This is a genomic window from Cryobacterium sp. MDB1-18-1 (genome assembly GCF_004402735.1).
GTDB classification, from domain to species: domain Bacteria; phylum Actinomycetota; class Actinomycetes; order Actinomycetales; family Microbacteriaceae; genus Cryobacterium; species Cryobacterium glucosi.
Genome location: NZ_SOFR01000037.1, coordinates 56,725 through 114,395, shown reverse-complemented (window position 1 = coordinate 114,395; position 57,671 = coordinate 56,725). Strand labels below are relative to the sequence as shown.

Below are 57,671 nucleotides of genomic sequence, written 5' to 3'. Positions count from 1 at the left end.
TCCGTCGCCAGGGCCTGGCACATCGTCAACACCGAGAAGACCAACCGGCTCGGGCGCCCGACCGGCTATGTTCTGCAGCCGGAGCAGTCTCCGACGCTGATGGCCGACCCGGGGTCTTCGATCGCGAAGCGCGCCGAGTTCGCAACGAAGCACCTCTTCGTGACCCAGTACGACCCGGCGGAGCAGTTCGCGGCCGGTGACTTCGTGCACCAGAACCCGGGCGGGGACGGCATCACGAAGTACATCGCGGGCGACAGGTCGATCGACGGCGAGGACATCGTGCTCTGGCACACCTTCGGGCCGACGCACTTCCCCCGGATCGAGGACTGGCCGGTGATGCCGGTCGACTACGCGAAGTTCACGCTCAAGCCATACGGCTTCTTCGGTGCGAACCCCGCGATGAACGTGCCGGCAAACGAACCGGTGTCGCACTGCTCGCACGGCCACGACGGCGCGGCGCACGAGCACACGCACCACTAGGACGAGAGGAGAGCGCTGGTGACCTGGGCACTGCACGGAATCATGATCGGCGGCGCGTCGCTCAACCTCTGCTGCGTGCTCGGCAGCCGGCGCTCCCGGTCGGGCCTCGCGGTCGTCTCCACCCTCGTGATGCTCGCCGCGATGACGGATTCCGCCTTCGGTGTCTTCGGCCTCGGGCCCTTGCCGTGGGCGGCGATCCTGATCGCCTGGGGACTGACCTGTTCGGCGCTGCTCCGCCGCCGTACCGCCACGGGCGCGCCTCAGAATGCGACACCTCACGGAGGTGCGGGGCAGACGATGCTGCTGCACCACCCGCTCGGCCTCGTGGTCACGGCCGGCCAGCTGATGGCTCACACGGTGATGTCCCCGGGCGGCGCCGCCGCGGCGGGGCACACCCACTCGGATTCGCTCCTGCTGCCCCTGGTCTGCGTGGCAGGCGGGGCGTTCGTGGTGTGGTCCCTCGTGCTGCTCGTGACCGAGAGCCGCACCCGGCTCGAACGCGGCAACCTCCTCGGGATGTCGGCCATGACGGCGGCGATGGCCGTGATGCCCTTCGCCTGAGCCGCTACGCAGGACTCCCGGTGGGAATCAGGCGGGCTCCCACGGCAGGCGCTGTTCGAAGGGGACCGGCGCGAGTGGGATCATCACGACCGGCCGGTGCTGGCGATGCGCGAGGCGCACCGCGATCGAACCGCTGAAGAAGGCCTGAAGTCCCGCTCGGACGCTCGACTCCCGGGTACCCACGACGATCATGGCGGCGCCGAGGGTGTCGGCGAGTGTGCCGATCGCGAGGGCGGGGTCCCCGGCGAGTGCCCGGGTGCTCCACGCGACCGGGCGGCCTTCGAGCGCAGCCGTGAGCCGTGTGGCGAGCCGGGGAGGAAGAGCCTCGTCGGCGAGGTCCACGACATCGGGATCGAAGGAGAGCGAGGTCACGCTGCCGTCCGGGTGTTCCTCGATCACGTAGCGTCCGGTGTCGACCCACGCGCAGACGAGCTCCGCACCGAAGTGCTCCGCGAAGACGGCGGCCTGCTGCACGACGGCATCCGGCTGGCCGGTGTCGACCCCGACGACGATCCTCGCGGTCTGCCGGCGATCATTTGGCTGTGCGGTGGTCACGGGGCCTCCTTCGACCCCACCCTAGCCCTGTCGGGCAGCACAGGCACCTCACAGGTCTTCCTTTCCGCACTCATAACGCGGCCAGTGCTCCGGCATAGGCTCTGGGCGGAGAGTGGCCACCATGACCCGATCAGCAGCTCTCGCCCTCGACGTCGTCGTGCCCGTGTACAACGAACAGCAGACCCTCGCGCGCAGCATCCGTGTGCTGCACGCGTACCTGACCGACCAGTTCGAGGAACCCTGGCGCATCACCATTGCGAACAACGCCAGCACCGACAACACCGCCGCGATCGCCGACTCGCTCACGGCCGAACTGCCGGGCGTCCACGCCGTGCACCTCGTCGAGAAGGGCAGGGGCCGGGCGCTCAAGCGGGTCTGGCTGGCCTCGCCCGCCGCAGTCGTCGCATACGTCGACGTGGACCTCTCCACCGACCTCCGCGCGCTCCCGCCGCTCGTCGCCCCGCTGCTCTCCGGCCACTCCGATGTCGCCATCGGCAGCCGGCTGTCGCGCGGGTCCCGCGTCACCCGCGGCGGCAAGCGCGAGTTCATCTCCCGAAGCTACAACGCCCTCGTCCGCACGACGATGGGCGTCGAATTCAGCGACGCCCAGTGCGGCTTCAAGGCGATGCGCCGCGACGTCGCCCAGCGGGTGCTCCCCCTCGTGGAGGACAACGGCTGGTTCTTCGACACCGAGATGCTCATCATCGCCGAGCGCGCCGGGCTCCGGATCCACGAGGTGCCCGTCGACTGGATCGACGACCCCGACAGCCGGGTCGACGTCGTCGGTACCGCCGCCGACGACCTCAAGGGCCTGGTCCGGGTGGCGCACTCGCTCGTCACCGGCAGGATCCCCGTCGACGAGATCTACGCCGAGCTCGGCCGACCGCCGTTCGAGCCGCCGACCCCGCCGACCTTCCTCGGCCAGGTGCTTCGGTTCGGCGTGATCGGCGTGCTGTCGACCATCGCGTTCGCGCTGCTCTACCTCGTGCTCCAGTACGTGATGCCGGCCCAGCTGGCCAATTTCCTGTCCCTGCTCATCACCGCGATCGCGAACACCTGGGCCAACCGACGCCTCACCTTCGGCGTGCGCGGGCGGCGAGGCGCGGTCAAGCACCAGGCGCAGGGCCTCGTGATCTTCGGCCTGGCCTGGCTCGTGACGAGCGGATCCCTCCTCGTGCTGCACCTTGTCCGCGCGGATGCCGGGCCCCAGGCCGAGATCATCGTGCTCACGGCGGCCAATCTCCTCGCGACCGTGATGCGGTTCGTGCTGCTGCGGCTCTGGGTCTTCCGGAGCCAGCGGACGCCGGCCCCGACCAGGACGGAACCACGCACCTCCCGCGACGAAGTGACCTCCCGCGACGAGCCCTCCCGGAGGGACGCTCCCGCCCGACAGGAAGTGACCAGTTCATGACGACCCAGGTTTCCCCGCGCCCCGCCGTCTCTCCGCTCGACGCCCGCTTCGGCGCCCGCTTCGTGGCCAGCCTCACGGCCCTGCCGCGCACCCTCGTGCGGGGCAGGGCCGGCTCCGCGCGCTGGGAACGGCCGGCCCTGCTGGGTCTCCTGCTCGTGACGGCGGTGCTCTACATCTGGGACCTCGGCGCGAGCGGCTGGGCCAACTCGTTCTACTCCGCCGCTGTGCAGGCCGGCTCGGTCGACTGGACCGCGTTCTTCTACGGGTCCTCCGACGCCGCCAACGCGATCACCGTCGACAAGCCGCCGGCGAGCCTGTGGCTGATGGCCCTCTCGGTGCGCCTGTTCGGACTCAGTTCGTGGAGCATCCTCGTGCCGGAGGCCCTGATGGGCGTCGCATCGGTCGCCGTGCTCTTCGCCACCGTGCGCCGCCGCTTCTCGGCAGGCACCGCCCTGCTTGCCGGCGCCGTGCTCGCCGTGACCCCCGTCGCCGCGCTGATGTTCCGGTTCAACAATCCGGATGCCCTGCTCGTTCTCCTCCTCAGCCTCGCCACCTACTTCACCCTGCGCGGCATCGAGACCGGTGCCCTGAAATGGGTGCTCTGGGCGGGAGCGATGGTGGGCTTCGGATTCCTGACCAAGCAGCTGCAGGCATTCCTGATCCTGCCTCCGCTCGCGGGCGTCTACCTGTACGCGGCGCCGCACCGGTTCCGCACCCGCCTCTGGCACTCGTTCGCGGCCCTCGGCGCCGTGATCGTCTCGGCAGGCTGGTGGGTCGCCATCGTCGAACTCGTCCCGGCGAACTGGCGTCCGTACATCGGTGGCTCGCAGACGAACAGCTTCCTCGAGCTGACGTTCGGGTACAACGGATTCGGCCGGCTCACCGGGAGCGAGACCGGGAGCGTCACGGGAGGCGCCGGCGGCACGGGTGCGGTGACGGGCGGCATGTGGGGTGAGACCGGGATCTTCCGGCTCTTCCTCGGCGAATTCGGCGGCCAGATCACCTGGCTGTTGCCCGCCGCGCTGGTGTTGTGCGTCGCGGCGCTCGTCGTGCTCCGCCGCGCCCCGCGGATCTCGCTCCGCCGGGCCACCCTTCTCCTCTTCGCCGGGTACCTGATCCTGACCGCGCTGGCCTTCAGCTTCATGGCCGGGATCTTCCACGCCTATTACACGGTCGCCCTCGCGCCCGCGCTCGCCGGAACTTTCGCGATCGGCGCGAGCCTCGTCTGGATGAAACGCACGGCGCTCTGGGCCCGGATCACGGCGGCCGTCGCGATGCTCGCGACGAGCGCCTGGGCGTGGGTGCTGCTCGACCGCGCCACCGACTGGCTGCCGTGGCTGAAGTTCGTCGTCGCCGCGCTCGGCCTGGTCGCCGCCGGACTGCTGATGGCGCCGCCGCGGGCGGCCTGGCTCAGGAGGCTTCCGGGGAAGTGGTGGGGCAGGGCTACGGTCGCGATCGCCCTCACCGGCGCACTGCTGGCACCCGTTGCCTACACGCTCGAGACCGTGTCGACGGCCCACACCGGGTCGATCGTCACGGCCGGCCCGACCGTTTCCGGCGGCATGGGCGGGATGGGCGGCGGTGGAATGCCCGGCGGACGGGCCGGGTTCCCCGGCGGCAACGCCGGCGGATTCGCCGGGGGCGGCACTCCGCCGGCCGGCCCGACTGGCGGGAACGGCACCGTCCCGAACGGCACCGTCCCGAACGGCACCGTCCCGAACGGCACCGTCCCGAACGGCACGACAGGGACGCTGCCGACCGGAGGGCGCCCCGGCGGTGCCGGAGGATTCATGGGATCAGCGAGTGTCAGTGCAAGCCTCGCCGCGCTGCTCTCTGTGGATTCCGGCAGCTACACCTGGATCGCCGCGGCGATCGGGTCGGACTCGGCCGCCGGCTACCAGCTCGCGACCCAACTGCCGGTGATGGCGATCGGCGGCTTCAACGGGAGCGACCCCGCCCCCACCCTCGCCGAGTTCCAGGCCGATGTGGCAGCAGGGAAGATCCACTACTTCATCAGTGGAACGACCGGCCAGGCCAACGGCGGATCGAGTGCCTCGAGCGAGATCGCCGCCTGGGTCGCGGAGAACTTCACCGCCCAGACCGTCGACAGCGTCACGCTCTACGACCTGTCTGCGGGTGCAACGGCGGCGAGCTCGTAGCGGGCGGACGGGCGAACGCCCGCAGCTACGGAAGGGACCGGGCCGCTGCAGTGGGTCCCGTCAGCGTCACGGCTCCACTCCAGGGATGATCTGCTGCATCCGTGGCTGAGTCGTATTCATGGCGACAGGGTCGCAGGGACCACCGACATTCGGTCGGAGAACACGATCGCTGCGGATGCCGGAGCGGAGCGTCGGGCGCGCGCCGCGGCATCCGCTGCAGGTCAGCCGAGGAGGAGCTTGGCGAGCTGGTCGACGGAGTAGACGGTCGCGGTCGCTGCGGCGGCCTCTGCGGGAGAGCCGTAGCCCCACTCGACAAGGATCGTCGGCACGCCGTGGGCTGCGGCGCCCTCCGCGTCGTAGCTGCGGTCGCCGACCATGACGGGGGTGCTGAGGCTCGTGCCGACGGCGGCGAGGCGGTTCAGGGCCTCTTCGACGATGTCGGCCTTGGCGCTGCGGGTCTCCGCGTCACTCGCCCCGACGATGACCGTGAAGAACCGGGCCAGGTCGAAGTGCTCGAGGATCGTGATCGCGGCGTGCTCCGGCTTGCTCGTGGCGAGGGCGAGGGGGATTCCGGCCTCGTGCACGCGCTGGAGCAGGCCGGCGACGCCCGGGTAGACGGCGGTGTCGAGCATGGCTTCGCCGTGATAGTCGGCGCGGTAGACCGCGACGGCCTCAGTGGCCTCCTCTGCCGTCATGCCGGCGTACTCACGGAAGGCGGCGAAGAGGGGCGGGCCGACATAGGCGAGCAACTCGGCGTCGGTCGGAACCGGTCGGCCGAGAAGGGCGAAGGTCCGGGCGAGGGAGTTGGTGATGGCCGGGGCGGAATCGGTGATGGTTCCGTCGAGGTCAAAAAGTATTGCACTCCAGGTGCGAGTCAAAGTCGAATTCACTCGCTAATCCTAGAGGCCAGAGGCCCGATTTCCCACGAAATGGGTAATTTTCTACTTTATGCCGGAATCCGATGGGCTGCTACTCCTGCCTTAATGAGAGCGCTCCCTCGAAAGAAAACGCCCGTCAGGGCCCTCCCGGGCAGGTCAGAACAGGCGGGATTGCGTGTCGTCGAGGCCGCGCATCGCGTCGTAGTCGAGCACGAGGCAGCGGATGCCGCGATCCTCTGCGAGCATCCGGGCCTGCGGCTTGATGACCTGTGCGGCGAAAACCCCGGCCACCGGGGCCAGGTGCGGGTCGCGGTTCATCAGCTCGAGGTACCTGGTGAGCTGCTCGACCCCGTCGATGTCGCCGCGGCGCTTGAGCTCGACCGCGACCGAGTGGCCGGCGGCGTCCCTGGCGAGGATGTCGACAGGGCCGATCGCCGTCATGTACTCGCGGCGGACGAGGGTGTGGCCGTCCCCGAGAAGATGGATGTGCTCGGCCAGCAGCTTCTGCAGGTGCGCCTCGACGCCGTCCTTGATCAGGCCGGGGTCGATGCCGAGTTCGTGGGCGGAGTCGTGCAGGACCTCGTGGATGCTGACGATGAGCTGGTCTGCGGTCTTCGCGTGGGTGACGGTCCAGACCTGGGTGATGCCGGCATCCGTCTGTTCGTCATCGGGGACCTGCTCGACGAGGGAGCACGGCGGGCTCATCCAGTTGAGCGGCTTGTACGAGCCGCCGTCCGAGTGCACGAGCACGCTGCCGTCCGACTTGAGCAGGAGGAGGCGGGTGGCGAGCGGCAGGTGTGCGTTCAGCCTTCCGGCATAGTCGACGGAGCAGTTGGCAATTACGAGGCGCACGCATCGAGCTTAACCGGTCTGAAGCAACCGCTCGACAGGGAGGGGTCAGCGCCGGTGGCGCTCGCGGGCGGCCGGAGCGGCGAGGCCGGCGAGGGCCATCAGGGCGACGATGAGGTACAGGGCGTTCAGGATGCCCCAGTTCTGGCCGAGAAGGCCGAGAACGGGCGGCCCGACGAGGAAGGCGAAGTAGCCGATCATGGCGACGGCGCTGACCCGGGCCGCGGAATTCCTCGTGTCGTCCGCGGCGGCCGACATGCCAACAGGGAAGCCGAGTGAGGCTCCGACGCCCCACAGCACGGTGCCCGCGTAGAGTGCAAAGTCGTTCGGCGCGAGGATGAACAGGAGCAGCCCGAGCACCCCGATGACGGCGCAGGCCCGCAGCACGGGAACACGGCCGAACCGGTCGATCACCGGCCCGCCGATCACCCGGCCGACGGTCATCGCTGCGACGAACACGCCGAAGACGATCGCGCCGGCGGTATTGCTGAAACCGTGGCCGTCGACGGAAGCGAGCGCGATCCAGTCGTTCGCCGAGCCCTCCGCGAACGTCATCCCGAGCACGATCGCACCGATCAACAGGACGCCCGGGTCTGCCCACACCGACAGGCTCGCTCGCAGCCGGCTGCGCCAGGTGCTGGCCGGCTCGCCAGGCGCACTCGTCTCGGCGGTGTTCTCGAGCTCAGGAATGGACCGAACGGCCACGACCGCGATCAGGAACACGAGCACCGCAATCGCCGTCAGGTGCCAGAACACCGAGACGGAGAGTGCGGATGCCGCGGCACCGAGCAGCGCCCCGACGACGGTTCCGAGGCTGAAGCAGGCGTGCATCAGCGGCATCAACGTCTTGCGAATCGCCCGTTCGGCCGCAGCGCCCTCGACGTTCATCATCACGTCGAGCGAACCCATCCCGAGGCCGACGGCGGCAAGGCCCGCGAAGACGACCGGGGCGGATCCGAGCAGGGTCGCGCCGGCACCGACCACGACCAGGCCGATCGAGGACGTCGCGACGCTGATCGTCATGGCCCGGGGCGCGCCGAAACGGGCGAGGAGCCGCACCGCGACGACCAGGCCGAGCACAGAGCCTGCCGAGAGGCCGAAGATGAGCACGCCGACGAGTGCGGTGTCGAGCCGCAGGCTGTCGCGAACCGCGGGGATGCGTGGGACCCAGCTGGCGAGGCCGAGTCCGCTGATGAAGAAGACCGCGAAGACGGCGTTGCGCCAGGCGAGGGTGCCGGGGCCGTTCGGTGATCCGGGGCTCGGAGCGGACGCATCCGTCGGTTCGGAGGGCGCGGTCATGGTCGTTTCCTTAACAGGCTCGGTCGGGGGGTATCCCGTCAACGCTATCCGATCTCCGGCGACGTACGATGGGGCTGGAGTCGAGCGCAGCGGGGCGCGAGGGGGGAATCGTGGCAGGACGCACCACCTCACCGGGGCAGACGGTGACCTCGCGCGTGCTCAGCATCCTGGCCGTCTTCGAGTCCAGCCCCTCCGCGCGGACCCTCTCCGAGATCTGCACCGAGAGCGGCCTTCCCCAGAGCACCGTGCACCGCCTGCTCGGCGAGCTGGAGGAATGGGGCGCCGTGCAGCGGGATGCCCGCGGCCGGTACCAGATCGGCCTCCGGCTCTGGGAACTCGGCCAGCATGCCGGACGGCAGCTGCGCGACGTCGTGCGCCCGTACCTGCAGGACCTGTTCGGCCTCACGCAGGAGACCGCCCACTTCGCCATCCGCGACGGCGCGGACGTGCTCTACATCGACCGGGTCTACGGGAGCAGGAGAGTCCCGCAGGCCTCCCGGGTGGGCGGGCGGCTGCCGATGCACGCGACCGCTGTCGGCCGGGCGATCCTCGCCTTCGAGGCGGGCTGGGTGCGTGACGCCGTGCTCGGCGCGGCGCTCGTGCAGCGCACCCCGTTCACCAAGGCCGACCCGGAGCAGCTCCGCAGGGAACTCGACAAGGTACGCGGCCAGGGCTTCGCCGTCGCCTCAGAGGAGGTGCGGCTCGGATCGTGCTCGCTCGCCGTCCCGGTGTTCCAGGCCGACGGAAGTATCTTCGGCGGACTCGGGATCGTGCTGCCCACCTCGCGGGCGCACCAGCTCGAACGCAACCTGCCCATCCTGCTCGGCACGGCCGAGCGCATCCAGGCGGGGATCGCGCACCTGCCGAAGGCTGCCCTGCAACCGGCGGCGCGTGCCCGCAAACCGCAGCAGTCCTGAACCGGCCTGAACGGGCGCCTCCCCAACTCCACTTCCGCCCAGTGGGACAAGCCCGGCGCTTCCCAGCTCCGGGAGCATTAGATGGAGCCAGATCCCCGCAGAAGTGGACAGTCCCCGCAGAAGTGGACAGAAGGAGCACTCGTGAACGCTCAGCCCGTGACGGCACAGCCCGCCACCACGCACCCGGCCGCAGCCCAGCCGGCCCCCGGCCAGCCCGCAGCAGCCCAGCCCGCAGCAGCCCAGCCCGCAGCAGCCCAGTGCCCGGTCGATCACCGCGCGCTCGCCGCGGCCGCCGGCGGCCACCACGGCTATTCCCCGTTCGACATGAACGACCCGTTCCCGGCATACGCCGAGCTGCGCAACGAGCAGCCCGTCATGTTCGACGAGCGCATCGGCTACTACGTCGTCTCCCGCTACGCGGACGTCAAGGCCGTCTTCGACAACTGGGTTACCTTCAGCAGCGAGAACGCCCAGGCCCCCGTGCGGCCGCGCGGAGCCGCCGCGACGAAGATCATGAACGATGGCGGCTTCACCGCATACTCCGGCCTCTCGGCCCGCGTTCCCCCAGAGCACACCCGGATGCGCACGATCGTGCAGCAGGAGTTCAGCCCACGCCGGTACAAGGCCCTCGAGCCCACCATCCGCGAGAACACCGCGCGGCTCCTCACCCAGATGCTCGCGCATCCGGATGCCCGGGGCGATTTCCTGAAGGACGTCGCCGTCGACATCCCCACGATCACGATCCTCGGCCTGCTCGGCGTCGGGCCGGAAATGGTCCCGACCTACAAGAAATGGTCGGACTCGCGGGCCGCGATGACCTGGGGTGACCTGAGCGACGAGGAGCAGATCCCGCACGCGCACAACCTCGTCGACTACTGGACCGAATGCCGGCGCCTGGTCTCCGCCGCCCACGAGGCCATCGACGCCGGAACTGCCGGAACCGACCTCGTCACCGACCTCGTGCGCGCCCAGCTGGCCGGCGGAGAGATCTCCGACCACGAGATCGCGTCGGTCTGCTACAGCCTGCTCTTCGCCGGCCACGAGACCACGACGACGCTCATCTCCAACACGATCCGGATGCTGCTCAGCAACCCCGGCGAGTGGCAGAAGCTCGTCGAGGACCCCAAGCGGATTCCCGGGGCGATCGACGAGACGTTGCGCTACAGCCCCTCGATCGTCGGCTGGCGGCGCAAGGCCCTCGTCGACACCGAGATCGCCGGCACCCCGATCCCGAAGGGCGCGAACATCCTGCTGCTGATGGGATCTGCCAACCGGGACCCGAGCGTCTTCGAGGAGCCCGAGGTCTTCGACATCGAACGGGCCAACGCCCGCACCCACCTCTCCTTCGGCTTCGGCATCCACTACTGCCTCGGCAACATGCTCGCCAAGCTGCAGGACAAGATCGTCGTCGAAGAGACCATCCGGGCCGTCCCCGGCCTGAGGATCGTCGATTCCGAAGCGATCGTCTTCGGAGAAAACCTGTCGTTCAGGGCGCCGACGTCGGTTCCCGTCACCTGGGAGGCCAACGCCTGATGGAAACCGCAACCCCCGCTGTCACCGCAACACCGGCATCCCACGCCGCCTACATCCAGTTCTTCGACGGCGGGCTTCCGCCGCTGCACGAGCAGCTCGGCGGCAAGTGCGCGTCCCTCGTCGCACTCACCGCGGCCGGGATGCCGGTTCCCCCCGGCTTCGCCATCACGACGGCAGCATACGACGCCTTCATCCGCGAGGCCGGCATCGAGAAGGACATCCACGAGATGCTCGCGAACCTCGATCCCGACGACGTGACCGCCGTCGACCGGGTCTCGGCCCAGCTGCGCCTCGAGATCACCTCGCGGCCGGTGCCCGCCGAGTTGCACGCCACGACCATCGAGGCATACGAGGCACTGCAGTCGCGCTTCGAGTCCCCTGTCCCTGTCGCCGTGCGGTCCTCGGCGACGGCAGAGGACCTGCCGGATGCGAGCTTCGCAGGCCAGCAGGACACCTACCTCTGGCTCCTCGGCGTCAAAGACGTCACCGAGCACATCCGCGCGTGCTGGGCCTCGCTCTACACCTCCCGCGCCATCATCTACCGGCTGAAGAACAAGATCCCCAACGAAGGCCTCTCGATGGCCGTCGCGGTGCAGAAGATGGTGAACGCCCGGGTCGCCGGCGTCGCGATCACCATGGACCCGACCAATGGCGACCGCTCCAAGATCGTGATGGAGGCCTCGTACGGGCTCGGCGAGCTCGTCGTCTCCGGGCAGGTGACGCCGGACAACATCACCGTCGACAAGGTCATGCTCATGGTCGTGAAGCACTCGATCGGCGACAAGCACGCCGAACTCGTGCCCGACCCCGCGAGCAAGTCCCTCGTCGAACGCGAGGTCCCTGCCGACCGCCGCGGGCGCCTCTGCATCAGCGACACGGAGATCACCGCGATCGCCGCGATCGCCAAGCGCGCCGAGAAGCACTTCAAGTGCCCCCAGGACATCGAATGGGCCCTCGACCGCGACCTGCCGGACGGGGAGAACCTCTTGTTGCTGCAGTCCCGACCCGAGACGGTGTTCTCCTCGACGGCGTCGGGTTCGATTCCGACGCAGTCCGCCGGGTTCGGCATCGAGAGCATCACCCGCTCGCTGATGACGCAGGCCGGCAAGGCCTGATCTCCCGCGCATCCGCTGCGCCTCATCTTCCCCGCTCGTCCCCTCCACCCGCGTTTACCCACACAGAACGGTTGAACCATGACAGAGAAGTCATTCCCCAGCCCGTACGACCAGAAGCCCGCGGCCGCCGCAGAGGGCTGGAAGGACCTCTACGCCTACAACCTGGTCTTCCAGGAGAACCGGCGTGAGGTCGAAGAGGCCAAGTTCTGGTTCTGCGACAGCCAGCACTGGCCGACGGTGACCAAGCCCTTCGAGACCATCGGCTTCGAGTTCGCCGTCTCCTGCCTCGGCCAGTACAACTCCCGCCACCTGCTGATCCCGCCGGCCAACGGCATCGAGTTCCGCATCCACAACGGCTACGTGTTCATGTCGCCCGTCGGTGTTCCCGAGACCGAGATCGCCGCCCGCGTTCCCGAGTTCATGGCCCGCGCCGGCCACTACTTCCAGAACTGGGACGGCCTGCTCGAAAAATGGCAGGGCAAGATCCGCGGCACGATCGACGAGCTCAACGCCCTGTCCTTCGAGGCGCTGCCGAACGCGGTCCCGCTCGAGGACGTCACGAGCGGCAAGGGTCTCGGCCCGAACGACGAGCTCCTCGGCAACTTCGACAAGCTCGTGTCCCTCACCTACCGGGCCTGGCAGTACCACTTCGAGTTCCTCAACCTCGGCTACGTGGCCTACCTCGACTTCTTCAGCTTCTGCAAGGAGGTCTTCCCCGGCATCCCGGACCAGGCCGTCGCGAAGATGGTGCAGGGCGTCGACATGGAGCTCTTCCGACCGGATGACGAGCTCAAGAAGCTCGCCAAGCTCGCCGTCGAACTCGGCGTCGACGGTCACTTCGGCAACACCGAGAACCCGGAGGAAACCCTCGCCGCGATCGGCGCGGCCGCGGGCGGAGCGGAGTGGCTCGCGGCCTGGACCGAGGCACAGGATCCCTGGTTCAACTTCACCGTCGGCAACGGCTTCTACGCCCACGACAAGTACTGGATGGACCACCTCGAGCTGCCGCTCGGCTACATCGCCGACTACATCGTTCGCGTGCAGAACGGTGTCGGCATCGACCGTCCCGTCGCAGAGCTCGTCGCCGAGCGCGACCGCATCACCGAGGAATACTCCGAACTGCTCAGCCCAGAACAGCTCGCCGCGTTCCAGGGCAAGCTCGGTCTCGCGCGGCAGGTCTACCCCTACGTGGAGAACCACAACTTCTACATCGAGCACTGGACCATGGGCGTTTTCTGGCGGAAGGCCCGCCAGCTCTCGAAGATGCTCTCCGAGGCCGGGTTCTGGCCGGAGGCGAACGGAATGTTCTACCTCCGCCGCGACGAGGTGCGCGAGACGCTCTTCGACTACGTCACCGGCTGGGCCGTCGGCGCCCCCGCGATCGGCCCGGACTACTGGCCGGCCGAGGTCGCCCGGCGCAAGGTCATCGTCGACGCGCTCTCCGAGGAGCGCCCGCAGCCGGCGCTCAACACGCCGCCCGTTGTGATCACCGAGCCCTTCACCCTGATGCTCTGGGGCATCACGAGCGACCAGATCAAGAACTGGCTCGGCGACTCCGACGCGCCGGAGGGCGAGTTCCGCGGAATGGCCGCCTCGAGCGGCGTCGCGGAGGGTCCGGCCCGGGTCATCAGCAGTTCCGACCAGCTCTCCGAGGTGCAGGAGGGCGACATCCTGGTCGCTCCCGTCACGGCGCCGTCGTGGGGCCCGATCTTCGGGAAGATCCGCGCGACCGTCACCGACATCGGCGGCATGATGAGCCACGCGGCCATCGTCTGCCGTGAGTACGGGATGCCGGCGGTCACCGGAACCGGAACCGCTTCCGCCCAGATCAGGACGGGACAGTGGCTGCGGGTCGACGGCAACAACGGGACCGTGACGATCGTCGAAGATCACGGCGCCGAGCAGGACGTTGCCGGCCTGGCCCACGAGCACGACCTCGCCCTGGCCCCTGCCGCGGCCGCCCAGCTCGACGCCGTCCTCGCCGAGAGCAGCCATGCCTGAGCGCGGCGCGGCCGGGGTCTCGCAGAGGACGGTGCTGATCACCGGCGCCGCCGGCGGCCTGGGCCGTGCCTTCGCCCTGGGCTTCGCGGCCCAGGGCGACCGGGTGGTCGTCGCCGACGTCAACCTCGAGGGCGCGCGGGAGACCGTCGCTCTCGTGGAAGAGGCCGGCGGAACCGCCCTCGCCCGCCCGGTCGACGTCACCGACCTCGCCTCGGTCACCCGGCTGGCCGCGGATGCCGCCGGCTGGGTCCCCGAGGCCCGGCCCGGCGCATCCGCCCCCGGTACGGTGCCCCCGGCCCAGGCCGGCGTGATCGACGTCGTCATCAACAACGCCGCGATCTACGCGACCGTGACCCGTGCCCCCTTCACCGACCTCGACCCCGACGAGTGGGACCGGGTGATGGCCGTCAACCTCAAGGGGCCGTGGCTCGTCACCCGGGCCTGCACGCCCTACCTGCCGGACGGCGGAAAGGTGATCAACCTCTCCTCCGCCACGGTGATGAGCGGATCGGCCCAGTGGGCCCACTACGTGGCCTCGAAGGGCGGCGTCATCGCGCTGACCCGGGTGCTCGCCAAGGAACTCGGTGACCGCAACGTGACCGTCAACGCGATCGCTCCCGGCTTCACCCTGACCGAGGCCAGCTACGGGCTCATCGCGGGCGCCGAGAGCTACGGCGTCGACCGCGGCTCGCTCAAGCGGGCCTGCGAACCGGAGGACATCGTCGGGGCGGCCCTGTTCCTCGCCGCACCCGGCAGCGACTACATCACCGGCCAGACCCTCGTGGTCGACGGCGGCCGGCAGTTCCTCTGACCCACCCGCAACCCAGAGAACCGAACCAGGAGACCGAGAAATGCCAACCGTGAGCTACGTCGCCTTCGACGGCACAGAGACCATCGTCACCGGATTCGCGGGCGATTCCGTGATGGAGACCGCGGTGCGCAACGGCGTTCCCGGGATCGTCGCCGAGTGCGGCGGCAGCCTGTCCTGCGCCACCTGCCACGTCTTCCTGTGCGCAGAGAGCGCGGGGCTGTTCCCGCCGAAGCTCGACCTCGAGGACGACATGCTCGACGGAACGGCCGTCGACCGGGAGGACAATTCCCGGCTCTCCTGCCAGCTGAAACTGACCGACGACGTGTCCGTGCACGTGCAGACCCCCGAAACGCAGGTGTGACCGGCATGGGCGACACGACCGCAGCACCCCGGCTGGGCACCCTCATCATCGGCAACTGCCAGGCCGGGGTGCAACTCGCCTCGACACTGCGCGAACTCGGCGACACCGACCCGATCACCCTCGTCGGCGAGGAGCCGCACGCCCCGTACCAGCGGCCGCCGCTCTCCAAGGCGTTCCTCAAGGGCGAGGCGACCGCTGACTCCCTGGCCTTCCGCACCCACGATTTCTACCGCGAGCATTCCATCGACCTCGTGCCGCGGGAGCGGATCTTCCGCATCGTCCGGAACGCGGACGGCGGCGTCGCGACGGCGGAGTCCGGGCGCACCTTCGCATTCGCCCGGCTCGCTCTCACCACCGGAGCCGCACCGCGCACGATCCCGTTCGAGGGCTCCGAGCTCGAGGGCGTCAGCTACCTGCGGACCGCGACGGAGGCGACCGTGCTCGAGCAGCAACTGCGTGAGGCGCGGAACGTCGTGGTCGTCGGCGGCGGCTTCATCGGCCTCGAGGTCGCAGCGGGGGCCAGGGCCGCCGGTAAGAACGTCACTGTGCTCGAGGCGGCTCCCCGCCTCGTCGGGAGGGCGGTCTCCGAGCAGACCAGCGAGTTCTACCTGCAGGCGCACCGGCGCCGCGGCATCCGCGTGGTGCTGAACGCGCAGGTCGTGCGGTTCGTCGGCGAGCACGACCGGGTCACCGGCGTCGAGCTCGGTCCGCGTGACGGCGACGGCTCAGGCGAGATCGTGGCGGCGGATGTCGTGCTGATCGGCGTCGGGGTCGTCCCGCGCACCGAGCTCGCCGTGCAGCTGGGCCTCGAGGTCGACAACGGGATCGTGGTGGACGCAAGGGCCCTCGCCTCCGACGGACTCACCGTGGCCGCCGGGGACTGCGCGAACATGCCGAACCCGTCGATCGGGGACTTCGGTGTCGGCCGCATCCGCCTCGAAAGCGTGCAGAACGCGGTCGAGCAGGCCAAGGTGGCCGCGGCCACCCTGCTCGGACTCCCGGCAGAGCACCGCACGGTGCCGTGGTTCTGGTCGGACCAGGCCGACCTCAAACTGCAGATCGCCGGGCTGAGCGGCGGGCACGACCGGGTCGTTCTGCGCGGCGAGCCGGACTCCGAGAAGTTCTCGGTGCTCTACTACCGGGGTGGCCGGCTCATCGCCGCTGACTGCATCAACAGCCCGCTCGACTTCATGGCCGTGAAGAACGCCCTCCACAAGGGCCTCTCTGTGCCGGCGGATGTTGCGACCGACACCACCGTTCCGCTCAAGAAACTCTTCGCGGCCGTCGAGACGGCGGATGCCGGGCGTGCGGTGCCTGCGCCGGCCGCCGTTGATCTCGCTCCTCCTGCAGTCCCCGTTCCCGCCGGCAGTCCGGCCGCTTAGCCCCAGCCTCCGCGCTCCGGCGCCCCAACCTCGAAGTGAGAACGCCATGACACTGCAGACCGACCAGTCCATCGACACCTCGCCCATCGCCGTCGCCGCGGACGGCCCGAGCGACCTCGACCCGCTCTGGCGCGCCGTCGAGACCGAGATGCGCACGCGCAGCAACGACATCCACGTGCCAATCTCCTTCGCTTTCGCCGAGCGGCTCTGCGAGGCCTACCCGGAGGCCGACGCCCTCGTCGTGCGGGTGGCCATCCTGCTGCACGACAGCGGCTGGGCCAGGGTGGACGAGACCAAGATCATCTCGGAGGGCTTCGGCGCGAACTGGCGCCAGGCCCAGATCCGCTACGAGCACGAGCTCAAGGGCTGCATGATCGCCAGGGAGGTGCTGCCGGGCCTCGGCTACGACGAGACCTTCATCACCCGGGTCACCGACATCATCGACGGCCATGACACCCGCGTCGAGTCGTACTCGATCGAGGACTCGCTCGTGCGCGACGCTGACCGGCTCTGGCGCTTCACCCCGGCCGGCATCGCCCTCGCCTCGAGCTGGTTCGGCCAGACGCCGTCGTTCTACTGCCGGCGCCTGCGGGCCGAGATCCTGCCGGAGCTCATCACCGCTGCCGGCCTCGAGATGGCGACGATCGAACTCGACAGGGCAGAGGCGCTGCTGAAGATCGCGGTGCTCTGATGACGGGGCAGTCGATCGACGCGGCACCGACAGCGGCGGCCACGGCTGCGGCCGGCCAGCCCGTCCAGCCCACGAGGTTCCCGGCCACGCTGCCCTATCGGCACACCGACGACCTCTTCATCGACGGCGCCTGGCGTGCGGCGAGCGGAACCGGTCGGACCACGGTGACCAACCCCGCGACGGAAGCGGAGTGGGGCAGTGTGCCGGTGGCATCCGCCGCCGACGTCGACCTCGCCGTCGCGGCCGCCCGCCGCGCGTTCGCGCGTGCCGGCGCCGGCGCTGACGGGTGGCGCGGGCTGGCCCCCTCGGTGCGCGCCGGGTACCTGGAACGCCTGGCCGGCGAGATCGAGAAGCGGGCGGCGGCGATCTCGCACACCAACACGTGGGAGAACGGCTCCCCGGTCGCCGAGACCGGGCGCGCGGCCTCGAATGCCGCAGCGATCTTCCGTTACTTCGCCGGACTGGCCGGGTACCTGGAGACCGCAGACGTGCGCCCGTTCCCCGACGGATCCGCCGAAACCGTCGTGCGGCAGGACCCGGTCGGCGTCTGCGCGCTCATCGCGCCGTGGAACTTCCCGATCAACCTCGTCGTGGCGAAGCTCGCGCCCGCGCTCATGGCCGGGTGCACCGTCGTGATCAAGCCGGCATCGCCGACGCCGCTCTCGATCCGCTTCCTCGCGGATGCCGCGGCAGCGGCAGGCATCCCCGCGGGCGTCGTGAACATCGTCACGGGGGACAGCGCCGTCGGCGACGCCCTCGTGCGGCACCCCGGAGTCGACAAAGTCGCCTTCACCGGCTCGACCCCGGTCGGCCGAAGAATCGCCGCGGCGTGCGGCGAGCTGCTGAGGCCGGTCACCCTCGAGCTCGGCGGCAAGTCGTCCGCGCTCGTTCTGCCGGACGTCGACCTCACGGCGATGCAGCAGGTGCTCATCCGCAGCTGCATGCGCAACACCGGGCAGACCTGTTACATCTCCACGCGTATCCTCGCGCCGGCCGGGCGCTACGACGAACTCGTCGACATGGTCACGGCGACGATCCAGGCCGCGCGGCAGGGCGACCCGATGGACCCGGACACCGTCTTCGGACCCGCCGCGACACGGGCGCAGCGCGACACGGTGCGCGGGTACATCCGCTCCGGCATCGCAGAGGGCGCCAGGGCGACCACGGGCGGTGACGTGCCGAGCGGCTTCGACCGCGGCTTCTTCGTGAAGCCGACCGTGTTCGCCGACGTGACGCCGGGGATGCGGATCGCGCGCGAGGAGATCTTCGGGCCGGTCCTGTCGATCCTGCGCTACGACACCCTCGACGAGGCGATCGGCATCGCGAACAACACCGCGTTCGGCCTCGGCGGCACGGTGTTCTCAGCGGATGCCGACGCCGCGTTCGATGCGGCCGCCCGGATGGACACCGGTTCCGTCGGCCTCGGCTTCTTCGCCTCCAACCACAACGCGCCCTTCGCCGGGCGGCACGATTCCGGCCTCGGCGCTGAGTTCGGACGCGAGGGCCTGCACGCCTACCTGCGCCCGCAGTCCGTGCACCGCCGCATCCGCTAGCCGGGACTCTCCGGCACCGCCTGGCGCGCCACGTGCGCCGGTGCGCGCCCGGTGTGCCTGGCGCGCAGGGGCGCACAGGGCGCGCGACGGGTGAATCGGGAGCTGTGGTGTCGGTGCGGGCGCGTCAGCGGGCGCCGACGACCATCCAGCGCGCGGCGCGGGCGCGCAGGCCGAGGGTGAGGCCGCGCGCGCCGAGGTAGCCGAAGGCGAACGCCGCCATGAGCCAGGCGAGCCCGACGGCGCCCTGCGGTGCCCAGGCGAGCACAGCCCAGGCCAGCGGCACGAAGACGAGCAGGTTCACCAGCCCGGTCACGGCGAGGTAGCGGGCATCGCCGGCGCCGATCAGCACGCCGTCGAGTACGAAGACGAGGCCGCAGAGCGGCCCGGACAGGCCGAGGACCACGAGTGTCAGGGGGAGGAGCGCGCTCACCTCTTCCGCCGTCGTGAACAGCCCGCCGAGCAGGGGGCTCGTCACGACGAGGAGGGCGCCGATGGCGGCACCCCCGAGCACACCCCACTCGAGGCAGCGCCGCAGCACCGCGCGCACCCCGGGGAGATCGCCGGCCCCGAGGCCGCGCCCGACGAGGGCCTGGGCGGCGATCGCGAGCGCGTCGAGGGCGAACGCCATCGCCGCGAACAGGGTCATCGCGATCTGGAACGCCGCGAGCTGGGGCGAGCCGAGGCTCGTGGCGACGAAAACCGCGAGCAGCATCGCCGCACGCAGGCTCACCGTGCGCAGGAACAGCCAGCCGCCGCTCGACGCCCCCCGCAGCATCCCGCCGCGGTGCGGCCGCAGCCGGGCACCCTCACGCCGGGCGTGCCGAACGACCACGACGAGATACACCGCGACCATCGCCCACTGCGCGACGACCGTGCCGAGCGCCGAGCCGACCAGGCCGAGCCCGAGACCATAGATGAACCACAGGTTGAGCACGATGTTGGCCGTGAAGCCGAGCCCCGCCACCCAGAGCGGCGTGCGGGTGTCCTGCAGTCCGCGGAGGAGTCCTGTCGCCGCGAACACGAGCAGCATCGCCGGAAGTCCCAGCATCGACACGGTGAGGTACCGGGCGGATGCCGCGGCCACGGCAGGCTCCGCGCCGAACGCTCCCACGAGCTGCGGGCTCAGCGCCGCGCCGAGCAGCGCGAGCACCAGACCGAGGCCGAGCGCGAGCCAGAGGCCGTCGATCCCGACGGACACGGCCCTGCCGCGGTCGCCCGCACCGAGCCAGCGGGCGACGGCAGGGGTCGTGCTGTACGCGAGGAACACCATCAGCCCGACGATGGTCTGCAACACCGCGCTCGCGAGGCCGAGTCCGGCCAGGTCGACCGCGCCGAGATGCCCGACCATCGCCGAGTCGGCGAGCAGGAACAAGGGTTCGGCGACGAGGGCGCCGAACGCAGGGAGGGCGAGGCGCAGGATCTCACGGTCGATGGGCCGCTGGCGGAAGATGGCGATGCTCCCGACTCTAGCGTCGCTCGCCGACACCGCACGGTCCGGCGCCGTCCGGCCTCGCCCGGCGTCGCACCCCGGCTCGAATTCCCGGGCACAGCGAATAGCATGGACGCATGACTGAGCTGGGGACCGCATCCGGAATCGACCGCGACGAACTCGACCCGGGCATCCGCCCACAGGACGATCTCTTCCGCCACGTGAACGGGAAATGGATCGACCGCACCGAGATTCCGGCGGACAAGGCCCGCTGGGGATCCTTCTACCTCCTCGCCGAGGAATCAGAGAAGGCCGTGCGGGAGATCATCCTCGAGGCGCAGACCGCTGAACCCGGAACAGAAGCCCGCAAGTTCGGCGACCTCTACTCGAGTTTCATGGACGAGGCGCGGGTGAATGCGCTCGGCGCAACGCCGCTCGCGGCCGACCTCGCGACCGTCGACCGGATCGACTCCGTCGCCTCCCTGCTCGGCACCCTCGGCCGCCTCGAGCGCGCCGGCGTCGCAGGCGCTTTCCAGCTCTATGTCGACAATGACCCGGGCAACCCGGAGCGCTACCTCGTCTTCCTGGAGCAGGGCGGGCTCGGCCTGCCGGACGAGTCCTACTATCGCGAGGAGAAGTTCGCGGCCGTCCGCGAGGCGTACCGCTCCTTCCTCGAGCGGATGTTCGGCCTCGCCGGCGTCGACGACGCCGCTGCCAGGGCGCAGCGCGTCTTCGACCTCGAAACCGAACTCGCCGGGCACCACTGGGACAACGTGCGCTCCCGCGACAGCGAGAAGACCTACAACCTCAAGACCTGGGGCCAGGTCACGGCCCTCGCCGCCGGAGCGGACCTGCACCTCTGGCTCGCGGGCCTCGATGCCCCGGCGGGAGCCCTCGAGGAGATCGTCGTCCGCCAGCCGAGCTTCGTGACCGGCCTGGCCGAGATGCTGACCGAGGACGGGATCGTCGGATGGAAGGACTGGCTGCGCTGGCAGATCATCCGCTCGAGCGCCTCGTACCTCTCCGACGACTTCGTCGAGGCGAGCTTCGACTTCTATGGCCGCACCCTCACCGGGACACCTCAGCTGCGGGACCGCTGGAAGCGCGGCGTCTCCCTCGTCGAGGGATCCCTCGGCGAGGCCGTCGGCCGGATCTACGTCGAACGGCACTTCAAGCCGAGCGCGAAGGCGAGCATGGACGTGCTCGTCGGCCACCTCGTCGAGGCATACCGCCAGAGCGTCGCCGAGCTCGACTGGATGACCCCGGAGACGCGGGCGCGTGCCCAGGACAAGCTCGAGAAGTTCACGCCCAAGATCGGCTACCCCGACAAATGGCGCGACTACTCGACCCTGTGGATGGAGGCGGGCGACCTGATCAAGAACGTGCGTGCCGCGAACGAGTTCGAGTTCCAGCGCGAACTGGGCAAGATCGGCAAGCCCCTCGACCGCGACGAGTGGTTCATGACCCCGCAGACAATCAACGCCTATTACAACCCCGGCTTCAACGAGATCGTCTTCCCCGCGGCCATCCTGCAGTTCCCGTTCTTCTCAGACGAGCGGGATGCCGCGGCGAATTACGGCGCCATCGGTGCCGTCATCGGGCACGAAATCGGGCACGGCTTCGACGACCAGGGTTCGAAGTACGACGGCGACGGGCTCCTGACCGACTGGTGGACCGCTGACGACCGTGCGGCCTTCGAAGAGCGCACGGGCTCGCTCATCGAGCAGTTCAACGCCCTGGCGCCGAAGCAGATCCCCGAGCATCACGTGAACGGCGCGCTCACGATCGGCGAGAACATCGGCGACCTCGGCGGCCTCTCGATCGCCTGGAAGGCCTACCTGATCTCGCTCGACGGCGCAGAGCCGCCCGTGATCGACGGTCTCACCGGCGCCCAGCGCTTCTTCCTGTCCTGGGCCCAGGCCTGGCAGCTGAAGATGCGCGACGAGGAGGCCATCCGCCTGATCTCGATCGACCCGCACTCGCCGAATGAGTTCCGCTGCAACCAGATCGTGCGGAACATCGACGAGTTCTACGCGGCCTTCGGCGTCGCGGCAGGCGACGAACTCTGGCTCGACCCGGACAAACGCGTCACCATCTGGTAGCCCCGCCGGCGTCCGGCCCCGGCGTATGTCGGGTGTCTGGGCTATGGTGCTGAGGGGAACACGGAGCCGGAAATCGGAGCCGGAACACGGAGGGACCCGAAAAAGTGTCCACGCCAGCGCGGGAATCGGAGCGACGGTCGCGTCGCGGTGCCCCGAGCAGGGCACGGCACGGCGTTTCGGAGTCGATGGCGAACTTCGGCCGCGGGTTCCAGGCCCTCGGCACCCTCGCCGTCGACGGCGTGCAGGTCTCGGCCCGCGCCACTGACCTCGCGACCGGCAAGGTCCTCTTCTCCGTTGACGACCACGTCGTGATGCCGACAGCGGGGATCGGAACCGTCCTCCTCCTCATCGAGGTCGCCGCCCGGCTCCCGAACGCCGAATTCGGCGCCCTCACCATCCTCGACCGCACCCCGGCGGACTCCGTCGGAGGGTCAGGCGTCTGGCAGCACCTGCAGGCCCCGTCGCTTCCCGTCGCTGACCTCGCGGCCCTGGTCGGGGGTCTCGGCGACAACCTCGCAGCGAACGTGCTGCTGCGCGCGGTCGGCCTCGCGGCCGTCCAGGCGCGCACCGAACAGCTCGGCATCTCCCACACCGCTCTGCTCGACCTCGTCCGCGACGAACGCGGCCCCGATCACGCACCCCAGCTCTCCGTCGGCAGCGCCCAGGAACTCACGGGACTCTTCATGTCCCTCGCCCGCGGGGAGGTCGTGGATGCCGCGACGAGCGAACGCGTGATCGGCTGGCTGTCCCTCGGCGCAGACCTCTCCCTCGTCGCGAGCGCCTTCGGGCTCGATCCCTTCGCGCACCGCGGCGGCGACCACGGGCTGCTCCTCGTCAACAAGACCGGAACGGGACCCGGCGTCCGGAGCGAGGCCGGCGTGCTCCGCGGCCCGCGGGCCGGCGTCGCCTATGCCGTCTCGATGTCCTTCGCCGACACCCGCCTGCCCCTGCGCCTCGCTGTCCTCGACGGGATGCGGGCCGTCGGCCTCGACCTGCTCGAGTACGTGCACTGAACCTGAGTTCCTGAGTTCCTGAGTTCCTGACCACCCGAACCGCCTGAACACCCCAAGAGACCCGCCGACGAGAGGGGCAGCGGATGTCCGCCAACGACCGGAAGCACACCGAAACGGACACCGGCCTGTCGGGGGCGAGTCCCGGCATCCGCCCGGTCTTCGAGGTGGAGCTCAACGGCATCAACGCCGTCGACCGCACGGAGCACCGCGGCCGCCCGAGCGAGTTGTTCTGGCCGTGGTTCGCGGCGAACGTCTCGGTGCTCGGCATCAGCTACGGCTCGTTCCTGCTCGGTTTCGGCATCTCCTTCTGGCAGGCGACGATCGTCGGCCTCGTCGGGATCGTGCTCTCCTTCGCGCTCTGCGGGTTCGTGGCGCTCGCGGGCAAGCGCGGCCACGCGCCGACGATGACCCTGAGCAGGGCGGTCTTCGGAGTCGACGGCAACCGGGTGCCGTCCGCGTTGTCGTGGCTGCTCACCGTCGGCTGGGAGACCGTGCTCGCCTCGCTCGCCGTGCTCGCGACGGCGACGGTCTTCACCGAGCTCGGCTGGGACGGCGGGGCGCTCACCCAGGTGGTGGCCCTCGTCGTCGTGGCCGGCCTGATCGTGCTCGGTGGCGTCTTCGGCTTCGACCTGATCATGCGGCTGCAGAAATGGATCACGATCGTCACGGGCCTGCTCACTGTCGTCTACGTGTTCCTCGTCGTCGATCACATCGACTTCCCGGCCATCGCGGCGATCCCCGCCGGGGACACCCCCCACGTGATCGGCGCGCTCGTCTTCATGATGACGGGCTTCGGCCTCGGCTGGGTGCAGGCCGCCGCCGACTATTCCCGGTACCTTCCCCGCTCGGCCTCGAGCCGCGGCGTCGTCGGCTGGACGACGGCGGGCGCCTCGCTCGCCCCCGTCGTGCTGCTCCTCTTCGGGCTCCTGCTCGCCGGGTCATCGAGCGACCTCAGCGCCGCCATCGCCGTCGACCCGATCGGGGCGCTCACGACGATCCTGCCGGTCTGGTTCCTGGTTCCGTTCGCCCTCGTCGCGGTTCTCGGCCTGATCGGCGGCGCCGTCCTCGACATCTACTCCTCCGGGCTGGCGCTCCTCGCGGCGGGGCTTCGGGTGCCGCGCTTCGCGGCCGCCGGGATCGACGGGGTGATCATGGTGCTCGGCGCGATCTACGTCGTGTTCTTCGCCGGGAGCTTCCTCGGTCCGTTCCAGGGCTTCCTGATCACCCTCGGCGTGCCCGTCGCGGCCTGGTGCGGCATCTTCCTCGCCGATTTCGCGCTCCGCCGCTCCGACTACGACGCCGCGGGCCTCCTCGACCCGCGCGGGCGCTACGGGAGCGTGCGGGTCGGCGCGCTCGCACTCCTCGTGCTCGGGTCCGTCGTGGGCTGGGGCCTCGTCACCAACGGCTTCGCGGACTGGCTCGCCTGGCAGGGGTACCTGCTCGATCCCCTCGGCCTCGGCGGCCGAACGGGCGACTGGGCGTTCGCGAACCTCGGCGTGCTCGTCGCCCTCGTGATCGGCTTCTGCGGCATGCTCCTCGTCGGCCGCGGCGCCGTCCGCGCCCAGGAGCGGCAGCCCGTCTGATCCGCCCGCGTCGGCAGGCAGCGCGGCGCCGGGGCGCGGACGGGGCCGCGCTCAGTCGGGCGCCGGTGCGGGGTCGGCCGGGGGTTTCGGCTTCCACTGGTTGGCCCGTTCGCCCCGGCCGGCGAGCACAGCCGTCTCATCGATACGTTTTTGGCGGGTCGCCGGAGTCTTCGCCTGCACGATCCATTCGAGGATGCCGCGGCGAGCCGAGGGCGGGAACGCGTCCCACTGCGCGCGGGCACCCCCGATCCCGTCGAGAGCTGCGCCGAGGTCCGCGGGAACCGTGAGGTTCTCGACCTCGTCGAGCCGGGTCCAGGAACCGTCCGCCTCTGCGGCCGCGACGACGGCCTCCCCGGCCGGCAGCATCCGCCCCTCGCGCCTGAGCAGTTCGATGCGCAGCTTGTTCGGCCTCGCCCAGGCGCTGCCGCGCTTCCGCGGTGAGAAGTAGAGCATCGTCCGGTGCTCGTCCAGCCGGGCCGGTTTGCTGTCGATCCAGCCGACGGAGAGCGCCTCGAGAACGGCGTCCTCGTAGGCGAGGATCGGCCGGCCGGCGGCCTTCCGCCAGAAGACGAGCCAGACCGCGGTCGACACCGCGTGGTTCTCCACGAGCCAGGTCCGCCACTCCTCGACCGACTCAGGGTGGATGCGCGGTACCTGGTCACCGCCCGCGTCCCGTTCAGTCATGCGACGACCATACCCGCGTCCCGCGCCGCCCGGGTCGGGGGAGGGGTCAGGAGGGCGGAGCGAGGCCGAGGCGCGGGTAGAGCGCGGCGAAGCCGGCGTCGAGGCCTCCGTTCAGCGCCCCCACTTCGTGCCCGACGCCGGGGATCTCGGCGTATGACGCGGTCATTCCCGCGGCCTGGGCTGCGTCGACGAGCATCCGTTGCCCGGCGGCGACGCCCGGGTCAGCTGCGCCGGCAGTGAAGATCGCGAATGTCCCCGGGTAGCGGTGCCCGGCGAGAAGGTTCACCGGCTTCTGCGCGTCATAGGCCGCCTGGCTGCCGCCGAACACGTCGTTCAGGGTCTGGTCCTGGATCTCGGAGCCGGGGAATGACTCGCCGGAGATGTCGATCACGTTCGACCAGATGTCGGGATGCTTGGCCGCGAGGGAGATCGCGCACTGGCCGCCATTGGAGAACCCGGCGATCGTCCAGTACCGGTGGTCGTGCGTCACGTTGAGGTTCGCGGCAGCCCAGCCGACGACGTCCCTGGTGAGGAAGGTCTCCGCGTTTCCGTACCTCGCGGTGTCGAGGCACAGCGGGTCGACGGAGGGATCGCCCAGCTGGTCGGCGACGACGACGATCGGCGCGAGACCCCCGTGCTGGGAGGCCGCACGGTCGAGGCTCGCCGCGACGTATTCCGGGTCGGGGTTGCCTGGCTGGCCCAGCAGCATGATCACGAGCGGCAATGCCGGCGCGTCCGGGACGAGCGCCGCAGGGGGCAGGTAGATTCCGGCCGGCCGGGAGCGGAATCCGGAGACGGTGTTCGGGATCACCTGGCTCCCGGTGTTTCCCGCGGCGGGGATGTCGGCGGGTGGATTCCACGTCTGCCAGAGGGCGCGACCCGTCCGGTCAGGGTTGGGGTCGACTCTCGAGCCAGGGTGGGAGCCGGTGCCTGCGACCGGGGTCGAGCGTGGCGCTGCCGGATTCAGTGCGATCGGCGGCAGCACGTTCACCCCGAGAAGCGCGCCGAGGGTGCGGTCAAGGCCATAGCCCGCATTGATCCCGAGCGCCCCCGTCGCGACGAAGAGCAGCACCGATGCGGCGGCGAGGCTCCGGCGTGCCGGCCGCGTCTTCCACAGGTTCACGAGTGCGATCCCGACGGCGGCGCAGGCCGCGCCGAGCCACGCGTACGCCACGGGTACGAGGCCCATCCCGAACACGTTGAAGACCCGCACCAGGAAGAACCAGAGGAGCACCGCGACAACGCCTCCGGAGGCGACCGCGACCGCGACGGTCATGAGCCAGCGCGGGGTCGGTCGTCGGGCGAGCAGGAAGACCACGGCCGCGCCGGACAGGGTGTACGCGCCGACGATGACGGGGCCGTGCAGGATATCCGTGCGCAGGAGCGCCTGGAGGGCGTCCACGCCTAGCCGAGCCCGAGTCGGCTGGCGAGCACGCCGAACGCCTCGGTGAGTCCACCGCCCAGCGCCTCGAAGGAGTGGCCCTCGCCGGGCACCTCGTAGTACGTCACCGCCACCCCCGCAGCCCTGGCCGTTCCGCTCAGATCCTTCAGCCCCGGTTCCATCACCGAGTCCTCCGAGCCGACCGTGAACACGGCCGTGGTGTCAGGGTAGCGGCTCCTGCCCAGCAGCGTGGCCGGTTTTGTCGCGTCGTAGGCAGCCTGGTCACCCCCGAACACGTCAGCCAGGACCTCCGGCTCCGTCTCGAGTCCCGCATACACCGTGCCGGAGGCGTCGATGAGGCTGCCCCAGACCTCCGGGTACCGGAGCGCGAGCGACAAGGCGCACTGGCCGCCGTTCGAGAACCCGGCGACGGTCCACGATTCGCGGCCGGCCTCGATGTTGAGGTTGCCCCGCGCCCAGGCGAGAACGTCCTCCTCGAGGTACGTCTCGACCCGGCCGTATTCCGCCGTGTCGAGGCACAGCGAGTCGACGTCCGGGTCGCCCAGCTGGTCGGCGACGAGCACGATCGGGGCGAGGCCGTTGTGGGCTGCGGCGAAGGCGTCGAGCACGGATGCGATCGGGCCGGCGTCCGGGTCGCCCGGCTGTCCCATCATCATCAGCACGAACGGCAGGGCTGGGGCGTCGGGGACGAGCGCGGCCGGCGGGAGGTAGACCTCGGCGTCGCGCGCGCTGAAACCCGAAGCGGTCGCCGGGATCCGGACGCTGCCGATGGTGCCCTGGGCGGGCAGGCCGGCCGGTGGCCGCCAGGTCGCGGAGAGGGGGGACGAGTCATCCACCCCCGGCGCGGGCGGTGCCGGCCTGTCGGGGAGAGACAGCGCGGGGACGGCCTGGTCCGGCTGCGCGAGTCCCGTCGCGACGCTGACCGTGAGGACGACGGTGGCGACGAGCAGCACCAGGCCGGCGGCGCCTGCGGCGATCCAGCGGCGCCGCGGGGTGAACCCGTTGCCCATCCGACCACCCTCTCCTGAAGCCGACGCGAGCCCTGCCACTCTGTCATTGCCGACGTTAGGAAGACAAGCTGGACATTCGGTGCGAGCGGCTGATTCCAGGCTCGCGAAAGCGGGTGAGCCGTCGGTCTGCCCCAGTCATGACGACGGCTCACCCGCTTTCGCGAGCCTCAGGAGTGGGTCAGCAGCAGCGGCCCTGCGGGTTGGCGTCCTGGCGGTCGGTCTGGTCCCGCCAGAACTCGCGCTCGGTCATCATCCGCTCGGTGGGGTGAGCAGGGTCCGCGGTCCCGTGCGCGGCCTCGTGGTGCGCCCGGTACTTGTCCCAGGCGTCCTCTCCCATCACCCCTTTGACGTACCAGGCCACGCTCCGCGCTGCCCGGCGGATGCCGCCGAGGAGCGCAGCGAGCGAGGTCCCGCCTGCCGAGGGCATCCGCTGCCCCCGGCGTGCCCCTGCTGTCATCACCGGACCGTCACCGGCCAGGGGTGCCCGCGCCGGCGTTCCGCGCCGTCCGGGCGTTCTTCTCGGCGGCAGCCTGGGCTTCCCAGCGGCCCTGCAGCTCCTTTTCGGCCGGGGTCGGCAGGAAGCCGGAGGGCGCGAACATCTGCGACGGGAGCGCAGGGTCCTCGTTGGTGCCGAAATCGCGGCTCTTCCAGGACTTCCAGGTCGCAACGACCGAGGAGACGATCACGATGATCGCGAGGGTGACGAAGAGGATCGACAGGAGACCCTGCACCATCGTGTTCCGTACCACGGCCTCCATGGCCGCGACGCTCGGCGCCGTTCCGAACGAGGTCTTCCCCGCCGCGAGGGCGTCGGAGAATGCCTTGTTCTGGGCGAAGTAACCGACCGCGGGGACGGTTGAGAAGATCTTCAGCATCGAGGCGTAGATCGTGATGATCGCGGCGAACGCGAGGGGCACGGCGACGATCCAGATGTACTTGAATTTGCCCTGCTTCGCGACGATCGCCATGCACACCGCGAGTGCGATTGCGGCCAGCAGCTGGTTCGCGATCCCGAAGAGCGGGAACAGGGTGTTGATGCCGCCGAGCGGGTCCGTGACGCCCATGATCAGCACGGCGCCCCAGAGGAGAACCATGATGCCCGTGGTGAGCCAGGCCCCCGTGCGCCAGGAGGTGTTCTTGAACTTCGGGAAGAAGTTGCCGAGGCTGTCCTGGAGCATGAAGCGCGCGACGCGGGTGCCCGCGTCGACGGCGGTGAGGATGAACAGCGCCTCGAACATGATCGCGAAGTGGTACCAGAACGCCATCATGCCCGAGCCTCCTGCGACCTGCTGCATGATGTGCGCGAGCCCGACCGAGAGCGTCGGGGCGCCGCCGGAGCGGGAGACGATCGTGGCCTCTCCGACGTCCTTCGCCGTCTGGGTGAGCATGTCGGGGGTGAGGTTGACCCCGGTGAGCCCGAGGCTGTTCACGAACGCGACAGCGCCTTCGACGGTGCCCCCGGTGAGGGCCGCCGAGGAGTTCATCGCGAAGTAGATGCCGCGGTCGATCGAGACGGCGGCGACGAGGGCCATGATCGCGACGAAGCTCTCCATGAGCATGCCGCCATAACCGATGAAGCGGGTCTGGCGTTCCTTCTCGATGAGCTTCGGGGTCGTGCCGGAGGCGATCAGGGCGTGGAAGCCGGAAAGGGCACCGCAGGCGATCGTGACGAAGAGGAACGGGAAGAGCGACCCGCTCACGACCGGTCCGCCGTTGGCGACGAACTCGCTGAATGCCGGGACCGTGATCTCCGGGCGCACGATGATGATCGCGATCGCGAGCATCCCGATCGTTCCGATCTTCATGAAGGTCGAGAGGTAGTCGCGCGGGGCGAGCAGCAGCCAGACCGGGAGGATCGCTGCGACGAAGCCGTAGATGATGATGCCGATCGCGAGCGGCACCGGGTCGACGTGGAAGAACGATGCTCCCCACGCCGTGTTCGAGATGGCGCCGCCGCCGATGATGGCGGCCAGGAGCAGCACGAACCCGATGATCGACACCTCGCTGACCTTGCCCGGGCGGAAGAAGCGCAGGTAGCAGCCCATGAAGAGCGCGATCGGGATGGTCATGCCGACTGAGAAGACGCCCCAGGGGCTCGCCGCGAGGGCGTTGACAACGACGAGGGCGAGGATCGCGACGATGATGACCATGATCGCCATCGTGGCGATCAGGGCGGCGGTGCCGCCGATCTTGCCGAGCTCGTCGCGGGCCATCTGGCCGAGCGAACGTCCGCCTCGGCGCATCGAGTAGAACAGCACGATGTAGTCCTGCACCGCACCGGCGAGAACGACGCCGACGATGATCCAGATCGTGCCGGGCAGGTAGCCCATCTGCGCGGCGAGCACCGGGCCGACGAGCGGGCCTGCCCCGGCGATCGCGGCGAAGTGGTGGCCGAACAGCACCCGGCGGTCCGTCGCCGCGAAGTCCTTGCCGTCCGCCTTGTACTCTGCGGGGGTCGCCCTGCGGTCATCGGGCTTCAGCAGGTGCTTCTGGATGTAGTTCGAGTAGAAGCGGTAGCCGATCAGGTAGGTGCACACCGCGGCGAAGACGAACCAGATGGCGTTCACGGTCTCGCCGCGGACAACCGCGAGCATGACCCAGCTCAGTCCGCCGAGGAGGGAGATGCCGGCCCAGAGTGCGATCTTGGCCGGGGTCCAGCGTCGCTCCTGGGCGTCGTGCTCGGTCTGGTCGAGTGCGACAGGGAGCAGGGACGGATCGCGATCGAGCGGACCGGCCCCCGTGAAAGCGTCGTGCGGCGTGCGGGGCCTGGTGCCCATGATCTCTCCTTTGAGGGTGGTGCAGATGGTGCTGAGGTGCGGTTCACGACCGTGCCGAATCCAAGCTGAGAAAAAGCTGAATTCGTGATGATTCCTTAGCAAGGCTAACAGCCAGAGGGGCGCACCGGGACGAGCGCCTAAAATGGGTACGCCTGACCGGGATTTTCCGCACGGCACGCCCCACATCCACCCTCGACCATTGGAGCCACCGTGGCCGCACCCTCCCGCCTCGATTCCGTCATCGCCCTCGCCCGCCACCGCGGGTTCGTCTTCCAGGCGGGTGAAATCTACGGCGGATCCCGGTCCGCGTGGGACTACGGGCCCCTCGGCGTCGAGCTCAAGGAGAACATCAAGAAGCAGTGGTGGCGCTTCATGGTCACGAGCCGCGACGACGTCGTCGGGCTCGACTCCTCGGTGATCCTGCCCAGGAAGGTGTGGGAGGCATCCGGTCACGTCGAGGTCTTCAGCGACCCCCTCGTCGAGTGCACGAGCTGTCACAAGCGTTTCCGCGCCGACCACCTCGAGGAGGAGTTCGAGGAGAAGAAGGGGCGCCCCGCAGAGGGCGGCCTCGACGGCATCCCCTGCCCGAACTGCGGCAACCGGCACATCTGGACGGAGCCGCGCGCCTTCTCCGGCCTGCTCAAGACCTATCTCGGTCCCGTCGACGACGAGGCGGGCATGCACTACCTGCGTCCAGAGACCGCGCAGGGCATCTTCGTGAACTTCGCCAACGTGCTCCAGGCTGCCAGGATGAAGCCCCCGTTCGGCATCGGCCAGATCGGCAAGAGCTTCCGCAACGAGATCACACCGGGCAACTTCATCTTCCGCACCCGCGAGTTCGAGCAGATGGAGATGGAATTCTTCGTCGAGCCCGGCACAGATGAGACCTGGCACGAGTACTGGCTCGAGCAGCGCATGAGCTGGTACACCGGCCTCGGCATCGAGCCGGAGAACCTGCGCTTCTTCGAACACCCGGCCGAGAAGCTCTCGCACTACTCCAAGCGCACCGTCGACATCGAGTACCGCTTCGGGTTCAGCGGGAGTGAGTTCGGCGAGCTCGAAGGCGTGGCGAACCGCACGGACTTCGACCTCAAGACGCACGCTGCGGCATCGGGCAAGGATCTCTCGTACTTCGACCAGACCAAGAACGAGCGCTGGGTGCCCTACGTGATCGAGCCGGCGGCCGGGCTCACCCGCTCGCTGATGGCGTTCCTCGTCGACGCGTACCACGAGGAGGAAGTGCCGAACGCGAAGGGCGGCGTCGACAAGCGCACCGTGCTCAAGCTCGACCCGCGCCTCGCGCCGATCAAGGCCGCCGTGCTTCCGCTGTCCCGCAACGAGGCGCTCTCGCCGATGGCGCGCTCCCTCGCTTCCCGCTTGCGCGAGTCGTGGAACGTCGACTTCGACGACGCCGGCGCGATCGGGCGCCGCTACCGCCGCCAGGACGAGATCGGCACCCCGTATTGCATCACGGTCGACTTCGACTCTCTCGAAGACCAGGCCGTCACCGTGCGCGACCGCGACACCATGCAGCAGGAGCGGGTGCCGCTCGACAAGCTCGACGCCTACCTCGCCGAGCGCCTCCGCGGAGCCTGACCCGAGCGCGGGCTTTTCGCCGCTGCGCGTGTGGTCCGCCACCCGCGCAGCGGCGCAGCTCCCGCGCTCGCCGAAGAGACGCCGAGACGCCGCGCGCGAGCGCTCAGGAGGCCCGGTGCGCCGATCCGGGGAACGGATCCAGGGGCGGAGCGGACTCGGCCACGGAGCCGGCGCCGGACTCGACCCGGATGCCGAAGAGGGCGTCGAGGCCGCCGGTGAACGCGGCCTGCTCACCGGCCCTCGCGAGTTCGCGTGAGCGCACCATCGGCGTGTGCAGCAGGACGCTCGCGAGATGCCGCAACGCCCGCTCGGTCTGTTCGGTATCGTCGCCGTGCGCGCGCGCCCGTTCGATCTCTGAATCGAGCAGGTCGAAGACGTGGCTGCGCAACGCGACGACCGCTGGGGTGAGGCTCTGCTCTTCCGCGACCGCAGAGAACTTGCGTGCGGCGCGGTCGACGAGCAGGCGGGCCTCGCTCGTCGCATTGAGCTCTTCGAGCGGGGCGTGGATGCGGATGGTCTCGAGGTCGAGCAGCTCGACTCCCGGGACCTCGGTGACGTCAGGAGCGACGTTGCGCGGCAGGCCGAGGTCGATGATGAGCCGTCGGCCGGCCGGAGCGACCGGCTGTGCTCCGGCGTCGACATCCGCGGTTGCTGCCGCGCCCTCCCGGAGCAGTGCGGCCGTGACGACGTGGTGTTCGACGGTCGTGCAGGTCAGGATCAGGTCGGCACGATCGGCTTCGACGGCGAATCCCGACTCGGTGATCGCGGTGATGCCATGCGAGCCCGCGAACTTGACGGCGCGCCCGGTGGGCGAGTAGACCCGCACGTCGGAGACGCCGAGGTCGCGGAGCGCTGCGAGGGCGGCGCCGGCGTAACGGCCGGTTCCGACGAGCAGCACGCGGGTGCTCGCCCAGTTCACGATGCGGGTCTCGGCGAGCTGCAGGGCGAGGCGCACGAGTGACCGCCCGGCCGCGCCGATTCCGGTGCGGTTCTTGATGCCGCGGGAGGTCTGCGACGCGCGCTGGAACAGCCGCTCGAGTTCGGGGGTGGTCGTGCCGCGCTCGCGGGCCTGCTCGAGGGAGCGGCGCACCTGGCCTGCGATCTCGCCCTCGCCGACGACGACGGATTCCAGGCCGCTCGTCACCGCGAACAGGTGCTCGGCGACGCCGTTGCCGTGCACGAAGTCGAGGGTCTCGCGGAGGACCTCAGCGGTGACGCCGGTGCCGGCGCTGACGCCCGCGATCGCGGCCTGTACGGCCTCGAGGGGGGAGGCGCCGTCGGGTTCGTCGAGGTCGAGGTAGGCCTCGAAGCGGTTGCAGGTTGCGACGATGACCGCTCCGGACAGGCTCGGGTATCGCTCGATGATGCCGCCTGCCGTGCCGGGCGCGCCGACGGACAGCTTCTCGAGTACATCGAAACTCGAGTTCTTGTGGTTCGCGGACAGGCAGATCAGCACTCGGTGAGTCTACTTTGTCCATCTGGGCGTGGATCATCTGCGGAAAGCGCTTGGCTCCTGAAAGTTTGACAGAATTGACACAAATGAACCTCGACGCTCAACACCCCCTCGCCTCCGGACTCACCGCCGATTCCCGCCTCATCCGCGCATACCAGGGCACCCGCCCGGAGGCCACCCCCGTGTGGTTCATGCGCCAGGCCGGGCGTTCCCTTCCCGAGTACCGGTCGCTGCGGGTCGGCACCCGGATGCTCGATGCGTGCCTCGACCCGGAAATGGCCAGTGAGATCACCCTCCAGCCCGTGCTCCGGCACCAGGTGGACGCGGGAATCCTGTTCAGCGACATCGTGATCCCGCTCAAGCTCGTCGGTGTCGACGTCGAGATCGTCGCCGGGATGGGGCCGGTGCTCGGCAAGGCCGTCCGCACCGCCCGCGACGTCGCCGAGCTCGTCTCCCTCGACCCCGCCGTGCTCGAGACCACCCTCGACCCGATCCGGAAGGCCGTCGCCCGAACGGTCGCCCAGCTCGGCGGGACCCCGCTGATCGGGTTCGCCGGGGCGCCGTTCACCCTTGCGGCCTACCTCGTCGAGGGCGGCCCGTCCAAGGACCACATCCACGCGCGCACCCTGATGCACGCCGACCCTGCGGCCTGGGCCTCCCTGATGGACTGGACCGCAGAGGTGACCGGCCGCTTCCTGCGCGCCCAGGTGCTCGCAGGAGCGAGCGCTGCACAGCTCTTCGATTCCTGGGCCGGTGCGCTCTCCCTCGCCGACTACAGCCGGTTCGTCGCCCCGGCGTCGGCTGCTGCGATCGCCCACGTGCGCGATCTCAGCTATGCCGAGACCGCGCCCGGTGCGGACGCACCGATCCGGCGCAACGTCCCCGTCGTGCACTTCGGCGTCGGCACCGGCGAACTTCTCCACGAGATGCACGCCGTCGGCGCGGACGTCGTCGGCGTCGACTACCGGGTGCCGCTCGACGAGGCCAATCGCCGACTCGGCGGGAACGTCCCCCTGCAGGGCAACCTCGACCCCGCGCTCCTCGCCGCGCCGTGGCCAGTCCTCGAGGCGCACGTCCTCGACGTGCTCGAGCGCGGGCGCACAGCTCCTGCCCACGTGCTCAACCTCGGCCACGGCGTCCCGCCGCTGACCGACCCGACCGTGCTCACCCGCCTCGTCGCATTCGTGCACGAGGTCACTGCCGGCGCTCACGGGGAGACCGGAGCACCCGGGGCATCCGCCACCGCACCGAGCGAGCCGGCGTCCACGCCGGCCGCGTCCTGAGCCGGCGAGCGATGAGCGAAGCGCCGCGGGGCGGGCGGATGAGCGGCGTGCGTGACGTCGTCGTCGTCGGCGGAGGGGTGGCCGGCCTCTCGGCTGCCCGCGAGTGCGCCAGGGTCGGGCTGAGCGTCACCGTGCTCGAGGCTGGATGCGACCTCGGCGGCGCGCTCGCGAGCCACGAGGTCGCCGGGCTCACCCTCGACAGCGGGGCGGAGAGCTTCGCGGTGCGCCGCAACGCCGTGGCCGAATTCATCGAAGGACTCGGTCTCGCCGACCGGGTCGTGCAGCCGAACGCCGCCGGCGCGTGGCTCTGCCTGCCATCCGATCGTCCTGGCGGACCCGCGGTGAGCGTTCCGATGCCCCGGGCTGGCGTCCTCGGCATCCCCGGCTCACCGCTCGCAGAGGACGTGCGCCGCGTGATCGGCTGGCCGGGAGCCCTGCGGGCCTGGCTCGACCGCCTCATGCCCGTGCTCACGATCGGCAGGGAGCACAGCCTCGGCGAACTCGTCCGCAAGCGGATGGGCCGCCGCGTCCTCGAACGCCTCGTCGAGCCGGTCACCGCGGGCGTCTACACCTCCTCAGCAGACGATCTCGAAGTCGACGTCGTCGCTCCCGGCCTCAACGCCGCCCTCACCGTGACCGGGTCGCTGTCCGGCGCCGTGCTCTCCCTCCGCAGCGCCGCTCCCGCCGGCTCCGCGGTCTCCGGGCTTCGCGGCGGCATGGCCGGCCTCGTGACCGCGCTCCGCGCCGAACTCGACCGCTTCGACGTCGAGGTGTTCACGGAGGCCGCCGTCACCAGCATTCGCCCCGTCACGGCCGGACCCTGGCAGGTCACGATCGCGCCCCGGCCGGAAGCCTCCGAAAAGTCCGGTGCCCCCGAAAGCCCCGAGAGCCCCGATACCCCCGAAGCGACCGCCGCGCCAGGGGGGCGCGAATCCGGCGACCTGCCAGCGACCCTGCCGGAGACCCTGTCGGCGCGGTTCGTCATCCTCGCGACGCCCGGCGCCCAGGCCCTCGCCCTCATCGCGCCCCTCGGACCTCAGCAGAAGGCGCTCGGCGCCCTGCACTGGCCGAAACCGACCCCGATCGAACTCGCCACCCTCGTGCTCGCCGCCCCTGAGCTCGACGCGCATCCGCGCGGCACCGGGGCCCTCGTCGCCGCCGGCGCACCCGGCATCACCGCAAAGGCACTGACCCACGTCACCGCGAAATGGGACTGGGTCGCCGAGACCGCGGGTCCCGGCGTGCACGTGCTCCGGTTGTCCTACGGCCGCGCGGGGCAGAAGAGCCCGAGCGCCCGCCTCACCGACGACGAACTCCTCTCCCTCGCCCTCGCGGATGCCTCCGCCATCCTCGGTACCCCGCTCTCCGCGGACCAGGTGCTCGGCTTCGACCGCACCCGGTGGGGCGACGCCCTCTCGCCGGCGACCGTCGGCGCCCGCGACCGCGTCGACCAGGTGCGTCGGGCCGTCGCGGCCCTCGAAGGGCTCGAGGTCACCGGGGCCTGGCTCTCCGGAACCGGGCTTGCCTCCGTCATCCCCGATGCCCTCGCGACCGCCGGCCGGACCCGTCGCGATGCGCTGGTTCTCTGAGCCGTTCTCCCCAGTAGTCCGGCAGTTTGCCCTCCACCGTTTCCGCAGGCGGGATACTCTGAGACGTACGTGAACGACGAAGAATGGAGTGACAGATGCGGGGAAAGCTTCTTTTTATCACCGGTGGACTCGTCGGTTACGTCCTGGGCTCCCGTGCCGGACGTAAGCGCTACGACCAGATCGTGGCCTCTGCCGAGAGCCTCTGGAACGCCGACCCCGTGCAGCGCCGCGTGACCGAGGTCCGCGACTTCGCCCTCGAGCGGGTCGGCGACGTGCCGGCCGCGCTCATCAACGCCGGCAAGAAGCTCGTCGGAACCCTCACGGACAAGACCGCGAAGGCCACGGATGCCGCGGGCCCAGGCCCCCGGTACGGCACGTCCTGGCCCACGAAACGCCCGGCAGCGTCAGCACCGTCGGCCACCCCGACGGCGACCCCTGACCACGGCACCCCCGACCCGGGCGCGCCCACATCGGAAGCACCCTCACTGTGACCGGATCGCCGGCCGCGACCGGAACCCAGACCGACAGCGCCCGCGCAGGCGGGTTCGGCCCGCGCCCGCGCAAGACCCTGATCACCCTCGTCTCCGAGCTGCCCGGGCAGATCGCCGCGCTCATCCACGCCGAGATCGAGGCCTTCAAGTCCGAGATGGCGGGCAAGGCGAAGAACATCGGCGTCGGCATCGGCCTCTTCGTCGTGGCCGGCGTGTTCGCATTCCTCGCGGTCATCGTCTTCGTCGCGCTCGCCGTGATCGCCCTCGCGCTCGTGCTGCCGCTCTGGCTCGCGACGCTCATCGTCGCGGTCGCCCTGCTCCTCATTGCCGCGATCCTCGTGCTGATCGGCGTCAACCGGGTGAAGGCCGGTACGCGCGCCGACCCGGACGGCCTCGCGGCAAGCATCCGCCGGGACGCAGACGCGATCAAGGGAGTCGGAGACTATGAGCACTGAACAGGACAAAACGACCGGTGCTGCAGCGACTCCGTCGAAGTCCACGCACGCGTTGCGCGCCGAGGCGACAGCCGCGCGCGCCCAGCTCGCGCTGACCCTCGACGCTATCGAGTACAAGCTCAACGTCCCGAAGCGGATGCGTGACCAGGAACGCCTCGCCCGGCGCCGCCTGCACAAGCTCGGCGAGGAGAACCCCACGGCACTGCTCGGGGTCGCCCTCGGCAGCGCCCTCGCGGTCGGAGCCGCGGTCTGGTTCGCGCTCAGGGCCGTCCTCGACGACTGAGGCCGGCCGGACGGGCGTGCCCAGCCGGGCGCCAGCTGAGTCTTTTGGCTCTGGTCACAAAAAAGTAGAGACTGTACTCATGACTCAGCCGGCTGCCGGAGAGGCAGTAACCTCTTCCCACCCCGCCCCCGACGCCGACACCCTCACCGGTGACGCAACGGGTGCGGCATCGCCCCAGGGCTTCACCCTTTTCGCGGTGCTTCGCAAGGACCCGACGAACCCGGACGACCTCGACGGCCGCGACGTACCGCACGCGGTCCTCGAGCTCGACGACATCGTCGAACTCGTCGAGGCGGAGGGCGTCACCGTCCGCGGCTTCTACGACGTGTCCGGCCTCCGCGCCGATGCCGACCTGATGATCTGGACCCACGCCCCCGAGGCGGAGACCCTGCAGTGGGCGAACCGGGAGCTGCGCCGCAGCCGGCTCCTCAAGAGCCTGCTGCCGACCTGGAACGCGATGGGCGTGCACCGCGACGCCGAATTCAACAAGAGCCACGTGCCCGGCTTCCTCCGCGGCGTCGAACCGAAGGCCTGGCTGACCGTCTACCCGTTCGTCCGCAGCTACGAGTGGTACCTGCTCCCCGAGGCCGAGCGCAGCGCCATGCTCGCTGACCACGGCCGCAAGGGTGCCGCCTTCCGCGGTGCGATCGCGAACACCGTCTCCGCCTTCGCCCTCGGCGACTACGAATGGCTCCTCCCGATCGAGAGCGACGAGCTCACCGAGCTCGTCGACCTCATGCGCGAGCTCCGCAACACCGAGGCCCGCCGCCACGTGCGCGAAGAGGTCCCGTTCTACACCGGGCGCCGCATCTCCACCGCGGAACTCGTCGAGGTGCTCCAGTAGTGAGCGCGTACGACGCCATCCTCCTGGCCGGCTTCGGGGGACCCGAGGGACAGGCCGACGTGATCCCCTTCCTCCGCAACGTCACGGGCGGCCGCGGCATCCCGGAGGAACGCCTCGAAGAGGTCGCGACGCACTACCGCCACTTCGGCGGCATCAGCCCGATCAACGCCCAGAACCGCGTGCTCCGCGCCGCACTCGAAGCAGAACTCGACCGCCGCGGCATCGACATCCCCGTGCTCTGGGGCAACCGCAACTGGGACCCCTACCTCCGCGACGTCGTCGCCGAGGCGCACGCCAACGGCCAGGACCGCCTGCTCGCGATCGTCACAAGCGCATACAGTTCGTACTCCGGCTGCCGCCAGTACCGTGAAGACCTCGCGGCCGCGCTCGAGGTCACGGGCCTGACCGGCGTGGTGCACATCGACAAGGTTCGCCAGTTCTTCGACCACCCCGGCTTCGTCACCCCCTTCATCGCCGGCGTGAGCAAGGGCCTCGCGGATGTCGCCGCCCAGATCCCGGGCATCGACCTCGCCACCGAGGTGGAGGTCCTGTTCTCGACGCACTCGATCCCGTCGACGGACGCCGCGAAGAGCGGACCTGCCGAGCGCGGCTTCGGTGAGGGCGGCGCATACGAGGCCCAGCACCTCGCCGTCGCGCACACGGTGATGACCGCTGTCGCCGCAGCGGATGCCGCGGCGAGCGATACCCCGTGGCAGCTCGTCTTCCAGTCCCGGAGCGGGCCGCCGAGCATGCCATGGCTCGAGCCAGACATCAACGACGCCATCCGGCTGCTCCCGGCCAGGGGCATCCGTGCCGTCGTGATCGTGCCGCTCGGTTTCGTGAGCGACCACATGGAGGTCATGTGGGACCTCGACAACGAGGCGACGGAGACCGCGCACGAGCAGGGACTGTTCTCGGTGCGCGTACCCACGCCCGGGGTCGACCCTGCATACGTGAGCGGGCTGATCGACCTCGTGGTCGAGCGCCTCGAGGACACGCCGGCAGCCGAACGCCCCGCGATGACCCCGCTCGGACCCTGGTACGACGTCTGCCGGCCGGGCTGCTGCGAGAACGTGCGCCTCGGCTTCAAGCCAGCCCTCGCCGGGATCGCGCCGTGAGCACGATCAGGATCGGCACCCGGGGGAGCGCCCTCGCCCTCGCCCAGACCCAGGCGGTCGCCAACCGGATCGCAGCAGCAGCGGGCACCGAGGTCGAGCTCGTCGTGATCACGACCCACGGCGACACCTCGAAGGAACCCCTGTCCGGCCTCGGCGGGACGGGCGTGTTCGCGAGCGCCCTCCGCGAGTCCCTGCTGAACGGCGACTGCGACGCGATCGTGCACTCCTTCAAGGACCTGCCGACCGCGCTGTACCCCGGCCTCGTCGTCGGCGCAACGCCGCGCCGCGCCGACGCCCGCGACGTGCTCTGCGCCCGGGACGGACTGACCCTCGAGACCCTTCCGGAGGGCGCCAGGGTCGGCACCGGTTCCCCGCGCCGGGTCGCCCAGCTTCTGAAGGCCCGGCCGGACCTACACGTCGTCGACATCCGCGGCAACGTGGACACCCGGCTCGGCAGGGTCGCCGCAGGCGACCTCGACGCCGTTGTGCTCGCCGCGGCCGGCCTCAGCAGGCTCGGCCTCCTGAGCGCGGTCGAGGGCGAGTACCTCGAGCTCTCCGACTGGCCGACCGCGCCCGGCCAGGGTTCCCTCGCGATCGAGGTGCGGGAGGGCAGGCTTGATCGCCCGCTCGGAACCGCGCTCGCCGCGATCAACCATGCGACGAGCCAGGCCACCACGACCGCGGAGCGTCTCGTGCTCGCGCGACTCGAGGCCGGCTGCGCGGCCCCGATCGGCGCGATGGCGGCGATCGACGACGGCCTGTTGTTCCTGACTGCCACGGTGTACAGTCCTGATGGTGCCCGAAGTATCGTGAGTTCGCACGCCGCGACGCCCGATTCACATTCCGTCACCCACCTGGTCGAGGCCGCCCAGGACGTCTCCGAGCGTGTGGCCCGTGATCTGATCCAAGGCGGGGCTGCCGATTTTGCCCCCATGAAGGTGACTTCTTAAGAAATGACCTGGCGCTACAAGACCCTCTCCAATCCCACCAAGCCGCTTGCCGGCTGGCGGGTCCTCGTCCCGCGCGGCGGCCCGTGGGGTGACCACGTCGCCGCGGACCTCCGCTCCCGCGGTGCGCAGCCGATCGTGGCCCCGATGATCAACTTCGCCGCGACCGACAACGCCCCCGCGCTCGACGCGGCGCTCGCACGCCTCGCGGACGGTGACTTCGACTGGATGACGATCACGAGCGCGACGACCGTCGATGTGCTCTCCTCGCACCGCGCCGTCGTGGCTCCCGGCACCCGGATCGCCGCCGTCGGCGAGACCACCGCGGCGGCTCTCATCGCCGCCGGCTATCGCGTCGATCTCGTCCCCGCCGAGGACAACTCCGCCCGTGGCCTGCTCGCCGAGTGGGAAGCCGCCACCCAGGGTGTCGTGCCCCTGCGCATCCTCACCCTGCGCTCCGAGATCGCCAAGCCCCTGCTCACCGAGGGTCTGCGCCGGATCGGCCACGAGGTCGAGTCCGTCGTCGCCTATCGCACGATCGGCGTTCCCGTGGACCCGCGGGTCGTTGCGGATGTCGCGGCCGGCAAGGTGCAGGCGCTCCTGGTCACCTCGGGGAGCGTCGCAGAACAGGTGCAGGAGCAGTTCGGACCGGTCCCCGAGACGACCCTCGTCGCCTGCATCGGTCCGCGCACCGCCAAGGACGCCGCGGCCCTCGGACTCCGCGTCGACCTCGTTGCGGAAGCCCCCAGCGCCGAGGCTCTCATCGAGGCCCTCTCGCACTTCGCCGAACTCCGCTAGCGCCTCAACCTTCCCGCCCTCCCGCGAAAGCGGGTGAATCGTCGGTTTGGGCGCGCGTGAACGACGATTCACCCGCTTTCGCGGCGGCTCGAGTGGTGTCTCGTCTGGCGTGGGTAGGGTGGATGGGTGATTACTCCAGTTATTCGGCCTCGACGGATGCGTTCGAGTTCCTCGCTCCGCCGGCTCGCCAGTGAGACCCGCATCCACCCCGCCGAACTCGTGTTGCCGATGTTCGTCCGCGAAGGGCGGGAGTCGGTGGACATCACCTCCATGCCCGGCGTGGTGCAGCACTCGATCGACAGTGCGCGCCGGGCCGCAGCCGAGGCCGCCGCAGCAGGTATCGGCGGCGTGATGCTCTTCGGAGTGCCGGATGTGCGCGACGCCATCGGCTCCGGCGCGACCGACCCGCTCGGGATCCTCAATGTCGCGACCCGGGCCATCGCAGACGAGGTCGGCGACGCGCTCGTCGTGCAGACCGACCTGTGCCTCGACGAATTCACCGACCACGGCCACTGCGGGGTGCTCGCGCTCGACGGCAGCGTCGACAACGACGCGACCCTCGAGCGGTACAACGAGATGGCACTGATCCAGGCGGCCTCCGGTTCCCGGCTGCTCGGGCTCAGCGGCATGATGGACGGCCAGGTCGCCTCCGTTCGCGATGCCCTCGACGGTTCGGGATTCCAGGACACCGCCGTCCTCGCATATTCGGCGAAGTACGCCTCCGCGTTCTACGGCCCCTTCCGCGAGGCCGTGCAGTCGACGCTCACGGGCGACCGGCGCAGCTACCAGCTCGACCCGGCCAACCGCAGGGAGGGCGTGCGCGAGGCCCTGCTCGACATCGAACAGGGCGCGGACGTCGTGATGGTCAAGCCGGCAGGCAGCTACCTCGATGTGCTCGCAGACGTCGCGGCCGTGAGTGATGTCCCGGTCTGGGCATACCAGGTGTCCGGTGAGTACGCGATGATCGAGGCGGCCGCCGCCCAGGGCTGGATCGACCGCCGCCGTTCGATCGAGGAATCGGTGCTCAGCATCCGCCGGGCAGGCGCAGACGCCGTGCTCACATACTGGGCCGTCGAACTCGCCGCCTGGCTTACCGAAGGAAACCGCCCGTGATGACCCGCAACGACGAGCTGTTCGCCCGCGCCCAGCGCGCCATCCCCGGCGGCGTGAACTCGCCGGTCCGGGCCTTCCGCTCGGTCGGCGGCACCCCGCTGTTCCTCGTGAAGGCCTCAGGAGCCTACGTCACCGACTCAGACGGCCGCGACTACGTCGACCTCGTCAGCTCCTGGGGGCCCGCGATCCTCGGCCACGCGCACCCCGAGGTCGTCCACGCGGTCCAGGCCGCTGCAGCACTCGGCTTGTCGTTCGGTGCGTCCACTCCGGGCGAGACCGAACTCGCCGAGCTGATCGAGGGCCGCGTCTCGGCCGTCGACAAGCTTCGCCTCGTCTCGACGGGCACGGAGGCGACGATGACCGCCATTCGCCTCGCCCGCGGCTTCACCGGTCGCGAGCTCCTGATCAAGTTCGCCGGCCACTACCACGGCCACTCCGACGGACTCCTGGCCCAGGCCGGCTCCGGGCTCGCGACCCTCGCCCTGCCCGGTTCCGCCGGTGTGACCGCTGCGACTGCGGCGCAGACCCTCGTGCTCCCGTACAACGACCTCGAGGCCGTGCGCGCCGCGTTCGAAGCCCACCCGGGGAGGATCGCCGCCGTCATCACCGAGGCCGCCGCCGCGAACATGGGCGTGGTCGCGCCAGACCCCGGCTTCAACGCAGCCCTGACCGAGCTCGCGCACTCCTACGGTGCGCTGCTCATCATCGACGAGGTGCTCACCGGCTTCCGGGTCGGGCCGGCCGGGTACTGGGGCCTCGACAACGCGGGAGAGACCCCCGCGAAGCCGTACAGCCCCGACCTCTTCACGTTCGGCAAGGTCATCGGTGGCGGCCTGCCCGTCGCGGCCCTCGGCGGACGTGCCGACGTCATGGACTACCTCGCCCCCGCAGGCCCGGTCTACCAGGCCGGAACCCTGTCCGGGAACCCGGTCGCCGTCGCAGCGGGCATCGCGACCCTGCGCGCCCTCGACGACACCGTCTATCCGCGGCTCGATGCGACGGCGCTGCTGCTCTCGAACGCGGTCTCCGCCGCCTTCTCAGCAGAGGGTGTCGCGCACAGCGTGCAGCGGGCGGGCAACCTGTTCAGCTTCGCGTTCGGGGCGGATGCCGCAGCGCACCCCCCACGGGACTACGCCGCCGTGCAGCGCCAGGAGGCCTTCCGGTACGGCCCGTTCTTCCACGCGATGCTCGACGCCGGGGTGTCACTGCCGCCGTCGGTGTTCGAGGCCTGGTTCGTCTCTGCGGCCCACGACGAGCAGGCGATCGAGTGGATTCTCGACGCGTTGCCCGCGGCGGCGAAGGCGGCAGCGGCGGCCGTCGTGCCCGACTGACGGAGCGCACAGTTCCGCGTTACTGCATTGTGAGGTTTCGACAGCGGGAATACCGGCCGAACGGGGCAGACTAGGCCTATGGCTTCCTTGCGCGTTCATCCCGATCGGCTCGAGGTACACCTGACGAAGGCCGAGAAGACGCTCGCCTTCCGCCGCGAGGACATCGTCGTCGCACGGGACAACATCCGCTCGGTGACGATCACGGACGACCCGTGGATCTGGATCCGCGGGATCCGCGCCCCCGGCCTCGAGGTTCCACTCGTGCTCGCGGTCGGCACCTGGAAGTTCCACGGGGGCAAGGACTTCCTCGCGATCAAGCGCCGCCGCCAGGCCGTCGTGATCGACCTCATCGACGAGGACTTCTCGCGCGTGATCCTCACCACCAACCACGCTCCAGACCTGATCGCCTCGCTCAAGCTGTAGCCGGTCGCCGGTCGCCGGTCGCGGGTCGCGGGTCGCGGGTCGCGTGCTACGGGCGCACTCCGCTCGTGGTGACGATCTTCGTCCAGGGCCCCGGCGGGACGTCGGCCGCCTCGACGAACTGCCAGTCGACCGTGTCGTTCTCCCCGTTGATGTCGCTGAATCGCAGGCAGCCGTTCAGGGCCGGGGAGACGTCCATGCCCGCTCCGTTGAACTTCTTGTTGGCCGGCCGGGCATCGTCCGCACCGAACACGTATGCGGCATCGTGGTACTGGCCGGGCCCGGCGTCCTCGATCTGGCCGTAACAGGTCTGGCCGTTCGAGCGGATGCGGACCCACCTGTTCTTCATCAGGCTCACGGTGTCATCGCCCGCCGAGCCCGCGTACGCAGACTGGCCGGCCCACGGCACGACCTTCCCGCGGGTCGCGAACGCCTGGGCGTCGTTGAGGTCGTCGAACGGGAGATCGAGGTAGAACGGGTTCTCCTTCGGAGCCAGCTGGGTCGGGAAGTAGTCGTTGGCCGCCGTCCGCACCTCGGTCTGGCAGTCGTCCGCCGTGCGGACGCCGTCGCAACCGCCATAGCTCGCCATCCACCCCGAGTCATACGTCGAATAGACCTGGCTGCCGTCCGCGGCGTTCGGGTCGAAGATCTCGCCGACCCAGAACGTCGTCGAGACGATCCCGGTGTGCCAGGGGTACGCCCCGACCGTGGGAGCCGTCGGGGCCGCGCTCGCGGACGGCGCGGGGGTCACGGATGGTGCGGGGCTCCCGCTGGGTGTCGGAGTGCCGGGGGACCGGCTGGCCGAGGGGGGAGCTGTGCTCTGGCCGGGTCGCGGAGCGGTCGACACCACGATCGTCAGCACGGCCAGAACCGTCAGGCCGATCGCGAGGAGACTGATCAGGAGTGCGCGCCGGCGAGGGGTCCCGCCCGCTGGCTCATCGTCTTCCGGCATTCGCCCTCCTCCAGCACACAGAACGTCCACATCGGTTCGGCAGCCGATGGCGTTGAGATGCTACCCGGCCTCTCGCGCGCTCACGGTTCATCTTCACCACCTTCCCAGTGGACCGTCGGCCGGCTCGCACCGGCCGCCGGCCGCCACCGCCCCGCTCAGTCGACGGTGACCGACTTGGCGAGGTTGCGGGGCTTGTCCGCGTCGAAGCCGAGCTCGACGGCGAGGCCGAGTGCGAGCATCTGCAGCGGAACGACGGCCGCGAGCGGCCCGCACGGTGCTCCGAGCGACAACGGGACTTCGACGCTGCTGCCCGGCCGGCCGATCGTGATGATGCGCCCGCCGCGCGCGCGCACCTCGGCGATATTCCCGGCCAGCCGGGGATCGTCGTCGTCGATCACGACGACAGGGGTGCCCTCCTCGACGAGCGCGAGCGGACCGTGCTTGAGTTCGCCGGCCGGGTAGGCCTCCGCCCAGCGATACGTGATCTCCTTGAGCTTGAGTGCGCCCTCCGCGGCGTATGCGACACCGGCGCCCCGCCCGAGGAACAGGAACCCCTTGGCGCCCCGCACCTCCTCGACGAGGGGAGGAAGCAGCGCCCGCGCGGCGGCTGCGGCCTCCGCGAGTTGTTCCGGAATCAGGTACAGGTCGTTGACGAGCCGGTGGGCCCTGGCCACATCCATCCTGCCGCTCGCGACGAGCGACGAGATCACGAGCCCGGTGCCGACGATGACCTGGCAGACGAACGTCTTCGTCGCGGCGACACCGATTTCCGGCCCGGCCGCGCAACTCACGACGGCGTCGACCTTGCGGCCGAGCGTCGAGTGCACGTTGTTGACGAGGGCAAGCACCGGGGAACCCTCCGGTCCCTCCTCGAGGGCCCGGAGCACGTCCGCGGTCTCGCCAGACTGGCTGATCATCACCGTGAGCGTTCCCGGTTCGACGACGGAGCCCGCCGCTTCGCTCGCGACGACGGAGGAGTGGCCGAGCCCGCCGAGCCGGCTGAGTGCGGAACCGATGACCTCTCCGGCGTTGAGGGAGGTCCCGCACGCGACCACCCGCATCCGGTCGAACCGGGGCAGGCCGAGGTCGTTCCAGAGCTCGCCGGTCGCGATCCGGCCGCCGACCTCGTCGAGCAGGCGGGCCGCGGCCTCCGGCTGCTCCCGGATCTCGGCGGCCATGTGGTCGTCGGCCTCGACGGTCAGCGAGAACTGCGGCCGCGGCGGCCGCGGGATGGCCGGGGGAACGGCGGCCGGGATCCCGGAGTTGGTCCAGACCAGGTCGTTCGTGACCTCGACGACGTCGCCGTCCGCGAGGATGTGGAATTCGTCGACCCAGTCGCCGATCGCAGAGATGTCGCTCGCGAGGAAGATCCCCGCCGCGGAACGGGCAGCGAGCAACGGCGAGCGGTGTGCGGCGGCGACCATGCGCCCTGTCCGTGCGTCGAGGACGACGAGGGCCCACGAGCCGGTCAGCTGGGCGACCGCGGCGCTCACCGCTCCGAGCAGGTCGTCGGAGTCGAGCAGGCGGTCCTCGACGAGGTGGCAGATGACCTCACTGTCGACCTCGGAGGAGAACCGGTGCCCGGCATGCACGAGCTCGGCGCGCAGCCGGTCCGCGTTGTCGAGGATGCCGTTGTGCACGACGCTCAGGCGGCCCTCGCAGTCCTGGTGAGGGTGCGCGTTCTGAACGCTCACGCCGCCGTGGGTGGCCCAGCGGGTGTGGCCGATGCCGGTGCCTGCGAGCAGGGGGCCGCCCCACTCCTCGACAAGCCCGGTGAGGGAGTCGACGCGCGAGATCGTGCGGAACACGGCCGTCGTGCCGTCTTCAGCGGACACGGCGATGCCCGCAGAGTCGTAGCCGCGGTACTCGAGGCGTTTGAGTCCCGCGACGAGATAGCCGGGCGCAGGTTCGATGGCGCGACAGGCGATGATCCCGCACATCAGAGCAGCCCGGGGATCTGGCTGCCGGCGGCGACGAGGCCGGGGGCGTGCGGATGCAGCGGCGAACCCGCGAGGGCCATGGCCTCGTTGGCGTTTCCGCCGGCCGCCGCGGCACCGGCCACGTTCCGGATCACGTCGTCGAGCGGGGTACTCGGTTCGAAGTCGACGAGCTTCCGCGCGAGGCCGTTGTTGGGGACCCGGCGACGCATGTCCTCGTAGCCGGGGGCGTACGCCTGCTCGTAGGGAATCAGGCTGATGTCGCTCGTCGAGCCGAGGACGTCGATCACGCGCTCGGCGAGGCCGAGGATCGAGATCTCCTGGGCGCCGCCCATGTTGACGGCCAGGCCGTACGCGGCCGGAGTCTCTGCGAGCCGGACGAGGGCGGGCACGATGTCGCCGACGTAGGAGAAGCAGCGGGTCTGTCGTCCGTCGCCGAAGACCGTGAGTGGTTCCCCTCGCTGCGCCTGGCCGACGAGGTTGGGAAAGACCATGCCGTAACGCCCGGTCTGCCGCGGCCCGACCGTATTGAACAGGCGCACGATGGCAACCGAGAGTCCGAACTCACTCCAGTATGCGTGCGCGAACGCCTCATCGATCCCCTTCGCGGCGGCGTACGTCCACCGGGACTTGAGGGCGGAGCCGAGGATGCGGTCGGACTCCTCGTCGAGGCTGTCAGCGGTGTTCTTCCCGTAGACCTCGCTGGTCGACGCGAGCAACAGGGTCGCCCCCGCGGCGACGCACGCGTCGAGGACGTTCTCGGTGCCGTGGATGTTGGTGCGCAGGCTCGTCAGGGGCTCCTCGACGATGAGCTTGACGCCGACGGCCGCGGCGAGGTGGAAGACCCGGTCACGCCCGGAGATGAGGTCGGTGACGAGTGCCCTGTCGAGGATGCTGCCCTGGACGAACCGCAACCGGGGGTTGTCACTGACCCTGGCGAGGTTGCGGAGCGAACCCGTCGAGAGGTTGTCGAGCACGATGACGTCGTCACCCTGCTCCAGCAGGTATTCGGTGAGGTGGCTGCCGATGAAGCCGGCGCCGCCGGTGATCAATGATTTCACGGTGGTTCTCCGATCGAAGGGGTGGGCAGGGCAACGGATGCCGGGGGCCGAGCGGCCCCCGGCATCCGCCCGGGAAAGAAGGGGTCAGAGCTGCACGCGGCGGGGCAGGTCGGTGCGACGGTAGGTCGTGTCGAGCACGAGGACCTCCGGGGACAGCCATTCCCAGTCGACGTTGTCGTGGTCGGTGTGCAGGACCACGAGGTCGGCGCCGAATGCGTCCGGGTCGACCGTCGCGGTGAGCTCCCTGCCGTTCCTGAGCCGGACGGACCCGAAGAACGGGTCGTGGAACCCGACGTCCGCGCCCTGGTCGGCCAGCATGCTGAGGATATCCAGCGCAGGCGACTCACGGAGGTCGGCGACGTTGGGCTTGTAGGAGACTCCGACAACGAGCACGCGTGCGCCGCGGAGAGGCTTGCCCTGGTCGGCGAGGGTTTCGCGCACCCGCTCGAGGACCCGGCGCGGGCGGCCGGCGATCTCGCTCATCGCGTGTTCGATGACCGGCGCGTCGACGTGAGCCTTGCGGAGCTGCCAGAGCAGGTAGTGCGGGTCGCACGGGATGCAGTGCCCGCCGACGCCGGCGCCGGGGAAGAAGGGCATGAAACCGTAGGGCTTGGTCGCTGCGGCGTTGATGACCTCGATGACCGACAGCCCGAGGGCGAGGCACGCCTCGGCGAATTCGTTCGCGAGGGCGATGTTCACCGCCCGGAAGGTGTTCTCGAGGAGCTTGCTCATCTCGGCGACCTCGAGGGAGCTGACACCGTGGATGTTGCGGGCATAGCGGCCGAGGAGGGCGGCTCCTGCGGCCTGGCAGGCCGGGGTCGCGCCGCCGACCACCCGCGGCACGTCCTCGTGGGCGTAGCGGTCGTTGCCGGGGTCGATGCGTTCCGGGCTGAAGGACACGAAGATGTCCTTGCCTGCGGTCAGGCCGCGAACGAGCAGCGGGGTGACGAGGAGGTCCCTGGTGCAGCCGGGGTACGTCGTGGAAGTGAGCATCAGGAGCTGGCCGGGAACGGCGGCGTCGACGACCATCGTGCACGCGCTCGCGAGGATCTCGAGGTCGGGCGTGAGGTGTTCGTCGATCGGCGTGGGGACGCAGATGATGACCGCTGCCGCGTCGCCGAGGAGGTAGGTGTCACCCGTGATCTGGAAGTCGTCGCCCGACATCGCCGTCTCGAGGCGCTCCCGGTCTGACTCGAGGAGGTCGGCTTCACCGCTGCGGATCACGGCGAGCCGGCGTTCGCTCACGTCGACGCCGAGTACGCGGAGACCTGCGGCGTGCAGGGACAGCGCCGTCGGCAGCCCGACGTATCCCAGGCCCACGATGGCGACGTCGAAGTCGAACTGGGTGCGGGGGATGACCGGGATGAGCAGGGCGTCCGCGTTCGTGCGCTGGCGGCCCTGGTGCGTGAGCGGCAGGGAAGAGTCGTCGACGATTTCGATTGACATTCCAGGTCCTTTGTTCGGGTAAGTCTGTGTGGTTAGGTGCGGTTCGGTGGTTAGGTGCGGTTCGCGGATGCGCCGCCGTCAGTCGAGGAGTTTCGGGACTCGGCGAGGTGCGGCGTGTGGTGTTCCCGCGGCCAGTCTCTGCAGATGTTGCGATCCGGGCAAGCCATGGCCGGGACTCTGCGGGATCGTGTGGGCATCCCGCACCCGGATGTGGTTAACCGCACCTGTCTGTCGTGGCGGGCGCCCCGTCCCGCGTGTACGGTCGGACCACCGGAGCGACCCCGCGTCCGGCCGGTCGACGGAGAGTCACATGCTGAGCCTGGTCGTGGTGCTCGTCCTCGTGGTCGGGGTGAACACCGCCCTGTGGGGCACGGTCGGTCTGGGCCGTGTTGTCGCGCAGGCGTTCCGGAAGCGGCCGCGGAGTGCGCGCCACCGGCTCGCACAGCAGGCCGCTGGCGGGGCGGCCTCCGGAGCAGGCGGCCGCGTCACCCCGAAAGACGTCGCCGTGCTGATCGCGGCGCACAATGAAGAACTCGTGATCCGCAACACGATCCGCTCGGCCGCCAGGCTCGTGCCCGTCGGCAATATCTTCATCGCCTCGGACGCGTCTAAGGACACGACGGCGGTGATCGCGGAGGAGAGCGGGGCGAACGTCGTCGAGCTCCTGCCCAACCGCGGCAAGGCCGGTGCGCTCGTCGCCGCGATCACGCACTTCCGGCTTGCCGAACGCTTTGAGATCGTGATGCTGCTCGACGCGGACACGCAGCTCGCGGACGACTACATGGAGACGGGCCTGCCGTACTTCGATGATCCCGGGGTCGTCGCCGTCGCCGGCCGCGCCGCGACGGTGACGGACCCGCCATCGCCGACCCGGCTCGGCCGTTTTCTCGTGGCGTACCGCGAACGCTTCTATGTGGTCGTGCAGTTCCTCCTCAAGTACGGCCAGGCCGCCCGCTTCGCGAACGTGGTGTCGATCGTCCCCGGCTTCGCGAGCATGTATCGCAGCCGGATCCTCGCCGACATCGACATTTCCGCCCCGGGGCTCGCGATCGAGGACTTCAACATGACATTCGAGGTGCATGCCAAGAGGCTCGGCCGCATCGCCTTCCACCCCCTCGCGGCGATCGCGTACACCCAGGACCCCGACACCTTCCGGGACTACACGAAACAGCTGCGCCGGTGGACGCTCGGCTTCTGGCAGACGGTCCGCCGGCACGGTTTCCGGTTCGGGACCTTCTGGGGAGCCCTCGCCCTCTACGTCTTCGAACTCGTGACGAGCAGCATCATGATGCTGATCTTCCTGCCGCTGCTCCTGATGTCGCTTGCGGCCGCGGCCTGGGGCGAGGTCTCGGCAGACCCGGTGTCGATCGCGGTCGCGCAGGCCGTCCCTCCGGCGTCCATCGTCATCGGGGTGCTGGTGCCGGACTACCTGCTCACGATCCTGGTCGTGATCGTGACCGGGCGGGTGCACTACCTGGTGCTCGGGATCGGCTTCCCGCTCGTGCGCATCGTCGACGCGTTCATCTGCCTCCGGACCATCCCGCAGGCGTTCTTCGGCCGGTCGAGCGGCACCTGGAAGAGTCCGGAACGACGGAGCAACACGGCGGCGACACCCGGGATCGCGGTCGGCGACGCCCTGCCGGGGTAGCGCGACCTGACCGGTCCCTTTCGATCAGACCATCCCGCTTGCCGCACCGTCTGACAGCACCGTGCCGGTGCCGGAGAGCAGCGCGATCAGGTGCGACCGGGACTTGGCACCGAGCTTGTTGTATGTGCGGGTGAGGCGCACCTCCACGGTGCGCAGGGAGACGAAGAGCTCGGCGGCGATCTCCTTGTTGCGCTTGCCCTGTTGCACGAGTTCGGCGACGAGCCGTTCGTCGGGGGCAAGGGTCGCGAGGAGGGGATTGACGCTCGGGGCGTGGGTGCCGAGACGGACGGCATCCGCTTTTCTGGCCCACGGGATGGCGCCGAGCTGGGTGAAGATCATCCGCGCGGCCAGGTACTGGTCTGCGCCTTCCCTGCCGTGCCCGAGGCTCACGAGCCGGTCGGCGAAGCTCAGGAGGGTGCGGCCCTGCTCGAATTGCGAATCGCCAGGCTGCCAGAGGCCCGCGGCCTGTTCGAAGACGGCGATGGATGCCTCGCCGGGTGTCAGCAGGGCCTCGGCCCGTGCCGTGGCGAGCACCGTCCACCGGGTGTGGAAGGGCCGGGCCCTGGCCCGGAACTCACGGAACTGGATCACGGCCTCCCGCAGCCGGCCGGACAGCACGTATGCCTCGATCAGGTCGACCTGGCTCCGGAGCAGCGAGGGGTTGCGGAATGCTGACCCTATTGCTCCGGCCCGGTGCAGGAATGCGATCGCATCGTCGAACCTGCCCTCCATGAGGGCGAACCGGCCCTGGTCTGCCACGAGCCGGGCGGCGAGAGCCGGATGGTCGCTCGTCGCGAAGCTGCGGTTGCAGAGTTCGATCGCCGCGTCCGCGCGCGCTCGGTCTCCGCGGGCCTGCCAGTACCAGGCCGTCAGCAGCTGGAGCGGGCGGCGATGCACCTGTTCCGTCCCGGATCCTGTGAGCGATTCGATGATGGCCATGGCCTCGAATTGGTTGCCGGCGAGGATCTCGTTCTCTGCGAGGTAGTACCTGGCCGTCTGCAGGACGATCGGGTCCGGCGGGGGCTCGAGGCCGACGACGGTGCGCAGCACGCGCCTGGCGTCGCCGTATCGGTCGATGAACGTGAGGCTGCGGCCGAGGACGGACAGTGCCCTGGCGCTCGTCTCCTCGGTCCAGCCGTGCCGGGACAGCCGCTCGAACATCCGGGTCGAAGGGCCGGGGTCACCCTCGAGAGCAGACAGCAGCAGTGCGGAAAGCTCGTGGAGTTCGACGGACTCCGGGGTCGCGCTTTCGAGGAGGTGACGGCCCCTGGCGAGGGCTTCCCGCGCGGCGTCGACTTCCCAGCGCTCGGCGTGACTGAGGGCGCTCATGCCGAGCAGGCGCGCGAGGTCTTCCGCCCTGCCGCTCGCGCCGCGCGGTCCGACCCAGTCGTCGAGGTCGGTCGTGAGCAGCTGGTGGGTCGACATGAATTCGATCCCGCTGCGGAGGGTCGCGAGCTTTGTGACCGTGGCGATCGAGCCGGGCCTGCGCTGGCCGAGCCTGGCATAGCGGGCCGCATAGGAGAGTTCGCCCTGCAGGTACAGCGCCTCCGCGACCTCGAGCAGGGCTTCGGGGCTTCCGGTGGCGTCGAGCGCGAGGGCGAGGGCGCGTTCGGCGAGTTCGACGGACTGCCAGATCAGGCCCCTGCGGCCGAATTCGGCAGCGGAGGCGAGCAGTTCGTCCGAGGAGAGGCTGCCGGCATCCGCCCAGCTGCGGTGCCACGCGGCGAGGCCGGGATCCCCTCCGGGTGCGTCCTCGCTGCGGGCGGCACGGGCATGGAATTCGGCGCGGGTACCGGCGTCGATGGACCAATAGAGGTGGGAACGCAGCGCTGAGTCCGAAATCCGGAGGTACCGGCCGTCGCGGATGACGGTTCCCGCGGACAGGAGTTCTTCCAGGGCGCCGCGGATGGGGTCGCCGCTCTGGCGGATCGGATCCTGGCTGCTGAGGTAGGAGCAGGACAGCATCGCCAGGAGGAGGTGCTGGTCGTCCGGTTCCTGTGAGGTCCGGGTCGAGGGAGCGCGGGAGGCGCGGAACGGCAGGGCGACGGGGGCGGCGTTCCCGAGGTGCCTGCTGGTCAGGAGCCGGGCGTTCCTGGCGATTTCGGACGGACTTCCCGATGAGGAGGATGCCAGCATCCGCCGGAGTGCCTCGTCGGACTGGGGCCCGAGAAGCTCGGTGGCGAGGAGCATCGATTCGGCGAAGGTGAGGCGGTCGAGGGTGATGCGCGGGAGCGAGGCGAGCGGGCCGACGGGGGGCTCCGCGCACACGGTGCCCACGAGGCGCAGCCCCGTGCCGCCGAGGCGCGCCGCGACCATCGCGAAGACGGTCTGGCTCGGGAGGTCCATCAGGTCGAGGTCGTCGATCAGGAGGAGGGTTGTCTCGGGGGTGAAGTCGCGGATCAGGGCGAGGAGTTCCGCCGCGCGGGCGGCGAGCTGGGCATCCGCTTCGCCGGGGATGAGGAGTTCGCTCGAGAGCGCTGCGGCGGCCGGGGTCTGGAACGAGGCGACGAAGGCCGAGAGGCCGGAGAGCGGGAAGCCGGCTTCCGCAGGATTGATCCTGACCCGGAAGATCTCGATCCCGGGGATCGGTTCGACGGAGGCGAGCAGGCGCGATTTGCCGGATCCGGGCTCCCCGACGACCAGCATGGCTGACTCATGAGGGGCGGTTGCGAGTTCGAGGATCGCGCCCAGCGTGTCGCGGTGGATGCTGGACTTCATGCGACGACCCCAGGAATCATTCCGGGCCATTCCGGGGGTCGGTGAAGGAGTTCATTCATGAGACGGCGCTTCGTTTCGGGTAACGAGTGCGTGCGGATCACTCTGTTGGGGGAGTACAGCAGCCGCCTCGGGGATGAGTCGGTGCTCTGCATTACTACCTGTGTGCGGTCCCGGAATGGGTGGTCCGGGACCTGTCACCCCCGGTGAAGGGGGTTCCTGTTATGCAAGGTACGCTCATTTTCTTCCAAGGTATCCCCCACTAGTGGGGGATTACGGCGCGCCGAAAGCCTGGGGGTGCGCGGAGGGGCATCCGCTGTGATAGCGGTACTGGGCGGTTCTGCCACGACTAAATCGTGTTTGACCGCGCTATTCGTGGATCGCGACGACCGTGCGCCCGTGCAGCCGACCCGCGAGGATGTCATCGGCCGCCGGGATCGCTTCCTCGAGCGTGATGCTCGACGTCAGGCCGTCGAGGAGCGCCAGGTCGAGGTCGGATTCGAGCCGCGACCATGCCTGTTCCCGGAGGGCCAATGGAGCCTCGACGGAATTGATGCCGACAAGGCTGACCCCGCGCAGGATGAAGGGCATCACCGTCGTCGGGAGGTCGGCGCCCTGGGCGAGGCCGCACGCGGTGATCACGGCCCCGTAGTTCGCCTGGGCGAGGACATTGGCGAGGGTGGCGCTTCCGACGGAGTCGACGGCCGCGGCCCAGCGCTGGGCCTGGAGCGGTTTTCCGGGCTCGGAGAGGCTGCTCCGGTCCAGGATCGCCTCGGCCCCGAGGCCGCGGAGGTAGTCGCCGAGTTCGTCGACGCGACCGGTCGATGCCGTCACCCGGTAGCCCCTGGCCGAGAGCAGGGCCACCGCGATCGAACCGACTCCGCCTGCGGCGCCGGTGACGAGCACAGGGCCGGAGTCCGGCGTTGTCCCGGCGCGTTCGAGCGCGAGCACGGCGAGCATGGCGGTGAATCCGGCCGTGCCGATCGCGGCGGCCCTGAGGGCGCTGATTCCGGCGGGCAGGCGTACCAGGGACGCGCCGGAGACCCTCGCGCGTTCGGCGAGGCCGCCGTGGTGGGTCTCGCCCAGGCCTGAGCCGTTCAGGATGACCCGGTCTCCTGGCGCCCAGCGCGGGTCCTCGCTCGACTCGACGGTGCCGACGAGGTCGATCCCGGCGATGAGGGGCCAGGAGCGGATGACCCCGGGGCGACCGGCGAGCGCGAGCCCGTCCTTGTAGTTGAGGCTCGAGTAGTCGACGGTGATGGTCACGTCACCCGGCATCAGGAAGGAATCGTCGACGAGCGTGAGCGCCGCGTGCTGCGACGTGGCGCCGTCCTCCGCAACGGTTCGTTCGACGACGATGGCGCGGAACTGAGTCTCAGGAGTCATGCTCCGAGCCTACTTCCCGCCCCTCGCCCGCGTTCGGCCTAGTCGGTAGCATGAGCGCTATGACCGCCGCCGTCGTGCCAGAGAAGGTGCGGGTCGTGCCGCGCCGCCTCTCGGTGAGCGCGGGAATCGACGCCTTCTTCTTCGTCTTCGCGGGGTTCGCCGCGGTCTGGCTCGCCGTTCTGCTCGTGAACGAGAGTTTTCAGCTCGGCTGGGGTGCGCTCTGGTTCGCTGTGCTCTTCTGGGTGCTTCTGGCCTACCTTGTGCTTCCGCGGCTGCACCGGATCCTGACCCAGTTGTACGTTCCCCACTACTTCATCGGCAGGACCCGCACGAGCGACGGCCTCCTCGACGACCCGGTCAACCTCGCTATCACCGGCACGGCGGAGCAGCTGCAGCAGGCGCTCGCCGCGGCAGGGTGGACGCGGGCGGACGACATCACGCCAGGCACGACCTGGAGGATGGTCTCGGCGACGCTCGCGAGGCGCAGCTATGACGAGGCGCCGGTCAGTCCGCTGTTCCTGTTCGACCGGATGCAGGACTTCGCCTACCAGCAGGAGGTCGCCGAGAATCCGGCCAAGCGGCACCACGTGCGGTTCTGGCGCTGCCCCGACGGCTGGCTGCTCCCCGGTGGGACGAGGGTCGACTGGCTCGCGGCGGGGACCTTCGATCGTGCCGTCGGTTTCTCGCTGTTCACCCTGCAGATCACGCACAAGATCGACGAGAACACCGACATCGAGCGGGACCACATCGTCCACTCGCTTCTGCACGCCGGCTCGGGGGCTCGGGTGCACGTGATCCGGGACTTCTCGAGCGGATACCACGCACGCAACGGCGGCGGCGACACGATCCAGACGGACGGCGACCTGCCCGTCGTCGACGTGTCCGGCATCGCGGTCTCCGGCGCTGCGGCTGCACGTGCGGGGTCTGCCGCGCCGGAACCGGCACCGACCGCGGCAGCGGCAGCGGCATCGACGGTGGCATCGACGGCGGTACCGACCGGGAACGCGGTGCCGTCCGAGCCCGGCGCCCACCGGCGGCGGCCGGCATCGATCAGCGTCGGAGCCCTGATGCTCGGCGCGCGGGTCCTGTCCGGTCTCGGTGTCATCGTCCTCGCGGCGCTCGACTGGCCGGAGTTCGTCTCGGCCGTCGCCCTCGACGGCACGCCGGCGGGCACCGTCGACCCCGCGACGGCCGGGGTCGCCCTCGGGATCCTGCTGGCCGGCTACGGGGTCGTCCTCGCCCTCAACATCGGCTTCGCCGCATTCGTGTACTTCGGCCGGAACTGGGCACGGATCGTCGCGATGTCCTTCGCGACGGTGAGCATCGTCACGAGCTTCGTCGACTATGCCGTCAACGGGGCCGCGATCACCCTGCGGACCTCGCTCGTGAGCGTCACCTTCGACATCCTGATCCTGCTCGCCCTCTCGGCCAGGGACGCGAGGGAGTTCGCCCGCGCGCGGCCGGTCAGGAGTGCGCGGGGCAGGCGGGCGCCGTAGCGGCGCAGTCAGGGCAGACGACGAGCTGTGCGCGGCAGGACGGCTCGCGGCAGTTCTGCATCCGGTTGGTCGCTGCCGCGCAGCAGGCGCAGCGGCCGAGGACCGCGGTGTCCCCTGCGAAGTCGACGGACATCCGCTGGTCGAAGACATAGAGCGAACCGTCCCAGAGACCGGCATTCCCGTAGGCCTCGCCGTACCCCACGATGCCGCCATCGAGCTGGTAGACCTCGCCGAAGCCGCGGTCCTTCATCAGTGAGCTGAGCACCTCGCAGCGGATGCCGCCGGTGCAGTACGTCACGACCGGCCGGTTCTTGAGGTGGTCGTACCGGCCGCTGTCGAGCTCTGCGGCGAAGTCGCGGGTCGTCGCGACGTCGGGAACGACGGCGCCCCGGAAATGCCCGATCTCCGCTTCGAAGGAATTGCGGCCGTCGAAGAAGACCAGGTCGTCGCCGCGCTCGGCGGCGAGTTCGTGCAGCGCGGCGGGGGAGAGCCGGGTGCCGCCGCCCTGCACTCCTGCCGCGGTGACCGTGAGGTCGCCGGGAGCGCCGAAGCTCACGATCTCCTCGCGCACCTTCACCACGAGGCGCGGGAAGTCGAGGCTCAGGCCGGCCTCGTCGAGCCCGGTGCCTTCGCTCCACCGGAAGTCGATGTCGTGGAACGCCGGGTACTCGCGCGTCTTCCGCACGTAGCGTTTCACGGCCGGGAGGTCGCCGCCGATCGTGCCGTTGAGCCCGTCCTTCGAGATCAGGATGC

The 57,671-nt window shown here is 69.9% G+C and carries 49 protein-coding genes (2 of these 49 only partly in view); 31 read left to right on the top strand and 18 right to left on the bottom strand.

Annotation, left to right across the window (positions count from 1 at the left end):
• Positions 1-480, top strand: partial view of a primary-amine oxidase gene (locus tag E3O50_RS09080; protein ID WP_241975486.1) — the 3' portion only. 1,599 nt of this gene lie to the left of the window's left edge; the window shows 480 of its 2,079 coding nt (coding positions 1,600-2,079); its start codon lies beyond the left edge, outside the window; its stop codon occupies positions 478-480.
• Between the two features lie 18 nt (positions 481-498).
• The gene (locus E3O50_RS09075; protein WP_134560492.1) at positions 499-1,041 is read left to right on the top strand and encodes a hypothetical protein; all 543 of its coding nucleotides are present in this window, start codon (positions 499-501) and stop codon (positions 1,039-1,041) included.
• A gap of 27 nt (positions 1,042-1,068) precedes the next feature.
• Here E3O50_RS09075 and E3O50_RS09070 read toward each other — a convergent pair whose 3' ends face one another.
• A complete protein-coding gene (locus E3O50_RS09070; RefSeq protein WP_134560494.1) occupies positions 1,069-1,596 on the bottom strand; it encodes a universal stress protein in 528 nt (175 codons plus the stop codon).
• A gap of 121 nt (positions 1,597-1,717) precedes the next feature.
• On the opposite strand from E3O50_RS09070, the gene E3O50_RS09065 reads away from it, so the two are divergent.
• Complete coding sequence (locus tag E3O50_RS09065; protein WP_134560496.1) at positions 1,718-3,007, top strand: bifunctional glycosyltransferase family 2/GtrA family protein; 1,290 nt, start codon at positions 1,718-1,720, stop codon at positions 3,005-3,007.
• Positions 3,004-5,166 (top strand): glycosyltransferase family 39 protein, encoded by a 2,163-nt coding sequence (locus E3O50_RS09060; RefSeq protein WP_134560498.1) that lies wholly within the window; start codon positions 3,004-3,006, stop codon positions 5,164-5,166. The genes E3O50_RS09065 and E3O50_RS09060 overlap by 4 nt, the downstream gene beginning before the upstream one ends.
• A 221-nt stretch (positions 5,167-5,387) precedes the next feature.
• Here the strand turns inward: E3O50_RS09060 and E3O50_RS09055 are convergent, their stop codons facing one another.
• The 3 genes from E3O50_RS09055 to E3O50_RS09045 form a co-directional block, all read right to left on the bottom strand.
• A complete protein-coding gene (locus tag E3O50_RS09055; RefSeq protein WP_241975487.1) occupies positions 5,388-6,056 on the bottom strand; it encodes an HAD hydrolase-like protein in 669 nt (222 codons plus the stop codon).
• Between the two features lie 144 nt (positions 6,057-6,200).
• The gene (gene nucS, locus E3O50_RS09050; protein WP_134449228.1) at positions 6,201-6,896 is read right to left on the bottom strand and encodes an endonuclease NucS; all 696 of its coding nucleotides are present in this window, start codon (positions 6,894-6,896) and stop codon (positions 6,201-6,203) included.
• A 45-nt stretch (positions 6,897-6,941) separates the two neighbouring features.
• Complete coding sequence (locus E3O50_RS09045) at positions 6,942-8,192, bottom strand: MFS transporter (RefSeq protein WP_134560500.1); 1,251 nt, start codon at positions 8,190-8,192, stop codon at positions 6,942-6,944.
• Between the two features lie 110 nt (positions 8,193-8,302).
• Here E3O50_RS09045 and E3O50_RS09040 point away from each other — a divergent pair, with 110 nt between their 5' ends.
• From E3O50_RS09040 to E3O50_RS09000, 9 genes are all read left to right on the top strand, one after another.
• Complete coding sequence (locus E3O50_RS09040; RefSeq protein ID WP_134560502.1) at positions 8,303-9,109, top strand: IclR family transcriptional regulator; 807 nt, start codon at positions 8,303-8,305, stop codon at positions 9,107-9,109.
• 141 nt (positions 9,110-9,250) lie between these two features.
• Positions 9,251-10,642, top strand: coding sequence for a cytochrome P450 (locus E3O50_RS09035; RefSeq protein ID WP_241975488.1), 1,392 nt, complete (start codon positions 9,251-9,253; stop codon positions 10,640-10,642).
• Entirely contained in the window at positions 10,642-11,757 is a 1,116-nt protein-coding gene (locus E3O50_RS09030) for a PEP/pyruvate-binding domain-containing protein (RefSeq protein ID WP_134449224.1), read from the top strand. Before E3O50_RS09035 ends, E3O50_RS09030 begins: the two co-directional genes overlap by 1 nt.
• A 78-nt stretch (positions 11,758-11,835) precedes the next feature.
• Positions 11,836-13,758 (top strand): PEP-utilizing enzyme, encoded by a 1,923-nt coding sequence (locus tag E3O50_RS09025; protein ID WP_134560506.1) that lies wholly within the window; start codon positions 11,836-11,838, stop codon positions 13,756-13,758.
• Complete coding sequence (locus tag E3O50_RS09020; protein ID WP_134560508.1) at positions 13,751-14,569, top strand: SDR family oxidoreductase; 819 nt, start codon at positions 13,751-13,753, stop codon at positions 14,567-14,569. The genes E3O50_RS09025 and E3O50_RS09020 overlap by 8 nt, the downstream gene beginning before the upstream one ends.
• Positions 14,570-14,609: 40 nt before the next feature.
• Entirely contained in the window at positions 14,610-14,930 is a 321-nt protein-coding gene (locus tag E3O50_RS09015) for a 2Fe-2S iron-sulfur cluster-binding protein (RefSeq protein ID WP_134449221.1), read from the top strand.
• 5 nt (positions 14,931-14,935) lie between these two features.
• Positions 14,936-16,312, top strand: coding sequence for an FAD-dependent oxidoreductase (locus E3O50_RS09010; protein ID WP_134560510.1), 1,377 nt, complete (start codon positions 14,936-14,938; stop codon positions 16,310-16,312).
• Between the two features lie 46 nt (positions 16,313-16,358).
• On the top strand, positions 16,359-17,003 hold the full coding sequence (locus tag E3O50_RS09005; RefSeq protein ID WP_134560512.1) for an HD domain-containing protein: 645 nt from the start codon (positions 16,359-16,361) through the stop codon (positions 17,001-17,003).
• Positions 17,003-18,556, top strand: coding sequence for an aldehyde dehydrogenase family protein (locus tag E3O50_RS09000; protein WP_134564556.1), 1,554 nt, complete (start codon positions 17,003-17,005; stop codon positions 18,554-18,556). Before E3O50_RS09005 ends, E3O50_RS09000 begins: the two co-directional genes overlap by 1 nt.
• A 124-nt stretch (positions 18,557-18,680) precedes the next feature.
• Here E3O50_RS09000 and E3O50_RS08995 read toward each other — a convergent pair whose 3' ends face one another.
• Positions 18,681-20,042, bottom strand: coding sequence for an MATE family efflux transporter (locus tag E3O50_RS08995; RefSeq protein ID WP_241975510.1), 1,362 nt, complete (start codon positions 20,040-20,042; stop codon positions 18,681-18,683).
• An 80-nt stretch (positions 20,043-20,122) separates the two neighbouring features.
• Here E3O50_RS08995 and E3O50_RS08990 point away from each other — a divergent pair, with 80 nt between their 5' ends.
• The 3 genes from E3O50_RS08990 to E3O50_RS08980 all read left to right on the top strand — a co-directional run bounded on the left by E3O50_RS08990 (position 20,123) and on the right by E3O50_RS08980 (position 24,683).
• The gene (locus E3O50_RS08990; protein WP_134449216.1) at positions 20,123-22,087 is read left to right on the top strand and encodes a M13-type metalloendopeptidase; all 1,965 of its coding nucleotides are present in this window, start codon (positions 20,123-20,125) and stop codon (positions 22,085-22,087) included.
• Positions 22,088-22,272: 185 nt separating this feature from the next.
• Positions 22,273-23,100, top strand: a complete 828-nt coding sequence (locus E3O50_RS08985; RefSeq protein ID WP_166787373.1) for a serine hydrolase — start codon at positions 22,273-22,275, stop codon at positions 23,098-23,100.
• An 83-nt stretch (positions 23,101-23,183) separates the two neighbouring features.
• On the top strand, positions 23,184-24,683 hold the full coding sequence (locus E3O50_RS08980) for a cytosine permease (RefSeq protein ID WP_134449214.1): 1,500 nt from the start codon (positions 23,184-23,186) through the stop codon (positions 24,681-24,683).
• A gap of 51 nt (positions 24,684-24,734) precedes the next feature.
• On the opposite strand, the gene E3O50_RS08975 is transcribed toward E3O50_RS08980, so the two are convergent.
• The 5 genes from E3O50_RS08975 to E3O50_RS08955 all read right to left on the bottom strand — a co-directional run bounded on the left by E3O50_RS08975 (position 24,735) and on the right by E3O50_RS08955 (position 30,556).
• Complete coding sequence (locus tag E3O50_RS08975) at positions 24,735-25,367, bottom strand: YdeI/OmpD-associated family protein (RefSeq protein WP_134449213.1); 633 nt, start codon at positions 25,365-25,367, stop codon at positions 24,735-24,737.
• A gap of 46 nt (positions 25,368-25,413) precedes the next feature.
• Entirely contained in the window at positions 25,414-26,769 is a 1,356-nt protein-coding gene (locus E3O50_RS08970; RefSeq protein ID WP_134560695.1) for an alpha/beta hydrolase-fold protein, read from the bottom strand.
• 2 nt (positions 26,770-26,771) lie between these two features.
• Positions 26,772-27,779: an alpha/beta hydrolase-fold protein gene (locus E3O50_RS08965; protein WP_134560694.1), complete on the bottom strand. Its 1,008-nt coding sequence runs from the start codon at positions 27,777-27,779 to the stop codon at positions 26,772-26,774.
• 178 nt (positions 27,780-27,957) lie between these two features.
• Positions 27,958-28,206 (bottom strand): YbdD/YjiX family protein, encoded by a 249-nt coding sequence (locus tag E3O50_RS19810; RefSeq protein ID WP_134560704.1) that lies wholly within the window; start codon positions 28,204-28,206, stop codon positions 27,958-27,960.
• Positions 28,207-28,246: 40 nt separating this feature from the next.
• A complete protein-coding gene (locus E3O50_RS08955; RefSeq protein WP_134449210.1) occupies positions 28,247-30,556 on the bottom strand; it encodes a carbon starvation CstA family protein in 2,310 nt (769 codons plus the stop codon).
• Between the two features lie 210 nt (positions 30,557-30,766).
• On the opposite strand from E3O50_RS08955, the gene E3O50_RS08950 reads away from it, so the two are divergent.
• Positions 30,767-32,152, top strand: coding sequence for a glycine--tRNA ligase (locus tag E3O50_RS08950; RefSeq protein WP_134449209.1), 1,386 nt, complete (start codon positions 30,767-30,769; stop codon positions 32,150-32,152).
• 103 nt (positions 32,153-32,255) lie between these two features.
• Here the strand turns inward: E3O50_RS08950 and E3O50_RS08945 are convergent, their stop codons facing one another.
• Positions 32,256-33,608 (bottom strand): glutamyl-tRNA reductase, encoded by a 1,353-nt coding sequence (locus tag E3O50_RS08945; protein ID WP_134560693.1) that lies wholly within the window; start codon positions 33,606-33,608, stop codon positions 32,256-32,258.
• 83 nt (positions 33,609-33,691) lie between these two features.
• On the opposite strand from E3O50_RS08945, the gene hemE reads away from it, so the two are divergent.
• The 12 genes from hemE (at position 33,692) to E3O50_RS08885 (ending at position 44,280) form a co-directional block, all read left to right on the top strand.
• On the top strand, positions 33,692-34,888 hold the full coding sequence (gene hemE / locus E3O50_RS08940; protein WP_134560692.1) for a uroporphyrinogen decarboxylase: 1,197 nt from the start codon (positions 33,692-33,694) through the stop codon (positions 34,886-34,888).
• Positions 34,889-34,899: 11 nt separating this feature from the next.
• Positions 34,900-36,477 carry an FAD-dependent oxidoreductase gene (locus tag E3O50_RS08935; RefSeq protein WP_241975509.1) on the top strand — a complete coding sequence of 526 codons (1,578 nt, stop codon included), beginning with the start codon at positions 34,900-34,902 and terminating at the stop codon, positions 36,475-36,477.
• Positions 36,478-36,572: 95 nt separating this feature from the next.
• On the top strand, positions 36,573-36,968 hold the full coding sequence (locus tag E3O50_RS08930; protein ID WP_134449205.1) for a YtxH domain-containing protein: 396 nt from the start codon (positions 36,573-36,575) through the stop codon (positions 36,966-36,968).
• Entirely contained in the window at positions 36,965-37,423 is a 459-nt protein-coding gene (locus E3O50_RS08925; RefSeq protein ID WP_166787372.1) for a phage holin family protein, read from the top strand. The genes E3O50_RS08930 and E3O50_RS08925 overlap by 4 nt, the downstream gene beginning before the upstream one ends.
• Positions 37,413-37,706: a DUF3618 domain-containing protein gene (locus E3O50_RS08920; protein WP_134449203.1), complete on the top strand. Its 294-nt coding sequence runs from the start codon at positions 37,413-37,415 to the stop codon at positions 37,704-37,706. Before E3O50_RS08925 ends, E3O50_RS08920 begins: the two co-directional genes overlap by 11 nt.
• Before the next feature lie 79 nt (positions 37,707-37,785).
• Positions 37,786-38,550 carry a hydrogen peroxide-dependent heme synthase gene (gene hemQ, locus E3O50_RS08915; RefSeq protein ID WP_134449202.1) on the top strand — a complete coding sequence of 255 codons (765 nt, stop codon included), beginning with the start codon at positions 37,786-37,788 and terminating at the stop codon, positions 38,548-38,550.
• Positions 38,550-39,668 carry a ferrochelatase gene (locus E3O50_RS08910; RefSeq protein ID WP_134560691.1) on the top strand — a complete coding sequence of 373 codons (1,119 nt, stop codon included), beginning with the start codon at positions 38,550-38,552 and terminating at the stop codon, positions 39,666-39,668. The genes hemQ and E3O50_RS08910 overlap by 1 nt, the downstream gene beginning before the upstream one ends.
• On the top strand, positions 39,665-40,618 hold the full coding sequence (hemC, locus tag E3O50_RS08905; protein ID WP_134449200.1) for a hydroxymethylbilane synthase: 954 nt from the start codon (positions 39,665-39,667) through the stop codon (positions 40,616-40,618). The genes E3O50_RS08910 and hemC overlap by 4 nt, the downstream gene beginning before the upstream one ends.
• A gap of 3 nt (positions 40,619-40,621) precedes the next feature.
• The gene (locus tag E3O50_RS08900; protein WP_134449199.1) at positions 40,622-41,413 is read left to right on the top strand and encodes a uroporphyrinogen-III synthase; all 792 of its coding nucleotides are present in this window, start codon (positions 40,622-40,624) and stop codon (positions 41,411-41,413) included.
• A gap of 126 nt (positions 41,414-41,539) precedes the next feature.
• Positions 41,540-42,526: a porphobilinogen synthase gene (hemB, locus tag E3O50_RS08895; RefSeq protein WP_134560690.1), complete on the top strand. Its 987-nt coding sequence runs from the start codon at positions 41,540-41,542 to the stop codon at positions 42,524-42,526.
• Entirely contained in the window at positions 42,526-43,857 is a 1,332-nt protein-coding gene (gene hemL / locus E3O50_RS08890) for a glutamate-1-semialdehyde 2,1-aminomutase (RefSeq protein WP_134560702.1), read from the top strand. Before hemB ends, hemL begins: the two co-directional genes overlap by 1 nt.
• Positions 43,858-43,935: 78 nt before the next feature.
• The gene (locus E3O50_RS08885) at positions 43,936-44,280 is read left to right on the top strand and encodes a hypothetical protein (RefSeq protein WP_134449197.1); all 345 of its coding nucleotides are present in this window, start codon (positions 43,936-43,938) and stop codon (positions 44,278-44,280) included.
• A 46-nt stretch (positions 44,281-44,326) separates the two neighbouring features.
• Here E3O50_RS08885 and E3O50_RS08880 read toward each other — a convergent pair whose 3' ends face one another.
• From E3O50_RS08880 to E3O50_RS08865, 4 genes are all read right to left on the bottom strand, one after another.
• The gene (locus E3O50_RS08880) at positions 44,327-45,229 is read right to left on the bottom strand and encodes a hypothetical protein (RefSeq protein ID WP_174774659.1); all 903 of its coding nucleotides are present in this window, start codon (positions 45,227-45,229) and stop codon (positions 44,327-44,329) included.
• Between the two features lie 155 nt (positions 45,230-45,384).
• Complete coding sequence (gene glmS / locus E3O50_RS08875; RefSeq protein WP_134449196.1) at positions 45,385-47,169, bottom strand: glutamine--fructose-6-phosphate transaminase (isomerizing); 1,785 nt, start codon at positions 47,167-47,169, stop codon at positions 45,385-45,387.
• Positions 47,169-48,227, bottom strand: coding sequence for an NAD-dependent epimerase/dehydratase family protein (locus E3O50_RS08870; RefSeq protein ID WP_134449195.1), 1,059 nt, complete (start codon positions 48,225-48,227; stop codon positions 47,169-47,171). Before E3O50_RS08870 ends, glmS begins: the two co-directional genes overlap by 1 nt.
• A gap of 84 nt (positions 48,228-48,311) precedes the next feature.
• Positions 48,312-49,673, bottom strand: a complete 1,362-nt coding sequence (locus E3O50_RS08865) for a nucleotide sugar dehydrogenase (protein ID WP_134449194.1) — start codon at positions 49,671-49,673, stop codon at positions 48,312-48,314.
• Positions 49,674-49,983: 310 nt separating this feature from the next.
• Between E3O50_RS08865 and E3O50_RS08860 the strand changes: the two genes are divergently transcribed.
• Entirely contained in the window at positions 49,984-51,321 is a 1,338-nt protein-coding gene (locus tag E3O50_RS08860; RefSeq protein WP_134449193.1) for a glycosyltransferase family 2 protein, read from the top strand.
• Between the two features lie 24 nt (positions 51,322-51,345).
• Here the strand turns inward: E3O50_RS08860 and E3O50_RS08855 are convergent, their stop codons facing one another.
• Together E3O50_RS08855 and E3O50_RS08850 are read right to left on the bottom strand one after the other, a co-directional pair.
• Complete coding sequence (locus E3O50_RS08855; RefSeq protein ID WP_134449192.1) at positions 51,346-54,039, bottom strand: LuxR C-terminal-related transcriptional regulator; 2,694 nt, start codon at positions 54,037-54,039, stop codon at positions 51,346-51,348.
• Between the two features lie 366 nt (positions 54,040-54,405).
• Positions 54,406-55,422 carry an MDR family oxidoreductase gene (locus tag E3O50_RS08850; protein ID WP_134560689.1) on the bottom strand — a complete coding sequence of 339 codons (1,017 nt, stop codon included), beginning with the start codon at positions 55,420-55,422 and terminating at the stop codon, positions 54,406-54,408.
• A 59-nt stretch (positions 55,423-55,481) separates the two neighbouring features.
• Here E3O50_RS08850 and E3O50_RS08845 point away from each other — a divergent pair, with 59 nt between their 5' ends.
• On the top strand, positions 55,482-56,918 hold the full coding sequence (locus E3O50_RS08845) for an LssY C-terminal domain-containing protein (RefSeq protein WP_134560688.1): 1,437 nt from the start codon (positions 55,482-55,484) through the stop codon (positions 56,916-56,918).
• On the opposite strand, the gene E3O50_RS08840 is transcribed toward E3O50_RS08845, so the two are convergent.
• Positions 56,887-57,671 carry the 3' portion of a rhodanese-related sulfurtransferase gene (locus tag E3O50_RS08840; protein ID WP_134560687.1) on the bottom strand. The gene runs 109 nt beyond the window's last position, so the window shows 785 of its 894 coding nt (coding positions 110-894); its start codon lies beyond the right edge, outside the window — the gene reads right to left on this strand; the stop codon is at positions 56,887-56,889. The genes E3O50_RS08845 and E3O50_RS08840 overlap by 32 nt on opposite strands.

Bases quoted from the DNA above. Each gene is read 5' to 3' on its own strand.
- E3O50_RS09065 (WP_134560496.1), top strand. From the start codon at position 1,718: ATGACCCGATCAGCAGCTCTCGCCCTCGACGTCGTCGTGCCCGTGTAC.
- E3O50_RS09060 (WP_134560498.1), top strand. From the start codon at position 3,004: ATGACGACCCAGGTTTCCCCGCGCCCCGCCGTCTCTCCGCTCGACGCC.
- E3O50_RS09045 (WP_134560500.1), bottom strand. From the start codon at position 8,192: ATGACCGCGCCCTCCGAACCGACGGATGCGTCCGCTCCGAGCCCCGGA.
- E3O50_RS09030 (WP_134449224.1), top strand. From the start codon at position 10,642: ATGGAAACCGCAACCCCCGCTGTCACCGCAACACCGGCATCCCACGCC.
- E3O50_RS09025 (WP_134560506.1), top strand. From the start codon at position 11,836: ATGACAGAGAAGTCATTCCCCAGCCCGTACGACCAGAAGCCCGCGGCC.
- E3O50_RS09020 (WP_134560508.1), top strand. From the start codon at position 13,751: ATGCCTGAGCGCGGCGCGGCCGGGGTCTCGCAGAGGACGGTGCTGATC.
- E3O50_RS09015 (WP_134449221.1), top strand. From the start codon at position 14,610: ATGCCAACCGTGAGCTACGTCGCCTTCGACGGCACAGAGACCATCGTC.
- E3O50_RS09010 (WP_134560510.1), top strand. From the start codon at position 14,936: ATGGGCGACACGACCGCAGCACCCCGGCTGGGCACCCTCATCATCGGC.
- E3O50_RS09005 (WP_134560512.1), top strand. From the start codon at position 16,359: ATGACACTGCAGACCGACCAGTCCATCGACACCTCGCCCATCGCCGTC.
- E3O50_RS09000 (WP_134564556.1), top strand. From the start codon at position 17,003: ATGACGGGGCAGTCGATCGACGCGGCACCGACAGCGGCGGCCACGGCT.
- E3O50_RS08990 (WP_134449216.1), top strand. From the start codon at position 20,123: ATGACTGAGCTGGGGACCGCATCCGGAATCGACCGCGACGAACTCGAC.
- E3O50_RS08985 (WP_166787373.1), top strand. From the start codon at position 22,273: ATGGCGAACTTCGGCCGCGGGTTCCAGGCCCTCGGCACCCTCGCCGTC.
- E3O50_RS08980 (WP_134449214.1), top strand. From the start codon at position 23,184: ATGTCCGCCAACGACCGGAAGCACACCGAAACGGACACCGGCCTGTCG.
- E3O50_RS08975 (WP_134449213.1), bottom strand. From the start codon at position 25,367: ATGACTGAACGGGACGCGGGCGGTGACCAGGTACCGCGCATCCACCCT.
- E3O50_RS08965 (WP_134560694.1), bottom strand. From the start codon at position 27,779: ATGGGCAACGGGTTCACCCCGCGGCGCCGCTGGATCGCCGCAGGCGCC.
- E3O50_RS19810 (WP_134560704.1), bottom strand. From the start codon at position 28,206: ATGCCCTCGGCAGGCGGGACCTCGCTCGCTGCGCTCCTCGGCGGCATC.
- E3O50_RS08955 (WP_134449210.1), bottom strand. From the start codon at position 30,556: ATGGGCACCAGGCCCCGCACGCCGCACGACGCTTTCACGGGGGCCGGT.
- hemE (WP_134560692.1), top strand. From the start codon at position 33,692: ATGAACCTCGACGCTCAACACCCCCTCGCCTCCGGACTCACCGCCGAT.
- E3O50_RS08935 (WP_241975509.1), top strand. From the start codon at position 34,900: ATGAGCGAAGCGCCGCGGGGCGGGCGGATGAGCGGCGTGCGTGACGTC.
- E3O50_RS08930 (WP_134449205.1), top strand. From the start codon at position 36,573: ATGCGGGGAAAGCTTCTTTTTATCACCGGTGGACTCGTCGGTTACGTC.
- E3O50_RS08920 (WP_134449203.1), top strand. From the start codon at position 37,413: ATGAGCACTGAACAGGACAAAACGACCGGTGCTGCAGCGACTCCGTCG.
- hemQ (WP_134449202.1), top strand. From the start codon at position 37,786: ATGACTCAGCCGGCTGCCGGAGAGGCAGTAACCTCTTCCCACCCCGCC.
- E3O50_RS08900 (WP_134449199.1), top strand. From the start codon at position 40,622: ATGACCTGGCGCTACAAGACCCTCTCCAATCCCACCAAGCCGCTTGCC.
- hemL (WP_134560702.1), top strand. From the start codon at position 42,526: ATGACCCGCAACGACGAGCTGTTCGCCCGCGCCCAGCGCGCCATCCCC.
- E3O50_RS08885 (WP_134449197.1), top strand. From the start codon at position 43,936: ATGGCTTCCTTGCGCGTTCATCCCGATCGGCTCGAGGTACACCTGACG.
- E3O50_RS08880 (WP_174774659.1), bottom strand. From the start codon at position 45,229: ATGCCGGAAGACGATGAGCCAGCGGGCGGGACCCCTCGCCGGCGCGCA.
- glmS (WP_134449196.1), bottom strand. From the start codon at position 47,169: ATGTGCGGGATCATCGCCTGTCGCGCCATCGAACCTGCGCCCGGCTAT.
- E3O50_RS08865 (WP_134449194.1), bottom strand. From the start codon at position 49,673: ATGTCAATCGAAATCGTCGACGACTCTTCCCTGCCGCTCACGCACCAG.
- E3O50_RS08860 (WP_134449193.1), top strand. From the start codon at position 49,984: ATGCTGAGCCTGGTCGTGGTGCTCGTCCTCGTGGTCGGGGTGAACACC.
- E3O50_RS08855 (WP_134449192.1), bottom strand. From the start codon at position 54,039: ATGAAGTCCAGCATCCACCGCGACACGCTGGGCGCGATCCTCGAACTC.
- E3O50_RS08850 (WP_134560689.1), bottom strand. From the start codon at position 55,422: ATGACTCCTGAGACTCAGTTCCGCGCCATCGTCGTCGAACGAACCGTT.
- E3O50_RS08845 (WP_134560688.1), top strand. From the start codon at position 55,482: ATGACCGCCGCCGTCGTGCCAGAGAAGGTGCGGGTCGTGCCGCGCCGC.